This is a genomic window from Klenkia taihuensis (genome assembly GCF_900112525.1).
Taxonomy (GTDB): Bacteria; Actinomycetota; Actinomycetes; order Mycobacteriales; family Geodermatophilaceae; genus Klenkia; species Klenkia taihuensis.
Genome location: NZ_FOMD01000005.1, coordinates 114,617 through 172,287, shown reverse-complemented (window position 1 = coordinate 172,287; position 57,671 = coordinate 114,617). Strand labels below are relative to the sequence as shown.

Below are 57,671 nucleotides of genomic sequence, written 5' to 3'. Positions count from 1 at the left end.
CGGGCGCTGAAGGGTCTCGAGTCGCGCAACGCCGGGGTCGTCGGCCAGCACCTGGCCGCTGCCGGTGGTCTGCTCGAGGACGACCCGGCCGCCGCGCTCGCGCACGCCCAGGCCGCGCGGGGCCGCGCCTCGCGCATCGCCGTGGTGCGCGAGGCCGTCGGGGTCGCCGCCTACCACGCCGGGGACTTCGCCGAGGCGGCCCGCGAGCTGCGTGCCTACCGCCGGATGAGCGGGGACGAGTCCTACCGCGCCGTGCTGGCCGACTGCGAGCGCGCCCTCGGCCGGCCCGACGCAGCGCTCAAGCTCGTCACCGAGGCCCTGGCCGCCGGTCCCGACGAGGAGGAGACCGTGGAGCTGCGGCTGGTCGAGGCCGGCTCCCGGCAGGACCTCGGCGAGCTGCCGGCCGCGGCGCTGGTCCTCGAGGCGGCCCTCGGTGGGCGACCCGACCCGGCCGGTCTGCGGAACGGGGACACCGGACAGCTCCGGCTGGCCACCGCCTACGCCGACCTGCTGGAGACCCGCGGGGACGTCGCGCTCGCCCAGCAGTGGTTCGAGGCGATCATGGAGGCCGACCCGGACGACGAGACCGGTGTGGCCGCCCGCTACGACGACGTGGACGACGACGCCGACGACCTCGACGACCTCGACGACACGGACGACTTCGGGGACGGTCTCGCGGACGACGGCACGGACGTCGACGCGGCCGACGAGGAGCCCGAGGACGGAGACGTCGCGGACGGGGACGTCGCGGACGGGGACGTCGCGGACGGGGATGTCGCGGACGAGGACGCCGACGACGAGGGCGTGACCGCCGACGACGAGCTGCTCGCCGAGGGCGACGGCGACGCCGACCTGGCGGAGTACGACCCGGACGAGCAGGACGTCGAGGAGGAGGTGGCCGAGCTCCTGGGCGAGATCCCGGTGCCCGGCTTCTCCGACCCGCAGACCACCGACGTCGCCGTGCAGCCCCAGCGCGGCCCGCTGCCCGACCGTTCGGAGATGTTCGCCGCGCCGGGGGAGCGCGGGGAGGAGCACGAACCACCGACGTCCTGACGCCCGTCGTCCACAACCACCGGGTCCGTCCACAGATCCTGGGCGGGCCTGGTGGGCGGCCGGGTGGGGCAGGACGCTCCCGGCATGAGCCTGTCCGTCATCGACCGCAACGACGTCGCCCTCCGGGGGCGGCTGGCCGGCCCCGTGGAGCTGCGCGAGCTGCCCAGCGGCGACACCTTGCTGGTGTTCCGGCTGACGGTGCGCCGCCCGGCCCCGCCGCCCCGTGCGGCTCGGCCGCGCGAGCCCGGGCAGGACACCATCACCTGCGTCAGCTTCGGCAAGGCGCTGATCACCCGGTCGGCGGCCTGGCAGCCCGGTGACCTGCTGGAGGTGGAGGGTTCCCTCCGCCGCCGGTTCTGGCGCACCCCCACCGGCCGTGCGGTCGCCCACGAGGTCGACTGCCGGCGGGCGCGCAAGTGCCGGGTGCCCACCCGCCGTGCCGAGCCCGAGCTGGACGCCGGGTGAGCCGGTCAGTGCGGGCGGAAGACCAGCCCGGTGCGGGGCTTGGGCACGAACAGCGTCGACTTGCGCGGCATCCGGGCGCCGGCCCGGGCCACCGCTGCGACGTCGGCCGGCGACGAGGACCGCAGGAGCAGCGCCACCCCGCCGGTCCCGCGGGCCGCCCGGAACGCCTCGTCGAGGTCGTGGGCGACGAGCACCGCAGCCGGGTCGTCGGGCAGGCCCCACGCTCCGGCGAGCAGGCCGTGGTGGGCCAGCACGACGTCCAGCGACCTCCACGCCTCCGGCGCACGACCCGGTACCCGGGCGCGGGCCGCGTCCCCGGGCCGGGACAGGCGCACCGTCCGGTGGCCGTCGGTCACCAGGAAGCAGGCGCTGCCCGGTGCCTGCACCCAGGTGGCGGCCACCTGCTCGGCCGGTCCCTCCACCGGTTCGGTCGCGAAGTCGCGGGCGGCCAGGTCGACCGCCCGGTCCAGGTCCAGTCCGGGCACCACCCGGTGGATGGCGCGCACCCGCAGGCCCCCCGGCCCCATCGGCGTCAGCAGTGCGAGCACCCTTCCCGGGCCGCCGGCGGCGTGGGCCCGGGCCGCGGCGAAGCGGTGGTGCCCGTCGGCGATGACCGCCCGGGTGCGGGCGAGGCCGTGCACGACCTGCTCGACCTCGACGGGGTCGGCGACCCGGCGCAGCTCGTGCCGCACGCCGTCCACGTCCTCCACCACCAGGTCGGCCGGCTGTTCGAGCACGCGGTCGGTCGCCGCGCCCACGGCGGCGTCCGCGTCGTGGGCGAGCACGATCGGCTCCAGGTCGGTGCCGGTGGCCGCCAGCAGCAGGCGGCGGCCCTCCACGGCGGGGGCGAAGACGTCCTCGTGGGGCAGCACCGCTGCCGAACCGGCCGGCGGCAGCTCCACCGCGGCCAGCCACCCGGTGGTCACCGGGCCGGCCGGGTCGACCATCCGGTAGGACCACAGGGCCGGTTCGCCGTCCTCGACGAGCATGCCCTCGGCCCGCCACGCGGCCAGGGTCGCGGCGGCCTGCGCGGCCGAGCGCCGGGCGCGGTCACCGGCGGGCTCACCCGGCGCGGCCGGGACGTCGGGCAGGATCAGCCGGACGACGTTGTGCGGGTCCGCCGCGGCCAGGCGCTCCCGGCCCGCCGCGGTCACCAGGTCGTAGGCTGGCGAGCTCACCCGGGCCAGCTGCTCCGGGGAGCGTGCGGCGTAGGTGAGCGAGCGGAAGGGGTGCACCTGCAGCCCGGGGTCGGTGGGGCTGGGCGAGGGCACCCCGCGATGGTAAGAGGCGTGGGACGGGCGCTCCCCGGGCCGCTGTGGTCGGATGCGCGGGTGACCTCGCAGCAGTCCCTGCCCCCGCTCGCCCGCGGCGCCGACCGGGCACCCGACACCGCCTACGACGTCGCCCTGCTCGACCTCGACGGCGTCCTCTACGTCGGCCCCGACGCGGTCCCCGGTGCGGCGCAGGCCCTGGAGCGGGCCCGCTCGGCCGGCATGCGGCTCGGCTTCGTCACCAACAACGCCGCACGCACCCCGGACGAGGTGGCCGCGCACCTGACCGAGCTCGGCATGCCCGCCGAGGCGGGTGACGTGATCACCAGCTCGCAGGCCGCGGCCACCGTGGTCGCCCAGCGGTTCGGCGACGGCGCCGCCGTCCTGCCCGTCGGTGGGCCCGGGGTCGCGGCCGCGCTGCGGGAGGCCGGCCTGCGCGTGGTCGAGCGCGCCGAGGACGAACCGGTCGCGGTGGTGCAGGGCTACGGCCGCGACGTGGGCTGGACCCAGCTCGCCGAGGCCGTCGTCGCGGTGCGCGGCGGTGCCACCCACGTGGCCACCAACGCCGACGCCACCATCCCCTCGCCCCGCGGCGTGCTGCCCGGCAACGGCGCCCTGGTCGGCGTGGTCAGCACCGTCACCGGCCAGCAGCCGCTGGTCACCGGCAAGCCCGACCCGGCCATGCACGCGGAGTGCGTGCGGCGCACCGGCGCGCAGCGGCCGCTGGTCGTCGGTGACCGGCTGGACACCGACATCGAGGGTGGCCTCCGGGTGGGCGCACCGACCCTGCTGGTCCTCTCCGGGGTGACCACCCCCGCCGACCTGCTGGCCGCCGGCCCCGAGGCGCGACCGGACCTGCTCGCCGAGGACGTCGGCGGCCTGGACCGCGTGCACCCCGAGGTGCAGCCCAGCGGCGACGGGTGGCGGTGCGGCGCCTGGACCGCGACGGCGGCGCAGGACGAGCTGCGGCTCGCCCGCACGGCGGGAGCACCGGAGGGCGAGGACGACGGGCTGGACGGGCTGCGGGCCCTGTGCGTCGCGCACTGGGCCGCCCACCCCGACGGCGGCGCTGCGGCGCAGGCGACGGCCTCCGACGACGCGGCCACGGAGGCGCTGGGCCGGTGGGGCCTGACCGGCCGCTGACCCCGGCGGCCCGCCGGGGTCAGAGCAGGGCGCGCAGCCGCAGCATGTCGCGGAGGCCGGCCTCGAGCTTGACCCGGCCCGACGCCCACGCCGACCCGAAACCCAGCTCCCCCGACGTCAGCGCGAGCAGGTCGTCGCTGGCGGTGGTGATCCGGATGTCGGCCTTCGGCACGCCGGGGCCCTCGGGCACCGCGGCCATGCCCTGCGCGCTGCCGTTGACCAACCGGCCCTGCACGACCTGCCCCAGGTCGGTCAGCCGGCAGGACACCGACCGGTCGAGCCCGGCCAGCGCGGGGTTGGCCGCCAGGTCGCCGACGAAGCCCTCCAGGGCGGTCATGCACTGCTCGAGCGTGGCCACGGTCGACTGCCTCCGGGGAGCATCGGGTGCGGGGACGCCGGCACGCTACCGCGCGCCCGGCCCCCGGCCGGCGGGGTCCCGGCCCGGCCAGCGGCCCGCCCACCGGCCGGTAACCTCGACCGTGCGCCCGGCGGCCCGCCCGGAGCGCCCGACGGCGGGAGGAGGCGGCACCTGTGACCACCCCGGAGGCACCTCGCCCGGGTGCGTGGCTGCGGCCCGCACCGGCACCCGCAGCCGACGACCCGGCCGCCGGCCCGGCCACGTCCGACGGCTCGGCCGCCGACGCGTCCCCCGACGACCTCGCCGCCCGGCTGGCCGACCTGCCGGTGGGCCAGCACGCCGACGTCCTGGCGGCCGAGCACGACCGGCTGCACCGGCTGCTCGCCACCGTCGACCAGCTGTGACCACCCGCCCTCCCCGGGCGCCGCGCTGATGGCCCGCCGTGCGCGGCTGGACGCCGAGCTCGTCCGCCGCTCGCTGGCCCGGTCCCGGGAGCACGCCCAGGCGCTCATCGCAGAGGGCCGGGTCACCGTGGCCGGGCAGACCGCGACCAAACCGGCCACCGGCGTCGACGCCGGCACCCCGGTCGTCGTCCGGGCCGACGCCGGCACGCCGTCCTGGGTCTCCCGCGGCGCGCACAAGCTGATCGGTGCGCTGGACGCCTTCGGGGTCGACCCGGCCGGCCGCCGGGTGCTCGACGCCGGTGCCTCCACCGGCGGCTTCACCGAGGTGTGCCTGACCCGCGGCGCCCGCGAGGTGGTCGCCGTCGACGTCGGCTACGGCGAGCTGGCCTGGTCGCTGCGCACCGACGACCGGGTCGCCGTCCACGAGCGGACCAACGTGCGCACCCTGACGCCCGCCGACATCGGCGGGCCGGTGGACCTGGTGGTCGCCGACCTGTCCTTCATCTCCCTGCGGCTGGTGCTGCCCGCCCTGCTGGCCTGCACCGACCCCGCGGGGGAGCTGCTGCCGATGGTCAAGCCGCAGTTCGAGGTCGGCCGGGAGCGGCTGGGCACCGGCGGGGTGGTCCGCGACCTCGGCCACCGCGCCGACGCCGTCCTCACCGTCGCCCGGGCCGCCGCCGACGCGGGGTGGGGGACGGCCGGGGTCGTCGCCAGCCCGCTGCCAGGTCCGGCGGGCAACGTCGAGTTCTTCCTCCACCTGCGCGCCGACGCGCCGCCGCCGGACCCCGCAGCCATCGACCGAGCAGTCCAGGAAGGCCCCCAGTGACCGCCAGCCAGCCAGCCGACCGCACCGCCTGCACGCCGGCCGAGGGGGTCCGCCGGGTGCTGCTGGCGGTGCACACCGGCCGGGCCGACATCATCGAGCTCGCCCGCTCCTCCGCCGAGCGGCTGTCCCGCGCCGGGCTGGTCGTCCGGCTGCTCGAGGACGAAGCCGTCGACCTCGGCATCGAGGGCGCGGAGGTGGTGCCTTTCGGCCCCGGCGCCGCCGAGGGCGCCGAGGTGGTCATCGTCATGGGCGGCGACGGCACGTTCCTGCGCGCCGCCGAGCTCGCCCGGGCCACCGACGCCGCGCTCACCGGCGTCAACCTGGGCAAGGTCGGGTTCCTCGCCGAGACCGAGCCCGAGACCGTCGAGGAGACCCTGACCGCCATCGAGCAGTGCGAGTACTCCGTCGAGGAGCGGCTGACCCTCGCCGTCGACGTCTTCGACGCCGCGGGCGAGCGGGTCGGCGGCACCTGGGCGCTCAACGAGGCGTCGGTGGAGAAGGTCGAGCGCTCCCGGGTGCTCGACGTCGTGCTGGCCATCGACGGCCGCCCGCTGACCAGCTTCGGCTGCGACGGCGTGCTCGCCGCCACCCCCACCGGGTCCACCGCCTACGCCTTCTCCGCCGGCGGCCCCGTCGTGTGGCCCGACGTCGAGGCGATCCTGGTCGTGCCCACCAACGCGCACGCCCTCTTCGCCCGCCCGCTGGTCACCTCCCCGCAGTCGGTGCTCACCGTCGGGGTCCCCGCCGACGGCACCCGCGCCCGGGTGTCCGCCGACGGGCGCCGCACCGTGGAGATCCCCGTCGGGGGCCGGGTGGACGTCCGCCGCTCCGAGCGCCCGGTGCGCATCGCCCGGGTGCAGCCGCGCAGCTTCGGCGACCGCCTGGTCGCCAAGTTCGGGCTGCCGGTCCGCGGCTTCCGCGGCGCGCGCGGCCACGCCGGCCCCGGCCACGAGCTGCCGCGCGGCCGCAACGTGCTGCTGCGCGAGGACACCGCCGACCGGCCGGCGGGCGGGGGTGCCGATGGCCAGGCGTGAGCCGCGCAGCAAGGCCGTCCCGCCGGCGCCGGCCGGCCCGGCCCGCAACGGTGCGCTGACCGAGCTGCACATCCACGGCCTGGGCGCGATCGACGACGTGACCCTCGACCTCGACCCGGGGTTGACGGTCGTCACCGGCGAGACCGGTGCCGGCAAGACGATGGTGGTGACCGGCCTGAGCCTGCTCTTCGGCGGCCGGGCCGACCCCGGCCGGGTGCGGGCCACCGGGCGGGCCGGCGTCGAGGGCCGGCTCGCGCTGCCCCAGGACTCCCCGGTGTGGGCCCGGGCCGCCGACGCCGGTGCCGAGGCCGACGAGGACGGCACCCTCATCCTGGCCCGCACCGTGAACGCCGAGGGCCGTTCCCGCGCGCACCTGGGCGGGCGCAGCGTCCCCGTCGGCGTGGTCGCCGAGCTCGCCGAGGACCTGCTGGCGCTGCACGGGCAGACCGACCAGCTGCGGCTGACCCGCCCGGCCGAGCAGCGCCGCGCCCTGGACCGGTACGCCGGGGCCGCCCAGCTGGAGCTGGTCGAGCGGCACCGGCAGGCGCACGCCCGCTGGCGGCAGCTGGCCGAGGACCTCGAGCGTCGCCGCACCCAGACCCGTGAGCTCGCGCAGACCGCCGAGGTGCTGCGGCGGGGCCTTGAAGAGATCGCCGCGGTCGCCCCCGAGCCCGACGAGGACACCCAGCTCGACGCGCTCGCCGCGCGGCTGGGCGACGCCGATGCGCTGCGCGCCGCCGCCGACGAGGCCCGCCTCGCCCTGGTCGGCGACACCACCGGCGACCTCGGCGGTGCCGACGACCTGCCCCAGGACGCCGTCACCGCGCTCGCCGCCGGGCAGCGGGCGCTGGCCGCGGCCGGGGACCCGCAGCTGCGCGCGCTGGCCGACCGGCTGGCCGACGCCGGGGCCGTCGTCGCCGACATCGGCGTGGAGCTGGCCGGGTACGTCGCCGACCTGGACGCCGACCCCGCCCGGCTGGCCGAGGTGATGGACCGCCGCGCGGCGATCACCACGCTGGTCCGCGGCTACGCAGACCCGGCCAGCGGGGTGGCCGGCGTGCTGGCCTGGGCCCGGGACGCCGAGGAGCGGCTGAGCCGCCTCGACGTCTCCGACGAGGCGCTGGAGCGGCTGGCCGCCGAGCGCGACGCCGCCCGCGAGGAGCTGCGGTCGCTGTCGGCCGAGGTCACCGCCGGGCGGCTGGCCGCCGCCGACGGGTTCGCCGCCGACGTCGGGCGGGAGCTGGCCGGGCTGGCCATGGCCGCCGCCCGGGTGTCCTTCTCGGTGGAGACCGACCCCGAGCACCCCGGCCCCGAGGGCGCCGACGAGGTGGCGCTGCTGCTGGCCGCGCACCCCGGCGCCCCCGCCCGGCCGGTGCACAAGGGCGCCTCCGGCGGCGAGCTGTCGCGGGTGATGCTGGCCATCGAGGTCGTGTTCGCCGGCGCCGACCCGGTACCGGTCATGGTCTTCGACGAGGTGGACGCCGGGGTCGGCGGCCAGGCCGCGGGCGAGATCGGGCGGCGGCTGGCCCGGCTGGCCCGCGAGCACCAGGTCGTCGTCGTCACCCACCTCGCCCAGGTCGCGGCGTTCGCCGACACGCACCTGGTGGTGGACAAGTCCGCCGACACCGCCGCCGGGGTGACGGCCACCGACATCCGCGCGGTGCGCGGGGAGGACCGGGTGCGCGAGCTGGCCCGGATGCTGTCCGGCCTGGCCGACAGCGACACCGGCCAGGCGCACGCCCGCGAGCTGCTGCAGAAGGCCGGCGACACCCGCTGACCTCCCCGGCCGCGGTGCAGGGGCCCGGCCGGCGCGTCAGCGCCGGGTGGGGGGCACCGTGGTCCTTCCTCAGGTCCTCCGTTTGGCGTAGCTGGCCAGGCCGAACTGCAGCAGCGCCAGGCCCCGCTCGCCGGCGGACCGCAGCTCGTCGGCGAGCTCGGCGCCGTCGGGGTCGGGGGACAGCACCCGGTCGCGGGCCAGCTCCAGCAGCGACTGGTACAGCCCCAGCACCGCGTGCGCGGCCAGCCACGGCTCCAGCTCCCCGGCGGCGGCCCGGGTCTCCAGGGTGATCTGCTCGGCCAGGGCGTCGGTCAGCTGGCCGAGGATCTCCCGCTCGCGGACCTGCAGGGTGCGCGAGCCGCGGATCACCCGGGCCATCTCGGCGACGGCGGGTGCCGCGGCCGGGTCACCGAGCCGGCTGCAGGCGGCCACGATGAAGGTGCCGGCGGCCGCGGCCACCGACTCCCCGGTCCGGCGCCGGCGCACCGCGTCCAGCAGTGCGGCCTGCATCGGCGGGTCGGCCTCGAAGACCAGGCCCTCCTTGACCGGGAAGTGGTTGAACACCGTCTTCTCCACCACGCCGGCCCGCTGTGCGATCTCCAGCACGCTCACGTGGTCGAAGCCGCGCTCGGCGAACAGCGCGGCCGCGGCGTCGACGATGGCCTCGCGGGTCTGCTGGCGGCGCAGCTCCCGCAGGTTCACCCCGCGCCGGCGGCGCCGGGCCGGCCGGGGCGCCTCCGCCGCGGGCTCGGGCTCGGCGGACGGGACCGGGGCGGGTGCGGCCGGCTGGTCGGCGAGGGCCCGGCCGACCTCGTCGGCGGCGTCGGCGCGGGCCTGCTCGGCGACGACGTCCTCGGGTCGCTCCGGTGCTGTGGCTGCACCGGGTGCGTCGTCGGGGGGAGTCGCCGGGACAGTCGCTGCAGCTCGCCCCGCCCGGGCCCCACCAGTCACCCGAGCCACGCTAGAGGCACCTCCCGAGGGCCCCCGACGGGGTACCCGGCGCCGTCCCGGCGTGTCGTCCGACCCCGGTGTCGGCCACGCTCCGTGACCGCTCGACTGCCCCTCAGCGGCGTGCGGGAGCGCGTCGGGCGGTGGACCTGTCGGCCCCACGTGCGACGATCGCGGCCATGCGCATGGGTTCCCTGCGGCGTTCGCGCGCCGCCGACACCACCCCCGGGGTCAGCGGGACCGTGCGGCTGGACCGCCGCACCAAGAACCTGACCAAGCGGCTGCGGCCCGGCGACATCGCCGTCATCGACCACGTCGACCTCGACCGGGTCAGCGCCGACTCCCTGGTCGCGTGCAAGGTCGCCGCCGTCGTCAACGCCGCCGCCAGCACCTCCGGGCGGTACCCCAACCTCGGCCCCGGGATCCTCGCCGCGGCCGGCATCCCGCTCGTCGACGGCGTCGGCCGCGACGTCTTCGCCGCGGTCAAGGAGGGCGCCACCGCCCGGCTCGAGGGCGGCACCCTCTACGTCGGCGACGAGGAGGTGGCGTCGGGCACCGAGCAGACCGAGGAGACCATCGCCACCTCGATGGCCGAGGCGCGCGCCGGGCTGAGCACCCAGCTCGAGGCCTTCGCGGCCAACACGATGGAGTACATGAAGAAGGAGCGGGCGCTCCTGCTCGACGGCGTCGGCGTGCCCGACGTCCGCACCGACCTCGAGGGCCGGCACGTGCTCGTCGTCGTCCGGGGCTACGACTACAAGGAGGACCTCGCGGCGCTGCGGTCCTACGTCCGCGACTACCGCCCGGTGCTCATCGGGGTGGACGGCGGGGCCGACGCGCTCATCGAGGCCGGCTACCAGCCGGACATGATCATCGGCGACATGGACTCGGTCTCCGACGACGTGCTGCGCTGCGGCGCCGAGGTGGTCGTGCACGCCTACGCCGACGGCCGCGCCCCGGGGCTGCAGCGCGTGCTCGACCTCGGTGTCGACGCCATCACTTTCCCTGCCGCGGCCACCAGCGAGGACATCGCGATGCTGCTGGCCGACGAGAAGGGCGCCACGCTCATCGTCGCGGTCGGCACGCACGCCACCCTGGTCGAGTTCCTCGACAAGGGCCGCGGCGGCATGGCCTCCACCTTCCTCACCCGGCTGCGGCTGGGCGGCAAGCTCGTCGACGCCAAGGGCGTCAGCCGGCTCTACCGCAGCCGCATCTCGACCATCGCCCTCGTCCTGCTGGTGCTCGCCGCCCTCGTCTCGATCGGCGCCGCCCTGGCGGTCTCGACCGCCGGCCGCATCTACGTCGACCTGCTGGTCGACCAGTGGGACAGCCTCGTGTTCTGGTTGGAGAACCTCTTCTCGTGATCGACTTCCGCTACCACCTCGTCTCCCTGATCGCGGTCTTCCTGGCCATCGCGCTCGGCGTGGTCATCGGCACCACCGCGCTCAACGGCGGCCTGCTGGACAACCTGCAGACGCAGGTCAGCGGCCTGCAGGAGGACAAGCGCGGGCTCGAGGACACCAACCAGGGTCTGCAGGCCCAGCTCGACGCCACCGGCGGGTTCGCCGAGGAGGTCGGCCCGGCCCTGGTCGCCGGCACCCTGGCCGGCCGCTCGGTCGTGCTGGTGATCGGCAACGAGGACGTCAGCGCCCCGGCCGTGGACGAGATCACCGCGCTGTTGGGCGACGCGGGGGCCACCGTCACCGGCACCGTCCGGCTGACCCCCGCCTACAGCGACCCGGCGACCGGCAGCAGCCTGCAGGCCTACGTCACCGGCCCCGGCGCGCTCCCGCCCGGCGTGACCCTGCCCGAGGAGGCCGGCGACACCGGCGTGCTGGTCGGCAGCCTGCTCGCCCAGGTGCTGATGATCGGGCCGGGCACCGACGGCGGCGCCCCCGTCGTCCCGCCGACCACCTCCACCTCCCAGGTGCTCGCCGGGCTGTCCGCGCTGGGTGTGCTGAGCCAGGAGAGCGCCAGCGTCACCGCCGCCGACCACGCGGTCTTCCTCACCTCGGGGTCGCTGACCGGCGACGACGCCGCCGAGCGCAACGCCACCCTGGTCGAGCTGGTGACGGCGCTGGACGAGCAGGGTTCGGGCGCGGTCGTCTCCGGCGACGCCGGCGCGGCCGCCGACGGCGGCCTGGTCGGCACCATCCGGGCCGACCCCACCGCCTCGGCCGCGGTGTCCACCGTGGACAACGCCAACGCACCCGAGGGCCGGATCAGCACGGTGCTCGCGCTGTCGGCCGAGGGCGAGGGCACCTCGGGCAAGTACGGCACCGGCGAGGACGCCCAGCCGGTGCCGCCGATCCCGGCCGTGGCGGGGGCGGGCGGCTGATGGCCGGCCGGCTCGCGTTGGCCGCGGCCGGCGCCGCGCTCACCACCGCCGGCCTGGCCGCGGCCCGCGCCGTCGCCGACGGCCCGGGCGCGCAGCGCTGGCGGCGCACCAACTACGCCGGGCGGCCGGTCACCCTGCTCGGCGGTGCCGCGCTGGCCGGGGCGGCCACCGTCACCGCGGCCGCCGGCGCCCCCGCCGGGTTCGGCCCGGCCGCGCTCCTGGTGGGTGCGGTGTCCGGCGCCGTCGGCGGCTACGACGACCTCGCCGGCGCCCGCCCGGACCAGGCCCGCGACAAGGGCCTGGCCGGCCACCTCGCCGCGCTGCGCGCAGGCCGGGTCTCCGCCGGGGCGGTCAAGGTCGCCGGCATCGGCGCCGCCGGCGCGGCCGCGGCCCTGCTCACCCGTCGGGGCACCGGGGCCGGGGCGCTGGTGGACGGCGTGCTCACCACCGGCCTGGTGGCCGGCACCGCGAACCTGGTCAACCTGCTGGACCTGCGCCCGGGCCGCGCGGCGAAGGCCGGCGCCCTGCTGGCCGGGGCCACCCTCGCCGGGCCGGCCGGCGCCGTGGTCGCCGGCCCGCTCGGCGCCGCGCTGGCGGTGCTGCCCGACGACCTGGGCGAGCGGGTCATGCTCGGCGACTGCGGGGCCAACGCCCTGGGCGCGGTGCTGGGCCTGCGGCTGGCCGCCGGCCGCTCCCGCGGCACCCGCGCCGCAGTCCTCGGCGTCGTCACGGCGCTCACCCTGGCCAGCGAGAAGGTCAGCTTCACCCGGGTCATCGAGGCCACCCCGGGCCTGCGCGAGCTGGACCGGCTCGGCCGGCGCCCGGCCTGAGGTGACCCGGCAGCAGGCCCTCCGCGGGGTCGCCGGGGCCGCCGCGCTCATCGCGGTGCTCACCGTGCTGGCCCGGGTCGCCGGGTTCGGCCGCACGGTCGTGTTCACCAACACCGTGGGCGCGGGCAGCACCGCCGACACCTACCTCGCGGCGAACAACGTGCCCAACATCGTCTTCGAGGTGGTCGCCGGCGGGGCGCTGGCCGGCCTGGTGGTGCCCATGCTGGCCGGGGGCATCGCCGCCGGTGAACGCGAGCAGGTGCGGCAGACCGCCTCGGCCCTCCTGGGCTGGACGCTGCTGGTGCTCGTGCCGCTGGCCGCGGTGCTGGCGCTGGCCGCCCGGCCGATCGCCGGGGCGCTGCTGGGGGCCGCCGCCGCCGACCCCGCCAAGGCCGAGCTGGCCGCCCGGTTCCTGCTGGTGTTCGCCCCGCAGGTCGTGCTCTACGGCATCGGCATCGTGCTCACCGGCGTGCTGCAGGCCCACCGCCGGTTCGCCGGCCCCGCCCTGGCGCCGCTGCTGTCCTCGGTCGTGGTGGCCGGCGCCTACCTGACCTTCGCCGGCATCGGCGGCGGCCGGTCGGTCGACGAGCTGTCCCGGCCGGCCGAGCTGGTGCTCGGGGTGGGCACCACGCTCGGCGTCGTCGCGCTGGCCGGGTGCCTGCTGGTGCCGCTGCGCGGGCTGCGGCTGGGGCTGCGGCCGCAGCTGCGGTTCCCGGTCGGCGCCGCGCCCCGGGTGCGCCGGCTGGCCCTCGCCGGGGTGCTCACGCTGCTCGGGCAGCAGCTGGTGGCCGTGGTCGCGATCCGGCTGGCCAACGCCGGCGGGGTGCCCGACGGCACGCAGACCGTCTACTTCGCGGGGATGACGCTGTTCCTGCTGCCGTGGGCCGCGCTGGCGGTGCCGCTGGCCACCTCGGCCTACCCGGGGCTGTCCGAGCGGGCGGCGGCGGGCGACGACGCCGGGTTCTGCCGCCTGCTGGCGCCGGTGACCGTGCTGGTGGTCGCGCTGTCCGCGGTGGCCGTCGCGGTGCTGGTCGCGGTGGCCGGCCCGGTCGCCCGGGTGTTCTTCGCCACCGACCGGGCCGCAGCCCAGCTGCTGGCCCCGACCGTGGTCGCCTTCGTCCCCGGGCTGCTGGGCTACGGCCTGGTCGCCGTGCTCACCCGGGCGCTCTACGCCCGTGGGCTGTGGCGGTCCCCGACGGTGTGCGTGGCCGGCGGCTGGCTGGTCGCGGTCGCGGCCGACCTGGTGCTGGCCGGGCTGCTGCCCGACAGCGACCGGGCCGTCGCCCTGGCGCTCGGCCACACCGTCGGGGTCAGCGTCGCCGGCGTCGGCCTGCTGGTGGTCACCGCCCGGGTCGCCGGTGCCGGCGCGCTGACCGGGCTGGGGCGGCTGGGCGTCCCGGCGCTGGTCGGTGCGGCGGCCGGGGGAGCGGCCGGGGTGGCCGTGGCGCGGGCCCTGGGGGCCGACCCGGTACCCGGCGGCGGCGCGCTGGCCGCGGTCGGCACGGGTGCGCTGGCCGGCGTCGCCGTCCTCCTCGTGGCCGCAGCGGTCATCATGGGGACCGCCCGCGGACCGCTGCGGGCCGCGCTGCGCGGCCTGCGCGGTGGCGGGCAGGGCCCGGACCAGCAGGTGGAGGACCAGCGGGGCAGGGACGAGCACAGGACGGCGGAGGAGGCCCGGTGAGCGCGGTGGACGGGGAGCTGACCGGGCGACGGGTGGCCCAGGTGCTGGCCACCAGCACCGGCGGCGTCGGCACCCACGTGCGCTCCCTGGTCGGGCCGCTCACCGCTGCCGGCGCGCTGCTGCGGGTCTGCGGGCCCGCCGCCACCGACGAGCTGTTCGGCTTCGCCGCCGCCGGCGCGGCCTTCCGCCCGGTGCAGATCTCCGCGGTGCCCGGCGACCCGCGGGCGGTCCTCGCCCTCGCGCGGGCCACCGACGGTGCCGACCTGGTGCACGCCCACGGGCTGCGCGCCGGGCTGGTCGCCGCGCTGGCCCGCCCGGTCGCCGGCGCCGACCGGCCGCTGGTGCTCACCCTGCACAACGCGCTGCAGCCCGGCGGCGGGGCCACGCAGGCACTGCTCGGCCGGGTCGAGGCCGCCACCATCCGGGCCGCCGACCTGGTGCTCGCCGCGTCCGCCGACCTGGCCGACAACGCGTGGCGGGCCGGGGCGCGCGACGTCCGGGTCGCCCCGGTGTCGGCCCCGCCGCTGCCCGCACCGACCCGCGACCGCGCCGCGGTCCGCGCCGAGCTCGGCGTCCCCGGTGACCGCCCGCTGGTGGTGGCCGTGGGCCGGCTGCACCCGCAGAAGGGCTACGGCACGCTGCTGGACGCCCTCGCCGCGATGGGCCCGGACGCGCCGGCGGTGGCGATCGCCGGCGACGGGCCGCAGCGGGCCGAGCTGGCCGACCGGATCGGCGCGCGGGGCCTGCGGGTGCAGCTGCTGGGCCGGCGTACCGACGTCGCGGACCTGCTCGCCGCCGCCGACGCCTGCGTGCTGCCCTCGGTCTGGGAGGCCCGGTCGCTGACCGCGCAGGAGGCCCTGCGCACCGGCACCCCGCTGGTGGCCACCCGGGTGGGCGGCATCCCGGAGCTGGTGGGCGACGCCGCCGAGCTCGTCCCCGCCGGCGACCCCGCCGCGCTGGCCACCGCGCTCACCGCCGTCCTCGGTGACCCCGACCGGGCGCGCCGGCTGGCCGACGCCGGCCGCGACCGGGCCGCGCAGTGGCCCGACGAGGCGGGCACCGCACGCTCGCTGGTGGCGGTGTACCGCGAACTGCTCGGGTCCCCCGGGTGAGCGCCGCGCGCCGCGCCGCGCTGGCCCTGCTCGCCGTCCTGGGGGTGCTGCTGGGCACCGCCGTCCCGGCCACCGCGGCCGACGGGGCCGACGGGGCCACCGTGGACCGCGTGGTGGTGGTCGGCGTCCCGGGGCTGACCTGGGCCGACGTCGACCCCACCGGCACCCCGGCGCTGTGGCAGCTGGCCGGCAGCTCCTCCATCGGGGCGCTGTCGGTGCGCGCCGCCCGCTCCACCACCTGCGTGCTCGACGGCTGGGCCACCCTCGGCGCGGGCAACCGGGCCCGCTGGGCCGGCCGGGTGGACCCGCTGCCGCCGGTGCCGCTGCCCGACCAGGGAACCGAGGGCAGCGGGGTGGACGCCGACCCGCCGGGCCTGTTCGACTCCGTCCCCGAGGACACGTCGCTGTCCTACTGCGGCCTGCAGGAGCAGGTGGCCGCCGTCGGCCTGGCCGACCCGCAGGCCGCCGTCGAGCTGATCGCCGACGACCCCGCCACCGCCCGCTTCGGCGCGCAGCCCGCCGCACTGTCGGACGCCGTGGGCTGTGCGGTGACCGTCGGCCGCGCCGCCACCGTCGCCGCCGCCGGCGGGGACACCCGGCTGACCCAGCTCGACGCGTTGCCGACCGACCCGGCCGCGGCGGCCGGTCTGCTGGAGAACTGCCCGCTGAGCCTGCTGTCCCTCGACCAGCTGCTGGACGCCGGCACACCGGGGTCCGGTGAGACCGACACCGGCACCGACCCGCTGTCCCGCCCGGCCGCGCTGGGCGCCGTCGACAACGCCGTCGCCGGTCTGCGCAGCGTGCTGGACACCCTCCCCGGGAACACCCTGCTGCTGGTCGACGGGGTCTCCGAGGTCAACGACGGCCGCCCGCAGCTGCACGTGGCCATCGCGCACGGCCCGGGCTTCGACGGCGGGTGGCTGAGCTCCTCGAGCACCGGCCGGGCGCCGTTCGTGCAGCTGATCGATGCCGCGCCCACCGCGCTGGCCGCGCTCGGCGTCGACCAGCCGGCGTCGATGAACGGCCAGCCCATGACGGCCACGGGCGAGCGGCCCGCGCTGGCCGACGCGATCGACCAGCTCGAGGTGGCCAACGAGCGGGCGGTGGTGCACTACCGCAGCACCGGTGACTTCTTCTGGGCGCTCGTGCTCGTCGGCGCCGCCGTCGTGGGCCTGGGCCTGCTCACCCTGGGTGGCTGGCGGGCCCCGCGGGGCACCCCGGCCCGGTGGCGCCGGTGGTGGGCCGCCCACCGGCCCGGCCCGACGGTGCGCGCCCGGCTGCGGCGGCTGCTGCGGCCGGTGTGCCTGCTCGCCGCCTCGCTGCCGGTGTCCACCTACCTGGCCTCGCTGGTGCCCTGGCAGGACGCCGGGTCGCCGCGGTGGGCGCTGGCCGGGTCGGTGGCCGGCATCGCCGGGCTGCTCACCGCGGTCGGCGCGCTCGGCCCCTGGCGGCGCCGACGGCTGGGGCCGGCCCTGGTCGTCCTGGCGGTCAGCACCGCGGTGCCGCTGGTCGACGTGGCGACCGGGTCGCACCTCGAGCTGGACGGCCTGCTGGGCTACGACGCGATCGTGGCCGGCCGGTTCACCGGGTACGGCAACCTCACGTTCGGCCTCATGCCGGTCAGCACGCTGCTGCTGGTCGCCGCCGTGGCGACCGCCCTGGCGCGCCGCGCACCCACCGGCGGCCGCCGCCGGGCGCTGGTCACCGTCCTGGCGGTGGGGGTGGTGGTCGTCGGCTTCATCGGGACGCCGGCGCTGGGCCGCGACTTCGGCGGGGTCATCGCCGCCGTCCCGGGGTTCCTGCTGCTGGCCATGCTGCTGGGCGGCATCCGGGTCACCGTCACCCGCCTGGTCGCGGTGCTCGCCGTCGCGGTGCTGGCCGTCGGGTCGGTCGCGGTGCTGGACTGGACCCGACCGCCGTCGGAGCGCAGCCACCTGGGCCGGTTCGTGGCGCAGGTCCTCGACGGCCAGGCCTGGACGGTGGTCAGCCGCAAGGCCGTGGCCAACGTCGACATCCTGCTCGGCAGCCCGCTGGCCTGGACGCTGGCGGTCGCCGCGGTCGCCGCGGTCTGGCTGGTGCGGCCCGGTGGCCTGCTCCGCAGCCGCGACGGGCACCGCCCCGGCGGGCTGCCTCCGGCCGACCTCGCCGTGCTGCGGGCGGCCCTGCTGGCCGTCGCGCTCTCGCTGGTCGTGGCGGCGGCGGTCAACGACTCCGGGGTGGCCATCCCGGCGACCGCGGCGACCCTGCTCGTGCCCCTGCTGGTCTGGCTCGCCGCGGCGCCGGTCGAGCACGGGGGAGGCGACCCGGTGCGTGTTAGCGTGAGCGCCCGTGGGTCGACTGACTGAACAGCGGAACCTCCTCCCGAACTCAGCCCCGACGAAGTTCGTCTTCGTGACCGGTGGCGTCGTCTCCTCCCTCGGCAAGGGGTTGACCGCGAGCTCGCTGGGCGCCCTGCTGTCGGCCCGGGGCCTGCGGGTGACGATGCAGAAGCTGGACCCCTACCTCAACGTCGACCCCGGGACGATGAACCCCTTCCAGCACGGCGAGGTCTTCGTCACCGAGGACGGCGCCGAGACCGACCTGGACATCGGGCACTACGAGCGGTTCCTGGACACCGACCTCACCGGCCGGGCCAACGTGACCACCGGCCAGGTGTACTCCGACGTGATCGCCAAGGAGCGGCGCGGGGAGTACCTCGGCGACACCGTGCAGGTCATCCCGCACATCACCAACGAGATCAAGGCCCGCATGCTGGCCGGCGCGGAGGCGGCCGGCCGCGACGGGGACCCGGTCGACGTGGTCATCACCGAGATCGGCGGCACGGTCGGCGACATCGAGTCGCTGCCCTTCCTGGAGGCCGCCCGCCAGGTGCGGCACGAGATCGGCCGGGACAACTGCTTCTTCCTGCACATCTCGCTGGTGCCCTACATCGCGCCCTCGGGCGAGCTGAAGACCAAGCCCACCCAGCACTCGGTGGCCTCGCTGCGCAGCATCGGCATCCAGCCCGACGCGCTGGTCTGCCGCTCCGACCGCGAGATCCCCGACGGCATGAAGCGCAAGATCAGCCTGATGTGCGACGTCGAGGCCGAGGGCGTCATCTCCTGCGCCGACGCGCCGTCGATCTACGACATCCCCAAGGTGCTGCACCGCGAGGGCCTGGACGCCTACGTCGTCCGCCGCCTCGGCCTGCCCTTCCGCGACGTCGACTGGACCGTGTGGGGCGACCTGCTCGAGCGGGTGCACAACCCCAAGCACACCGTCACCGTCGGCCTGGTCGGCAAGTACATCGACCTGCCCGACGCCTACCTGTCGGTCACCGAGGCGCTGCGCGCCGGCGGGTTCGCCCACCGCACCCGCGTGCAGATCCGCTGGGTGCCCTCCGACGACTGCCAGACCCCCGAGGGCGCCGCCGCCGCGCTGGCCGGCGTGGACGCCGTCTGCGTGCCCGGCGGGTTCGGCGTGCGCGGCATCGAGGGCAAGCTCGGCGCCCTGCGGCACACCCGGACCAACGGCATCCCGACCCTGGGCCTGTGCCTGGGCCTGCAGTGCATGGTCATCGAGGCCGCCCGCGACCTGGCCGGCGTCGAGGGCGCCAACTCCGCGGAGTTCGACCCCGACACCCCCGACGCGGTGATCTCCACGATGGCCGACCAGGTCGACATCGTCGGCGGCAGGGGCGACCTCGGCGGCACCATGCGCCTGGGCAGCTACCCGGCCGCGCTGGCGAAGGGCTCGCAGGCCGCCCTGGCCTACGGGTCGACCGAGGTCACCGAGCGGCACCGGCACCGCTACGAGGTCGCCAACGCCTACCGCGACCGGCTCACCGACGCCGGCCTGGTCATCTCCGGCACCTCGCCGGACGGCACGCTCGTGGAGTTCGTCGAGCTGCCCGCCGACGTGCACCCCTTCTACGTCGGCACCCAGGCCCACCCGGAGCTCAAGAGCCGGCCCACCCGCCCGCACCCGCTGTTCGCCGCGTTCGTCAAGGCCGCGGTCGACCGGCAGGAGTCCGGCCGCATCCCGGTGCCCGAGACCGCCGAGATGGGCATCTGATGTACGAGGTGCTGGGCAGCGAGCAGGTCTACGAGGGCCGGGTCATCTCGCTGCGCAAGGACACGGTCGCCATGCCCGGCGGCGGGTCCTCGGTCCGTGAGGTGGTGACCCACCCGGGCGCGGTCGGCGTGGTGGCGCTGGACGACGACGGCGCCGTCGTCATGCTCAGGCAGTACCGGCACTCGGTCCGCGAGCACCTGTGGGAGCTGCCGGCCGGGCTGCGGGACGCCGAGGGCGAGCCCCCGCTGGAGACGGCGAAGCGCGAGCTGGCCGAGGAGGTCCAGCTGGCCGCCGACCGCTGGCAGCTGCTCACCACCTCGCTGTCCACGCCCGGCTTCTGCGACGAGGTCGTCGGGCTCTACCTGGCCGAGGGCCTGCACCCGGTGGACCGCCCCGAGGGCTTCGTCGTGGAGCACGAGGAGGCCGACATGACCGTCGAGCGGGTGCCGCTGGAGCGGGCGGTGCAGATGGTCTTCGACGGCACGGTGCGCAACGCGCTGGCGGTCATCGGCATCCTCGCGGTGACCGCGCACCGCAGCGCCTCACCGGGACTGCGCCCGGTCGACACGGGCTTCTGACCGCAGGCCCAGCCGGCGCAGCTCCAGGTCGGCCAGGGCCGCGGTCGCGACGGCGTCCCCGGCCCGCCAGGCCGCGCCGGTGCCGGCGGGCAGCCGGGCCAGCTCCGGCAGCGGCGCGGTGGCCACCGCCCGGGCGGCCAGCAGCTCGACGTCCAGCCGGCCCGCGGCGGCCGCCTGCCGCGCCCAGCCCAGCCGCCACCCGCCCCACCGGACCAGGGCCCAGCCGACCGGGATGACCACCAGCGCCGCGGCGAGCACCCAGGCCAGGGTGTGCACCGCGTCCTGCAGGCCCTGCCCGGCGCCGGCCAGGCCGGACCCGGACTCCCCGAGCGCGCCGAACGGCGCCGAGAGCTCGTCCCCGACCAGCGGCACGTCCTCCGCGACGCCGGCCGCGTCGCCCATCGTGTCGCGGATCGAGCCGCCCAGGGACTCCAGCTGGACGCCCGGCTCGGCCAGCACGAGCACGGCGGCGTGCACCACCCGGGCGACGAGCACCCACAGCACCGCCCACGCCACCAGCAGCACGTCGGCGGTGAGCTGGCGGGTCCGCAGAGCCGGTCGCTGGGCGTAGAGGCGCACGGCGTCGATCCTCACCGGCGGCGGCCGGGACGGCGTGTCAGCCACACCGGCCGCGGCGCATCGGGTGGAGTGGGGTGGTGACCTCGCTGACCGCGCGCGCCCCCGGGCCGCCGGTGCAGCGCGTGGTCACCGGCTACCTGGACCACCTCACCGTCGAGCGCGGGCTGGCCGCGAACACGATCAGCTCCTACCGGCGGGACCTGCGCCGCTACACCGGCTTCCTCGAGGCGGCCGGCGTCCGCGGGTTCGCCGAGGTGGCCGACAGCGACGTCGCGGCGTTCCTGGTGGCGCTGCGCACCGGCGACGAGGAGCACCCGCCGCTGTCGGCGTCCTCCGCGGCGCGGGCCGTCGTCGCCGTCCGCGGGCTGCACCGGTTCGCGCTGCTCGACGGGCTGGTCGGCGACGACGTCGCCGCCGAGGTGCGCCCGCCGACCCCGGACCGCCGGCTGCCGAAGGCGATCACCGTCGAGCAGGTCGAGGCGCTGCTGGCCGCCGCCGGGGACGGCGAGGGCCCGCGGCCGGTCCGCGACCGGGCGCTGCTGGAGGTGCTCTACGGCACCGGCGCCCGCATCTCCGAGGCCGTCGGGCTGGACGTCGACGACCTGGACGGCACCGCCGGCGTCGTCCGGCTGGCGGGCAAGGGCGGCAAGCACCGGGTGGTGCCGGTGGGCAGCTACGCCGTCCGCGCGGTGCAGGACTACCTGGTCCGGGCCCGGCCCGCGCTGGCCACCGGCCGGTCGGCCCGCGGTGCGCTGTTCCTCAACTCCCGGGGCGGGCGGCTGTCCCGGCAGTCGGCCTGGGCGGTGCTGCGGACGGCGGCCGAGCGCGCCGGCCTGGCCGAGCTGGCCGACCTGTCACCGCACACGCTGCGGCACTCCTTCGCCACCCACCTGCTCGACGGCGGCGCCGACGTCCGCGTGGTGCAGGAGCTGCTCGGCCACGCCTCGGTGACCACCACGCAGGTCTACACGCTGGTGACCGTGGACCGGTTGCGCGAGGTCTACGCGACCAGCCATCCCCGCGCGCTGCGCTGACCTCCTCGTTGTTCCGCGTGTGACGGGCGGGGCGGAGCGAGGTCACGGCACCGGCGAGAACTGCCGATGGATGGGTCGGAGGACGACAAGTCGACAAAGCGTCCTCCCCGCAGACGCACCCGACCGGAAGAGGCACCGAGGATGGCGACACCCGTCGTGACGAGCTCCGCCGTCGCGCACCCGTACGCGGATGCGGAGGTGGAGATGGGCGCCCCCGCCGGCCGGGTGGACCCGGCGAAGGCCCGGCAGCGTCCGCTGCCCACCCCCAAGCCGCTGGACCGGCACGGGCCCGCCCGCATCGTGGCGATGTGCAACCAGAAGGGCGGGGTCGGCAAGACCACCTCGACCATCAACCTGGGTGCCGCCCTGGTCGAGCACGGCCGCCGCGTGCTCCTGGTGGACCTGGACCCGCAGGGCGCGCTGTCGGTGGGCCTGGGCATCCAGTCCCAGCAGCTCGAGCGCACCGTCTACAACGCGCTCATGGAGCGGCACACCACGCTGCGCGACGTCATCGTCCGCAACGTCGGGCACGTGCGCGGCCTGGACCTGGCGCCGTCGAACATCGACCTGTCCGCCGCCGAGGTGCAGCTGGTCAGCGAGGTCGCCCGCGAGCAGTCGCTGCTGCGCGTGCTGGCCGAGGTGCGCCAGGAGTACGACTACGTGCTCATCGACTGCCAGCCCTCGCTCGGCCTGCTGACCGTCAACGCGCTCACCGCGGCGCAGGGCGTGATCATCCCGCTGGAGTGCGAGTTCTTCTCGCTGCGCGGCGTGGCCCTGCTGGTGGACACCATCGACAAGGTCAAGGAGCGGCTGAACCCCTCCCTGGAGGTCGACGGCATCCTCGCCACGATGTACGACTCGCGGACCGTGCACGCCCGCGAGGTCTTCAGCCGGGTCGTCGAGGCCTTCGGCGACACGGTCTTCCAGACCGTGATCACCCGCACCGTCCGCTTCCCGGAGACCACGGTCGCCGGGCAGCCCATCACCACCTGGGCGTCGACCTCCACCGGTGCGCAGGCCTACCGAGACCTGGCCAAGGAGGTCCTGGCACTGTGACGCGACGCCCCGTCCTCCCCGGCGCGAGCGAGCTGTTCTTCCGGCGCACCGACGCCGCCGCTGCCGCCGAGCCCGCCGAGACCGCCCCGGTCTCGACGCTGCCCACCCTGGCCGCCGCCGCGGCCTCCCCGTCGCTGCGCGGCAACGCCAAGCGGACGGCGGAGCCCGTGCTGCCCCCGCAGGACGCCGTCCCGGCGACGCCGTTCCAGCTCATCCACGGCGAGGCCCGCGACGAGCTGGCCGCGCTGCGGACGCTGCCCACCAGCGGCCGCGGCCGCACCCGGGTCAAGCACGAGGAGAAGATCACCGTCTACTGCTCGGCGGAGGAGCTGCTCGCGCTGGAGACAGCGCGGCTGACCCTGCGCGGGGATCACGGCGTGGTGGCCGACCGCGGCCGGATCGTGCGGGAGGCCGTCGCCGTCCTGCTGGCCGACCTCGACGCCCACGGCGAGAACTCCGTCCTGGTCCAGCGCCTGCAGAAGTAGCCTGCACCGTGTGACCAGCCTGGCGGAACCGCCCGTCGCCGAACCCGGCGACGGGCGGTTCCGCGTCCGGCTGACCAACTTCGAGGGCCCCTTCGACCTGCTGCTGCAGCTGATCGGCAAGCACCAGCTCGACGTCACCGAGATCGCGCTGTCCCAGGTCACCGACGACTTCATCGCCCACCTGCACGGCCTGGGCGACGAGCTCGACCTGGACCAGGCCTCGGAGTTCCTGCTGGTCGCGGCCACCCTGCTCGACCTCAAGGCCGCCCGGCTGCTGCCCGCCGCCGAGGTCGACGACGAGGAGGACCTCGCCGTCCTGGAGGCCCGGGACCTGCTGTTCGCCCGGCTGCTGCAGTACCGGGCCTACCAGCAGGTCACCGGCTTCCTGCGCGAGCGGGAGGCGGAGGCGGCCCGCCGTCACCCCCGTGACGTCGCCCTGGAGCCGCGGTTCGCCGCGCTGCTGCCCGAGGTGCTGCTCGGCGTCACCCCCGAGCAGTTCGCCGCCCTGGCCCGGCAGGCGCTGACCCCCAAGCCGCCGCCGACGGTGGACACCACCCACCTGCACACCTCCACCGTCGACGTGGGCCAGCAGCTGCTGCTGGTCCGCCGCCGGGTCGCCGAGCGCGGCCGGGTCACCTTCGCCGCGCTCACCGCCGACGCCGCGCACACCCTCGAGGTGGTCGCCCGGTTCCTGGTGCTGCTGGAGCTCTACCGCCAGCAGCTCGTGGACGTCGCGCAGGAGACGCCGCTGGGCGAGCTGACCGTCTCCTGGACCGGGCCGCGGCTGGTCGGTGGCCGGCTGCCGGGGGAGACCGCCGACCCGGTCGTGGACGACCTGTGAGCGACCGCGACCCCATCGCGTGGGACCGGCTGGCCGCCGAGATCTCCGCCGCCGAGGACGAGGCACCCACGGCCGAGCACGACTGGGACGCCGTCGCCGCCGAGCTCGCCCGCTCCTTCGACGCGGCACCGGCCCCCGCGCCCGAGCAGGCGCCCGCCGACCCGGGGGAGTGGTCCGAGCCCGAGGCCCCGCCGGAGCGTCCCGCCGTCCCGCTGGAGGACCTGCCGTCCCTGGACGACGTCCCCGTCGAGGAGTCGACCGCCCCGGAGGAGGACGACGACGAGCCGGCCGCCGACCCGGAGGCGCTGCGCGGAGGTCTGGAGGCGCTGCTGTTCGTCGTGGACACCCCCGTCGACGAGGCGACCCTGGCGGCGGCGCTGCGCTGCACCGTCGGCCGGGTGCGCGACGGGCTGCGCGAGCTGGGCGAGGAGTACGACGCGCGGGGCGCCGGGCTGGTGCTGCGCCGGGTGGGGGAGGGCTGGCGGCTCTACACCCGCGAGGAGCACGCGCCGGTGGTCGAGCGGTACCTCACCGACGGCCAGCGCAGCCGCCTCACCCAGGCCGCGCTGGAGACCCTCGCCGTCATCGCCTACCGCCAGCCGGTCACCCGGGCGCGGGTCTCGGCCATCCGCGGGGTCGGCGTCGACGCGGTGGTGCGTACATTGGTGTCCCGGGGTCTGGTGCACGAGTGCGGGACCGACCCCGACAGCGGTGGGGGGCTGTACGCCACCACCCCGCTCTTCCTCGAACGGCTGGGCCTCACCGGGCTCGACGAGCTCCCCGAGCTCGGTCCGCTGCTGCCCGAGACCCGCGCCGTGATCGCCGAGCGACCCGATTCGTAGTAGAAGGACCCGATGACCGACAGCAGCACCGACCACCCCAGCCAGGGCGACGAGCACGGCGTCTGGTCCGAGGACATGGAGCTGGCCCCCGCCCACCCCGGGGACCGCGAGCCCGCCGAGGTCGAACCCGGCCAGGGGGAGCGGCTGCAGAAGGTGCTCGCCCGCGCCGGCGTCGGCTCCCGCCGGGTCTGCGAGGACATGATCGACGAAGGCCGGGTCTCCGTCGACGGCAAGGTCGTGCTGGTGCAGGGCATGCGGGTCGACCCGCGGACGGCGCACATCGCCGTCGACGGCGCCCGCATCGAGATCCGCACCGACCGGGTCACCTACGCGATGAACAAGCCCTTCGGCGTCATCACCGCGATGAGCGACGACCGCGGCCGGCCCTGCGTCGGCGACATGGTCGGCGACCTGGCCAAGGGCCTGGTGCACGTGGGCCGGCTGGACCAGGACACCGAGGGCCTGCTGATCCTCACCACCGACGGCGAGCTGGCCCACCGGCTGGCCCACCCCTCCTACGAGGTGCCCAAGACCTACCTGGCGCAGGTGTCGGGCACCGTGGCCCGCGACCTGGACCGCCGGCTGCGCGCGGGCATCGAGCTCGAGGACGGGCCGGTCAAGGTCGACAGCTTCGAGCTGGTCGACCAGCACGCCGGGCAGTCCGTCGTCCAGGTCGTGCTGCACGAGGGCCGCAAGCACATCGTCCGCCGGCTGCTGGCCGAGGTCGGTCTGCCGGTCTCCCGGCTGACCCGCACCAAGGTCGGCCCGGTGGAGCTGGCCCGGATGCGGACCGGGGTCATCCGCAAGCTCTCGCGCGCCGAGATCGGTGCGCTGCAGGAGCTCGTCGGCCTGTAGGGCCTCCCTAGACTCGACCGAACGCCGACAGACAGGAGTGCACGTGGCCGTCCGAGCCATCCGGGGTGCGACGCAGGTCGACGCCGACGAACGCGAGCAGGTGCTCGAGGCGACCCGGGAGCTGGTCCAGACGGTCATCGACCGCAACGGCCTGGTGTCGGAGGACCTGATCAGCATCCTGTTCACCGCCACCCCCGACCTGGTCAGCGAGTTCCCCGCGCTGGCCGCCCGCGAGCTGGGGCTGGGCGACGTCCCGCTGATGTGCGCCACCGAGATCGCCGTCCCGCACGCCCTGCCCCGGGTGCTGCGGCTGATGGCGCACGTGGCCACCGACCGCCCGCGCGCCGAGGTGCAGCACGTGTACCTCCGCGGCGCGGTCGCCCTGCGCAAGGACATCGCCCAGTGACGCACTTCAGCGGCCAGGTCACCCTCGACGGGCCCTCGGGGACGGGGAAGTCCAGCGTCGCCCGGGCCGTCGCGCTCGAGCTGGGTGCGGCCTACCTGGACACCGGCGCCATGTACCGCGCCGCCACCGTCGCCGTCCTGGACGCCGGGGTGGACCTCGACGACGCCGAGGGCATCACCCGCGCGGTGACCCGGGCGGCCATCGGCATCGGCACCGACGCGGCCACCGAGCGGGTCACCGTGGACGGCGCCGAGGTCACCGAGCGGATCCGCAGCACCGAGGTCACCCGCGCGGTGTCGCCGGTCTCGGCCGTCCCCGCCGTCCGGCGGTTGCTGGTTGACGCCCAGCGCGCGCTCGTGGCCGACGCGACCGCGGTCGTCGTCGAGGGCCGCGACATCGGCACCGTCGTGCTGCCCGACGCGACCCTGAAGGTCTACCTGACCGCCGCCCCCGAGGCCCGCGCCGAGCGCCGGGCAGCCCAGCTGGGGGTCACCGACCCCGCCCGCATCGCCGCGATCGCCGAGGACCTGCGGCGCCGCGACGCCTACGACAGCACGCGCGCGGACTCCCCGCTGCGCCCGGCCACCGACGCCGTCACCGTCGACAGCACCCACTGGGAACGGCACGAGACGATCGCCGCGATCGTCGAGCTGGCCCGCGAGAGAGCAGAAGCATGAGCACCCCCACCTCCGGACCGCTGCCCGTGGTCGCCGTCGTCGGCCGCCCCAACGTGGGCAAGTCGACGCTGGTCAACCGGTTCCTCGGCCGCCGCGCCGCCGTCGTCCAGGACACCCCCGGGGTGACCCGCGACCGGATCGCCTACGAGGCGCTGTGGAACGGCAAGAACTTCACCGTCGTCGACACCGGCGGCTGGGAGCCCAAGGCCGCCGGCATGGCCGCCTCCATCGCCCGGCAGGCCGAGTACGCGATGAAGACCGCCGACGTCATCGTCCTCGTCGTCGACGCCCAGGTCGGGGTCACCGAGACCGACCTGGCCGCCGCACGGGTGCTCCGGCGCTCCGAGCAGCCGGTCATCCTGGTCGCCAACAAGGTCGACGACGAGCGCAGCGAGGCCGGTGCGGCCGAGCTGTGGTCGCTGGGGCTGGGGGAGCCGCACCCGGTCAGCGCGCTGCACGGCCGTTCCGCCGGTGACCTCCTGGACCTGGTGCTCGACGCGATGCCCGAGGCGCCGCGGGAGTCCCTGGAGGTCGGCGGGCCGCGCCGGGTGGCCCTGGTGGGCCGGCCGAACGTGGGCAAGTCGAGCCTGATCAACCGGCTGTCCAAGCAGGAGCGGTCGGTGGTCGACTCCGTCGCCGGCACCACCGTCGACCCGGTCGACTCGATCGTGCGGCTGGACGGCGAGGACTGGAAGTTCGTCGACACCGCCGGCCTGCGCAAGCGCGTGGGGACGGCGAGCGGCACCGAGTACTACGCCAGCCTGCGCACGGAGGCCGCCATCGAGGCCGCCGAGGTCGCCGTCGTGCTGCTGGCCGCCGACGAGGTGATCAGCGAGCAGGACCAGCGGATCATCACCCAGGTCATCGAGGCCGGGCGTGCGCTGGTCATCGCGATCAACAAGTGGGACACCCTCGACGAGGACCGGCACGCCCAGCTGGAGAAGGAGATCAGCCGCGACCTGGCCCGCATCCAGTGGGCGCACCGGGTCAACATCTCCGCGCTCAAGGGCCGCGGGGTGCACAAGCTGGCCGACCACCTCCGGTCGGCGCTGGAGTCCTGGGAGTTCCGCGTGCCGACGGCGGAGCTGAACGGCTACGTGCGCCAGCTGGTGCAGGAGACCCCGCCCCCGGCCCGCGGCGGCCGAGCGCCGAAGATCAAGTACGTCACGCAGGCCGACGTCCGGCCGCCGCGGTTCGTGGTGTTCTCCACCGGGTTCCTCGAGGCCGGCTACCGCCGCTTCCTGGAACGCAAGCTGCGGGAGAAGTGGGGCTTCGAGGGCACCCCTATCGAGGTCTCGGTGAAGGTCCGCGAGTCCAAGGCCCGGGACCTCAAGAAGGGCTGACCCCCGCGCGGGAGCCGCTCCGGCGTCGGGTAACCTTCCCGACGCAGCTCACCGACGCCCCGGCGTCGCGAGCTCGGGCTGTAGCGCAGCTTGGTAGCGCACTTGACTGGGGGTCAAGGGGTCGCAGGTTCAAATCCTGTCAGCCCGACAGAGAAGTAGCAGGTCAAAGGCGGGTCGTCCGAACCGGGCGGCCCGCCTTCGCCGTCTGTGTAGCAACGCGTGTAGCAACGCGGGTGGAACCCCCTCCGAGACCCGCCGAGGCTGACCGGGCCGTCCGGCGCCGCAGGGTCCCCCGGGCGAGGCCCTCAGGCCTCGCGAGCACGGCCTGAGGTCCCTGCAGGCTGGCTCGGACGACCGAACCGGTGTTCATTCAGGCGGTTAGCGCCACAGGCCGCCGTCAGGGGGCGGTGGGGTGTCGCCATCGTCCTCTCGGCGGGACCAGTCGACGGCACGGTCCAGATGGTCGGCAGCCTCGCGGCTCTGCTCACTGGTGACGTGGCTGTAGATGTCGGCCGTGATCGCGAACGACGAATGGCCGAGGTGTTCCTGCACCACCTTGATGTGCACGCCTGCGGCGAGCAGGAAGCTGGCCGCAGAGTGGCGGAGGGTGTGCAGGTGCGCCCCGGGCAACCCGGCGCGTCGGGCGACGACGCCGAACCGCCTGAGGACGTTGCGCGGCTCGAGTGGGGTGCCGATCTCGGTGGTGAACACGAAGTCCTGCTCGACCCACGTGTCGCCGGCGCGACGACGCTCATCCGCCTGCCTGCTCCTGTGCTCTCGGAGCAGATCCACCGCGGAGCCGGGAAGAGAGACGGATCTACGCGACTTGTCGGTTTTCGGCTCGCCGAGCACCAGGCCGACGGACGTCCGCGTGAGCGTCCAGCGGATGCGCAGGATGCGGCTCTCGAGGTCGATGTCGGCCCAGTGCAGGGCGAGGGCCTCACCACGCCTGAGGCCGGTGGCGAGCAGGAGTCGGATCACCGGCTCGATCCGCTCACCCTCGAGGGCGTCCAGCAGGCTGCGGGCCTGAGTCGGTGTCAGGAAGTCGGCCTCGCGCCTGCCGATGCTCGGGCGGCGAACTGCCACGGCCGGATTGCTCTGCATGAGCCCGTCACGGACGGCGATGTCGAGCGCAGCCCGCAGGACGGTGTAGATGGTGCGGACTGTCGAGGGGGCCAGGCCGGCCTTGCGCTTGGCCACCACGAGGGCCTCAATGTCGGACGGACGCAGATGGTCCAGTCTCCGCTGGCCGAGGTCGGGGACGAGGTGTCGGCGTGCCACGGCGGTGTAAAGGTCGATCGTGGACTGACGTCTGTCGCTGGCGGCAAGACTGCCGTTGATCCAGGTCTCGATCCAGCTCGCGACGGATGTCGTTGACGGCTTGATCGGCGTACCTCGTTGTAAGGCCTCTCGGACCACTCGCTGCTTTCTGCGAGCCTCGGTCTGCGTGGATCCATAGACCCGTCGCCGCCGAAGCTTGCCGAGCTCGTCGCGGTAGCTGACCTCAGCCACCCATCGACCGTCGGCCTGCTTGAAAACTGACCCCTCGCCGTTCGCGCGTCTGCCCACGTGCCGGTCACTCCACCTCTGCTACGCCGCCCTGCGTACCGGGTGGCGACCTGCTGCCCGGTCCCAACTGGGTCTAAGACGCAGCCTGGAGCTGGTCGACATAGCGGCGGAGCTCGGTTGTGGACACACGGCAGCTCCGACCGATGTGCACAGGCCGGATTGCTCCCTCGGCGATGAGCCCGTAAAGGGTAGTCCGGCTGATGCTCAGGACGGTGGCTGCATCACGTGTCGTCAGCAGCATGGGGGACTCGACCGCAACTTCCTCGGTCTGATTCGCAGTGGTCATGTGAGCCCTCGTCGTCGGTCGGCGCGGTCCGCTGTCGACCTCAGTAGGTGGTGGCTCGAGCGCTCCTACTGACAGCGGTCAGCGGGCGGATGACTTGAACTCCGAAGGTCTGTAGGGCATCCAGACGCCCCACGAGGCGATGAGCTGCACGTTCGGTTCATCCGGCACATCGTCCATCGGCATACAGATGCGTCCAGGTGCGCTCAGATTCCCGGCCTGCAGTATCAAGATCAGTATCACGAGACGCCCGGGACAGTTCTGACTCTCGCGGGGCGATGACGCGCCGGTCACTCCCGGCATCTTGTTCCTTTTTGGACGCGCAGCTGGGTCAGCTGGGCGCGAACATCGGCGGAGCTGACGCGCAGCACTCCCATCGCTCGGGTGTTTACGGCCAAGGAATCTCGCAGGTCTCATTCGGCCTTCGCGTGGCCATCGAGGTATGCGTCGATGCAGGTCTGTAGGAACATCAGCGAGAGGGGCACGACATCGTCGATGTCGATGTCACCGTGGTCCTCGAATGCGCCCGTGTCTCGCTCGACCTCGATCCAGAACCGGTGGATGGCTGTCAGGATCGTCAGAGCATCGGTGAACAGTTCCACGTCAGGCTCGTGGTCAACATCGACCAGGTACTTCTGCAGCTCGTGGGTCAGGTCGTGCCTGTGCGCGGCAATCTGGTCAAGGCGTGTCACCTGGTCGCCGGTCAGCGCTCCCATCGCTTGCAACCACAGCAAAGACGCTGTGAACCGGTTCTTGGGTGCAAGGTCAAGTACCGATCTCTGATAGTCGGCTTGTCCTTGCACGCCGGTCCACCAGGTGCCATCGCCCACGGATACATAGCCGAAGAAGGCCTTCACGTCCTCCAGGACGGTCTGCTTCATCAGCTCGTGAGTCAGCTGATAAAGACCCGAGAAGGCAAGCGTGGCCCGGATGCGCTCGGGCGACAACTTCGCCCGGAGCTGCCGCTCGTACTCCACCGGATCGTCGGCATAGCCCATCACCGCCACCAGCCAATGACCATGACATGCGTGAACACGCATTCATCATGGCGGCAGGGGAGCGCGGGGGTCGAGGCATTAGCGTTCGCCCATGGCTGCGGATCAACGTCCGGACCCCGCCCGCCCGCGCCGTGTTTTTGCGAGCTGGTCCCACGCGAGTGATGCGGCAGGCAAGACGGAGGACGTCGACCTAGCTGATCGGGCTGATGGCGAATGGCGCGAGTAGGTGAGGATGCTCGTCACGGTGCTACGCGAACACCGGATAGACGCCGATGCGGACATCTTCCACAGCAACGACATCGACATCGATTGGACGCGGTACGGGCCGAATGCGGTCGCAGCAGCGAACGTCGTGTCTTTTAGCTTGCTGGCCATTTTCTTGAAGCCCTGCGCGTCTTTCCTTTGAGCCGGCGTGAGGCTGCGCGGCGGACGGCCTCTTTTACTACTGGCGCCGGTGGGGCTTCTCCGCGGCGCGTGGCGTTGGCGCTCAGTTCCGCGGTGAGCTTGTTCGCAACCCGCTGGTGCTCGCCGGGCAGCGCACGGTCTCGCGGTCCGTGCGAGATTCCACCTATCAAAGCTTCCAGCTGCGGATACTGGACAGGACGGCCTCCTGGTGCGGGCTTCAGGTCGTGGTAGGCCAGGGCCCGCCGGACCGATCGTTCGCTGACAGCGAGCTCACGCGCTATCGCCGCTGCGGTGGAGTGGGCGGCCTGCAGTGCTGCGAGGGCGCTGGCGTCGTCTAGCTGCGGCGCGGCGCGGCGTCGGCCCACCGGATCAGAATAGCGCCGGGAAAAGTCTCGGGCCGTTCCATGGCTCACGCTCATCGGGTCAGGTCATTGTGGCCTGCGCCGGGAGGGAGTGTTGGCCGTGTTGAAGCTGCCGGATCCGTCGGACCTCGTGTCGGGGACCGCGACGTGGCGAGATGTGCAGGCGGCGTTCGGGCATGCTCGGTCATGCCGGGCGGAGGACTACGTAACCGCGGTGCTGTACAGGTTGCTGCGGGATGGCTCGGTCACGACGCGGCGGGTGATGGTCGCAGCGCTGCTGGCGGGTCAGCGCCGGGAGGTGCTCCGCCGAGTGGCCGCCCATGGGCCTCTCACCGCGGCAGCGATCTGGACATCATTCGGACCCGATCTTGCGCTGTACGACGAGCGCGGCGACATCGTTCTGGTGGTCGAGAACAAGCTGGACGGTGGGCCGTCGCAGGCATCGAGCCTGGCGCGGCTGCTAGCGCGTTGCACGCCAGATCTAACGCTCTCGCCGGGGGTGGACTTTCACCAGGAGCTGGCACTCGATCCCGAGCTCTGGCAGCTTGACTCGTATGCGGTCTTTCACGGCCGGTGGGTGCCGTTCGACCTGCAGCTGGTCGCTGCTGGTGCAGCAACCTGGGTGTTCTGGACGGGGTCGGCGACCGCGACGGCGCAGTCGGCGTACGTGGGTGCACACACCGCGGAATCCTGGAAGACGACCCGGCACGCGGAAACTGCTGAGTTCCTGCGGCCCCATCTCGGTCGGGGGGTGTTCGCGCCAGAGGATGAGCCGTGGGCAGACCTGCTGCTCCGAATGCTGCGCGTGCCGTGGCGGGGGCCGCGCCGACCGGAGTCATACCTGCCGCTGTGCCTAAGTGAGTGACCCGGGCTCCAGAGGCGATTCCCGGCTCGGCGGTGGATGGTTCGATCTGCCGACAATGGCCGGGGTGTCCAGGCGCGCTCTGACTCGGCGAGGGGAATGGACCGACCGCTGGTTCGGGTGACTGCCGACGTCTCCGTATTCCAGTCAAGGGAGTCAGTGCTCAATGCGGTCCGCTCAAGCTCGGTCCATCTTCAACGGCACTGTGCCGCCTTTGAAGTGGAGGTCGACAACCCGGTGGTCGTGCGGTGCCGAAATCGACCACGTGCAGGGCGAATTGGGCGCGCCGGGGCCTGCTCGGGTGTCCCGGCCCGCCGCGCGGGGGTTGTGTCAGGCTGCCGTGATGGTGGAGTTGGCGAGTCAGGAACAGGTGATGGCGCAGGCGGTGGATTTTCGGGCTTCATGGTGGGAGCGGTACGTGCCGGGGGAGTGGTGGCCACAGTCCCTGGTGCGGTTGCCGGGGGCGCCTGGTCATCCGGGTTATCAGCGGGTGACCCGCCAGGACCTGTTCGACCTCGCGGCCGCGGCCCACTCGCCGGAGGGGCGAGTGGGCCTGCTGCTGGGCTGCTATCTGTGGGGGACCGGGCCGTCGGCCTTCCTGGTGGGCCGCAGAGCGCGCACGTTCACGCGCACGCCGCTGACGGTGGTGGCTGAGCGGCTGGCGCGGGTCGACGAGGTGATGGCCACTGAGGGGCCGGTGGCTGCGTACGCGTCGATGACCCGAGGCGGACCGAACGCGGTCGCCTACCTGGGGCCCGCGTTCTTCACCAAGTACCTGTACTTCACCGGCGCTGACCTGCCGCGGCGGCCGCTGATCCTGGACCGCAAGGTCGCCGCAGCGTTCGGGCACATGGATCCACCGTGGAACATCGGGTCCTATGGCTGGGGGTCGGTCACCTATGAGCGCTACCTGCATCGCGCCGAAGCCCTCGCCGCCGAGCACGGTGTCAGCGGGGACGCCGTCGAGCACGGACTGTTCACTGGCCGCCTGTAAGGGGTGTCGACGACGGATGGGACTGCCGCACGCACTGGTAGCAATGGGGGCCCGACGGCTCGACCGTTCCGAGGGGGCCGGAAATGCGAGCAGCGCACCGAATCCAGCATTCCCTTACGGCTGCAACTTGACCGAAGCGACATATGCAGAGTGGCCGGGAACAAGTGCGCTGACGTTCCTATCCTTCATCCCTGGCCGACGAGATCCCATGCCCGAGTGCCCGATTGCGGACTCGCCGAGTTCCGCCAGCCGATAGACCCACTCCAGCACAGCATCGTTGCTGGACCAGTAGTTCCATACCGTGCCCTGGACGGCGGAGTCGAGGTCGTGCCACTGGTCCTTGCGGCCGACGGCAGCACCCAGCAAATGCATCGTCTCGACCCGTTTCGGACCGGGCTTGGTGGCCAGTGCCTCCGCGGCGGTGACCATGACTCGGGCGCCCAGGCTGTGTCCCATGAGCACGTAGGGGCCCTCCGTGCTCCGGGCGATCAGGTCGGCCAGCATCGCTCCGGTCATGCCGGCACGGGTCTTGGCGACCGACCAGGGGTTGGTCGCCACGTCGTGGGCCGCCATGAGCCAGCCGAAACCGGGCAGGCTCGCCAGCTTGCTGCCGCGTCGGGCTCCTTGCAGCAGCATCGCCTTGACCGCGGCCTTGCCGCCGGCGGACAGAAGGACTGCGCCGAGGTCCTTGAGCTCCTTGGCGCCCCAGTGGACCTGGTACACGGGTGAGTCGGGGTACTGGGTGTCGATCAGCCGTTGCCAAGACGTCCAGGCGGATACGCCCTGGGTCAGGAAGCCGGTAGCGAAGACGACCGGGATACCGGGTCCGGACCGGACGAGCTCGATGGAGAACGACGAGTCGGCCCCTGCATAGGACGAGACCGTTGCTGCTCCGAGGGCTCCGCCGAGTGCGGTACCGGTTGCGGTGACTACGGCCGTGCCCCCGGCCATGCCCAAGCCTCCGGAAGCGATGGCGCCACCGCCCAGCATAGCCAAGCCGTGGCTGGTGGCTGCCGCTCCGGTCAGGGAACCGCCGAACATGGAGCTGCCCAGGGCAGCGCCGAGGGCTGGTGCTGCGAAGAACGCGAGCGGGGCGACCACAGCTGCCGCACCGATCGTTCCGGCCGCGACCTTGCTGATGCGTTCCATGTTCCGGGACTCGAACTCGAGGCTGCTCCGGTAGTCGGCGAGCGTGTCGAAACGCGCCTCCAGCTTCTCGAAGCCAGGAATGACGTGACGGTGCTCAGCGCAGAACGCGACTCGGATGGTGGCGCGTGGCCTGATGACCGAGCGGTGAGCGCACCCCAGTGCCGCACACTCGACATTCGGGGTCCCGCAGGCCACGCACAGATAGGTTCGCAGCGGGCGATCCGCACCTTCGACGTATCGGTGCTCGGTCTTGCCGAAGCACCCCGAGCACCAGGCCGTGACCGACCGGTCGGATAGCCGCGCGGCCAGGTCGGCAAGAGCCAGAGCGTCCTGGTGCTCCACGTCGGCCGCTTCCCGATGGCCGGCCCGCTTCTCTGGGGAGCGGGATCGGCGGTAGCCGAGCTCGTTGGCCGCGAACCCGAGGACAAGGGCGACCAACGCCACGTTGTCGAGCAGCCGTGGGCTTCCGTCGATGAAGGGGTCCGCGTCATCTGGCCCCGCGCCACGGGCGATGAGGTCGTGCTCGGCGGACGTCAGCTGTACCTCGAAACCCCTCCCGTGCGGGCGATACACCAACTCGGCCATCAGACTCTCCCTCCTGTGTGGGCGAGCAAGCTGCAGGTCATGCCTGTGCGGCTATGACATCGAGGGACGGAAGCCCATCGACAACCTGCATCGTGCGGAGGGACACGGTGACGATGCGGGCGAGCAGGTCGAGGATGTACCGGGGATCGCCGACCTCGCGGGACCAATCGTTGGGGTCGTTGACGATCCCGGACGCCTTGTCGGTCTTGACCCAGTAGCGGTCGATGATCCACTCGATCGCAGACCGGCTTCCCAGGGTGTACCGGTAAGCCTCCTCGGGGATCCCCCGCAGGGTGATGTGGTCGTTGTAGTGGATGACCGACCGGTCGCGCTTCTCCCCGGAGGCCTTCTGCGCAGGCGACGGCTTACCGAAGGTCATCTTCTTGCCGACGGCGAAGAACCCGTAGTCGGCGTCGCCGCCGGGCCCGTTGACGTCGAGGCCGTCGAGCGGGTGCGGCTCGACGGCCTCGTAGCCCAGATGCAACTCCGACAGTGTCCGGCCGGACTCGGCGAATGCCCGGAAGTCAGCAGCGAACGGAATACGGGGGAGTACCTTCTTTAGATCCGCTGCGTAAATCTGCCGGTAGTCGGTGGAATGCAAAAGACCGTACACGTAGTAAAAGATGTCGTCCTTCGTGACCGTGTCCCTTGGGTAGGCGGCAGCGAAAAGCGCCAGCGCCTCATCGGTGATGTTGTCGATTCGTCGATGGCCACCGAAAACTTCACCCTCGCCGACGTGGAACATGTGCGCACTATCAACTGGTTCGTATCGCCAACGCGAGAAGGAGCGACACGGGTCAACGAAAAGGCCAAGATTTGGGATTGAGTCGGCGATTAGAGTTGAGAACGGAGTTCTACCTTGGGGAGTTACATTGAGAATCGTCAAGTTCGGCAACTGGGCTGTGGGGAAAAGAGCGGGGTTCTGATACTGAACCTCGTTCAGATTGGGGTCGAAGTACAGATGCGTTTTCGTGAAAGGCCTATACAAGGAGGGGCGTAATTTCACGGATTCAGTTGGCGGCAGTGGGCGCCCCCTCCCGTGACGCGCGCGTAGGGATCGCGACCAACTTATGAGCGTTGGGTCGTCGGGCGCGTGAAGCCCCAGCGATTCATTGAAGGTAGCCACGAGTTTGTCCACTTGTGCCAGCACCTTCGAGCGTGAGAAGCCCGTCACCCAGACATCACGGTTCGTAACGATCCCGTACGTGGTCTTATCAAAAATCCGTGCCGATGTCACATCGCCGATCGGCAGAAACTGATCAAAGTCTTCCGTGCGCTGGCTAAACCAGTCGCCAAAGTCGTTCGGATTGACGGGGGAAGACGCCATCTGTCCAATGCTGACTTCCGCACTAACCTGCAGAAGTTTCGCCTCTCGACTGAGGTATTCGCCAACGTCACTATAGCGAATTGATGCGGGTCCTGAATCGATTGGGTTCCTAACAAGTACGGTGATGGCGACCGTGGCGCGGCTGCCTCCGCCGAAAATCTTGCCGCCCTCTCGACGAGCTATCTCGCCTGCGGTGCGCTGATTGCCGCGCAAATTAAAAATATAGATTGTCGAGAATTCTTGCGCTAGCGTCAGTCGCATGCCATCCGCAGCATTAGAGTCCAGGAATCCTCCATTCGTGACAAAAGCAATGATGCCGCGATCTCTGATGCGAAGCGTTGCCCACTTGATGGCCCGAACATATGAGTCATACATCGAGCGCATGGACGTGGAGGCGGACCGAGCGACGTAAGTCCGCTCGATTTCGCCGTCCAGAGTGGGATACTTCTCGTTGGCATTGTCGTCGTTGGCGGATTCCTGCCCTACGGAGTAAGGCGGGTTTCCGACAATGACCTGGATGGGCAGGGCCTTTTGGCGCTCTAGGCGGTCGTTGTTCTCGGGGATGACGTCGAGGTCCTGCTGGTCGTCGTCCTCCCAGCTCTGGAAGCTGTCGGTGAGAACGAGGCCCGGGAACGGGGCTGCCGCGCCGCTCAGTTCTTCGTAAGTGGCTTCGATGTTGGCGGCGGCGATGTAGTAGGCGAGCAGCAGGATTTCGTTGGCGTGCAGCTCCGCGGCGTACTTCCGCGCCAGGTCGTGCGGGGTGATGAGTCCGAGCTGCAGCAGCCGGACGATGAAGGTGCCGGTGCCGGTGAACGGGTCGAGCACGTGCACGCCTTCGTCGGTGAGCCCCTGGCCGAATTCCGTGCGTAGTACGTCGTCGGCCGAGCGGAGGATGAAGTCGACGATCTCGACCGGGGTGTAGACGATGCCCAGCTTGGCGACGGTCTTGGGGAACGCGGTGGCGAAGAACTTGTCGTAGAGCTCGACGAGCACCCGCTGCTTGCCGGCGGCGTTGTCGATGCCCGCGATCCGCCGGCGGACGCTGTCGTAGAAGCCTTCCAGGGTCTCGTTCTCCGCACCCAGGGCGTGCTCGTCGAGGACAGTCAGCATGTTCTCCATGACCCGGCCGACCGGGTTGCCGGCGATAAAAGAGCTCTGGGCGAACAGCGCCTCGAAGACGGGCCGTGTGATGAGGTGCTGGGCGAGCATGTCGACCGCGGCGTCGTCGGTGATCGAGTCGTTGAGGTTGCCGCGCAGCCCAGCGACGAAGTGCGCGAACTCATCAGCTGCAGGCCCACCGGCGGCGAGCAGGCCCTTGATCCGGGCGACGTGGGCCTCGGCGATCGCGGCGATGTCCTTGGCCCAGGACTCCCAGTAACGGCGTTCGCCGACCTTGGCCACGATCCGGGCATACATGGCGTCGCGGAACTGGTCGGCGGGGAACTCCATGAGCAGCTGCTCAGGAGTCTTCTTCCCCGGCTCGACCGGGCCGGGGATCTCCGCGCCGCCGTCGCCGTCGTCCGGGTTGGTGACGGTGACAATTTCGAGCTTGTCGGGGCGGTGCTTGTTCAGCTCGATCTGGTTCACCAGGGCGTGGAAGCGGTCGTCGTGGCTCCGCAGCGCCTGCAACACCTGCCAGACAACCTTGTAGCGCTCGTTGTCCCGCAGCGCCTCCTCCGGCGCGACCCCGGCGGGCACGACGACCGGCAGCACGATGTAGCCCAGTTCCTTGCCGGGAGCCTTGCGCATCACTCGGCCGACGGACTGCACGACGTCGACCTGGGACCCGCGGGGGGTGAGGAACAGGACGGCGTCGAGTGACGGGACGTCGACGCCTTCGGAGAGGCAGCGGGCGTTGGTGAGCACTCGGCATACGCCGTCCGGGGCCGGTTCTTTAAGCCAGGCCAGGTGGGTGTTGCGTTCGTGCACGCCCATCGTGCCGTCGACGTGCGCAGCCTGGATGCGCAGCTTGGGCCGGTCGTCGGGGGCGTCGATGAGGGCGCGGTCGGCGAGGTCGGGGAACGCGGCAGCGGCGGCCTTGGAGGCCTTGATGTGCTGGGCGAATGCGACCGCGGTACGCATCGGGGCCGTGGACACCGGGCGGCTGTCGTCGTCCTGGGCGTGGGTGACGTTGCTGCCGAAGTTCTTGGCCAGGCCGTTCCAGCAGCCAATCAGCTTGGCGGCCTGGTCGAGCTGGATCTCGCCCGTGTGTGCCATGGCCTGCTGGAAGTTCTCCGCCACGTACTTCTCGTCCACCGCAAGTACGAGGACCTTGTAGTCGGTGAGCAGGTCGGCCTCGACCGCCTGTCCGAACCCCAGCCGGTGCAGTTCCGGCCCGAACGTTGCTTCGTCGCCCATGTCGGCGAGAACGGCGTCGCTCTCCGTGGCCTTACGCTTGACCTCATCGCCGAACACCCGCGGTGTAGCGGTCATGTACAGCCGCTTGGTTGCCTTGAGCGCGGTCGCGTCGTGGACCTTGACGAACGCAGAGTCGTCGCCGTCGGCCAGGGTCACGCCGGTGGTGCGGTGCGCCTCGTCGCATATCACCAGGTCGAAGGCGGGCAGGCCCTGGGCCTGGGCGGCGATGACGACGTCGATGGACTGGTAGGTGCAAAACACGACCCGCATCCGGGCCGCCGAGTGCTTGCCGGTGTTGAACCGCGCCAGCAACTTCTCAGGGCTGGTGGAGGCAGGTTCGGCTAGGTCGATGACCGACTGGTCGGCGTCGTCGCTGCGCACCCGCCCGACCCGGACGTCGGAGCAGACCGCGAAGGATCGGATGTCGACCTCGGCGTTGGCCATCCACTCCCGCAAGCTCTGCGACAGCAGCTGGATGCTGGGCACGCAGAACAGCACCGTCTTACCCGGGCCGGCCAGTTCTTCCGCGATCCGAAGGCTGGTGAAGGTCTTTCCGGTGCCACAGGCCATCACCAGCTGGCCGCGGTCGCGGGAGGCAAGCCCGGCCCGCACGTCGTCCAGGGCTGCCTGCTGATGTGGGCGCAGCGCCTTCTTGCCGGTCGGGACGACGACCTCGGGGGTGTGCCAGGAGAAGGCGTCCCAATCGATCGCGGCACCTTCGAGGTAGCCGATGTCGACCCGCTGCGCGACGCCTTCCAGGGTTTCCTCGGCATTCGCCGACCAGCCGGCAGCGGTGTCGAACACGATCCGCCGGGTAAACTCGGCCTTGGCCGAGGCGCTGATGAAGGAGTCGATGTCGGCTTTGGCCACGGTGCGGCCGGGTGCGTAGAACTTGCACTGAATCGCGGTCAGTGCGCCGTCGTCGGCGTTGGCGGCGACCAGGTCGATCCCGGTGTCAGGCCGGTTGGCCCGGTCGGGCCAGTCCGACCACAACCAAACGTCGCTGAACTTCGCCGTCCACTCCGGGTCGGAGGTCAGGTAGGCACGGATCAGGCGCTCGAACTTGTCGCCCTTGTCGCGCTCATCCAGGGCGGTGGAGCGAAGCTGGTCCAGTACGGCGTGAATGGTCCCCGTCACCCTGTGCATCCTGCCCGATGCAGTGAGCCGGTCGTCCACGGCCGCGAACCAGACCGGCCGGCGATGTCGGGACAAACCCGGCAGCAGCGGCGGAGGCTCTAGGGACGGCTGCACGCGTGGGTGACAGCTCGAGCTGGCCAGCCTGCTTGACGCTGACCGGTCGGCAGTCCCACATCCTCGAGGCCTGGGTACAGGCGATCACAACGGTCACAGTTGCAGCCCTTGCAGCCGTTCCGGAGGAGTTCCACAGCCACTTGTGAGGCAGGCTGCCGTCACCTGCCTTTATGGGGGCAGATCTCTCCCTCGGTGGGCCGCGACCGGGCACGCTGATGGATCTCTATCCATGGCGGTACCACCATTCGGGGGCGCCGAGGCGAGACAGGAACGATGAGCTTGTGACGTTCACGGACTATGGACCGAGTGCGCTGGTCAAGCGTCGGGGCGCCTCCCGACCTGGCGCTGCAGCCGACCGAGCAGCGATGCTTCAGGGCCGCAGGCCGCCGCTCGTGGTCAGCGACCCGCTGGAGGCCACGACGTGGAGCCAGGTGCGATTGTGCTGAAGACCTCGACGTTGGATGCCACCATACGAGCCCTGGTTGGGCCTGTCGTGCCGTTTCAGCCAGGCCGAAAGCTCACGGCTTTCGCAAATTGGTTCACGACCCCGGCCAACAACAAGCTGGTGCTCGCCGTCCGCCCGGGTCTCGGGTTGAACGACACGGCGACCGCAGTGGCCCACGCCATGGCATGGCAGGGCCGCCGCGAACTGGTGCTGCTCCTATCCGACGCCGCGGTGGCCTCGTCCGCGGCCCGGCTCGCCTACATCGCCACCCCGCTGCAGATCTGGGCGGTCGATGACACCCTCACACCCACCTCAACGCCGATCCCGACAGTCGAAGGCGTCGTCGCAGCCGCGAGCAACCGCCCGCTGCGTGGCGAGCCGCAGCACGATTTGGGCACGGTCGGCCCGTGGGTGGGCGATCTCGTGGAAAGCGTGGACCGGCACTGGGCGCTTGTCGATGCCCACCGCGGCAACTATCTGTCCTGGCACTGCGCCGGCCGGCAGGTCCTCAAGCTCACCCGCACCGGTACGGGTGTGCGCGTTCAGGCCGGCGTGCAGTACAGCAACCCTCCGGCGGGCCGACAGCCGTACGACCGTACGGCCACCGCGCCGTTGACTGAAGCCGAGCGGGCCGAGGCGGAGGCCGCGATCGCCGTGGCCGTCGCAGACCGGCTCACGGGCCGCGACGCCGACCACGTCGAGCATCGGATGCAGGCCACGCTCGGGCGCACTGGCCTTCGGGAGCTCGGCCTGGTGGAGCTTGCACGCGAGTACCCCGCCTGGCGCGCCGACGGAGCGCCAGGCTTCATCGACTTCCTCGGCCTCGACAGTGCCGGGCAGCTCCACATCATCGAGACCAAGATCGGCTCTGACGACATGCTGGTGTTCCAGGTGTTGAACTACCTGAGCTGGGTGACCGCCCATGCCTCGGCGATCCGGGCCGACCGCGGGTGGCCGGCAGGCGACGACTCCGTCGTCCACATCGACTTCGTACTGGCGCCGAAGACCGGAGACCGGCCGCAACCCGCACTCGGCCCGTACACCGCGGGTCAACTCGCCGCGCTCCGGGAAGACGTGGCCTGGCGCATCCACCTGATCGACGACGCGCACGGAGAAGCCCCGGTCATCCACTCCTACCGACCACGAGAGGTGCCACCGCCACGACCCGGCGTCGTGGCCGCACCGGTCTGCTGACGGCCGCCCTGTGCGTGCAACAGGGTGTAGAGCGTCCGAGCTCAACTGCTCAGCCCTCTGTTGCGGTTACCTCAAGAGCTGGCTCTCGACAACAATCATTTGATCTTGATGTGGAAGTGAACTAGTTGAATCGGACCCGCGTGGTTGCTCTTATGACGTTGGATGGTCGCTTGACTGCCCGTGGGAACAAGATGGTCAGCCGCGGCCAGATCGGGTTCGTGGGATATGGCGGCATTGACCAGCCGCAGCGCCGCGGAGGGCGATACCCCCGACAGGTAGCCCAGCATTACGCCAGGTAGAGAATGCGAACTCGAATAACGGCCATCAAGGAAGCGCCGCATTCCATCCCGTACATATTTCTGGGCCAACTGGCCACGCACCGACAGGCGCTTTGCCTCGATGCGAACCTCGGCACTCCCAACACGCAGAGTCACGTCCGGTCGAGGGCTCCTGGACGGATCAGCGGTTCCCGCCAGCATCGCCCGACTCAATTGCGGACCGTCATAAAAGACGTGGACCAAGGCCCACTGTAGTTGATCACTCCGTAGGACGTCCAAACAGTTCGCGACGACACGAGCTGTGCAACTCACTTCTGCGTCGGAGAACCGGTCAAATGAACTTCCTGCCCAACGGTCCAGCGCCGTGTTCAGGAGCCTTACTAGCAGATGTTCCGCGTCACTAGTCGCCGCCTCGACAACCCAGACCGAGATCCGTCCGCGCACTTGGTTTCGCAATCCCCCGAGCAAGAGACTACATCTCGCTCGTGATAGCCGTCAGAATTGCGTCTGCATCATCCAGGGCAATGTCCGTCGACCATCGATCAATGTCCAGAGTTTTGATCACATAGATGGTATTATCCCCCAGAAACATGCCTCCAGGCTGAGCAACAATTCCGGACGTATGTGGGTTCTGTTTAGCGAGTTCATCGATGATGCTGGGTACGTCGACTACCGAAGGCAACCATTCTTCTTCCCGATCGGGCGTGCGCAACGTGACGGTAACTGCCTGATAGCTTCCCTGCCGCCGCGCGGCAGCAGCAACCTCAAAAGAAGGAAGAGAGGCACTTAGCGAGCTGCCGAGTGTCTGCAGATAGCGGGTGGCCGTCTGATCGTCCAGCGCTTGAGTCATAGCTCCTTTCGCAAATGTGCTCAACCGCGTTGCGAGAAGAGACCGTATTCGCTCGCGATCCGCCGGTGTCAACTTGAAGAGATCGAACACTAGTTCGTCAAGGTCCACCGTGGCAGACATGCGGTCTGGGCTGCGAAGGATTTCGTCTATTCTGGATAACTGACCTGCATCGGCTTGCGCTAGTGGTAGTCCGAGGTGTTCGTTCAACTCGACGAAGTCGCGTTCTACACCCCAAGACGATGACGTTAGGAAATGCCAGTAGCGTCCAAGTGAGCTGGTGGTCGTCGCCAGCAGAACTTTGAGTAGCGGCAGATCGGCGGCGGGAGCCGAAAGACCGATCATGCTGTTATTGAAGACGGTGTCGCTTTGCAATAGGGCAGCGGAGATTCGGCCAGCTTGGAACGTTCGCCCGATAACGACGAGCGGTGCCCTGTAGAGATCTCTCGGCCGAGTTCGATGCAGGGTCGGCAGATCGAAAAATGGCAGTCGTGTTGCCTTCACGCCACGCTCGTCGAGGTCTCTCACGGTCAAAATCGGGAGACCGTGCATCGCACTCGCGTCGCTAGCGCCACCCCCGCCAATTTGGAACCCTTGGCCTGTGCGCCAACCGTGACTTTCCGCAACGGCGCCCACTGGCGGACCCGCGCCTCTGATGTGGTCAATCAGTTCGAGGTCACGTTCCGTGCCCCAAAGCAAGGTCTTCCAGACATCGTTGCGCGTATGTCCAATTTGCCGCGGAACTAGGCGGACTTCCTCTGGCACGATTACTAGGGCGTCTACAGAATCCGCATGCAATCGTCGATGAGGAGCGACATGAAGAATAGGATCACTCGAAGCGCGCACATCCTTCTTATCTGCAACAATGATCGCCGCGGGTGCGGTCGCGTCGGCGAACAGGCCACGCCGGATCGCGGATAAGTCAACGATCGTTTGAACGTGCAAGTTCGCAAACATCTCGCTACGAAACGCCAGGGACTGATGGCTTCGGTTGTGCAGAATGGGTTTCGCCGGCAGAACAAGGGCCAGCTTGCCGCCCTCCGACAGGTGGGACTCGGCTAGCCACACAAAGGCTTCGGCAATTTGCCTATCTGCAACAGAGCGATTATTCGCCTTGAGCCAACTGTTTGCTGGAGCGCTCAAACGACTCGCCCATGGCGGGTTCCCGACTACCGCATCGAACACTTCGTCCATCAGTGCGTGATTATCGAAAGCGTCTCCAACAATCAGATTCTTCCCCAGTAAGGATGGGAGCACTGCGGAGGCCCATACCGTAGGGGGGTCCATCTCGTCCAAGAGCGCGAGGTATAGGGCGAACGCCGTCACCCGCGCTGCCGCCAAATTGACGTCTACGCCGTAGATGCAGTGAGTCAGAAGTCGCTGCAATTCCGAAAAGTTGAGGTGGCGGCCTTGCGCCCGCGTCTGCTGGAACGCGACTCGGCGGAAGGCCTCAGCTAAGAAGGCGCCGCTTCCGCAAGAGAAATCGACGATCCGCGGTAATGGGCGATCTTGCCACGGTAATACCTCATCGAGCATAAGGTCAACGATGAAGCGCGGGGTGTAATAGGCTGCATCTTGGGTCCGCCTAGATTCCAGCAGCTGCTCGTACACAGTACTAATGAGTTCTCCGGGTAAGACGCTGAAGTCGTATGGCCATAAGCTCAATTGACCAGTGACCAGGTCGTCGCCCCTCAAAAGCGACGACACGGCTCGAACCATGCTGTCGTCCAAGACGTCGAGCGCCTGAGGAACCGATCCGAAGACATCACCGCTGAAGTGTTCCGCGAGTGTCGCGAAGAAGCTCCTAGTGGTGGATGTGCCCCCTTCGAAGATGTCAGAAATATGAGACCGACCCGCCAACTCATCCAGTCGGTCAACGTCCAGAACACCTCGGTCTGAGAGGTAGGAAGCCGTTAATGCCCCGCCAATGAAACTGTCCAAAGCATCTCGTCGCTCATCGTCGGCTTTAACCGACCCCCGCAGAACCTGTAGATTGCGCAGCAAGACTCGATCGACCCGGTTGGCGCGGTCAAAACGCGTGGCGAATGTCCGGGCCCACTCGCCACTTTCAATCTCGTGCCGATTGAACGCGGAAAGCAGGCCAGCGGTCACATCTATCGAGCTTGCTGATATCAGGGCGTCAGCGTCTGTTCGTGTGGTCAGATCGGAGCCGCTATAGGCTGAGACTAAGTCGCTCGTCGCGTTGATAAGCAAGGGCACCCGACCGTAATTCCACAGCCGATACCGAAGGGCTCGGAGGCCGCTAGTGCTTGACTCCTCGCAGAAGCCCACCAGGGGAACACCGTCTTGGAAGTATGCAGCGGACAATCCAACCTTGTCCCGCAAATCGCGCCATAGATATTCGCGTGCCCCGCCGTCAAGACCGTCGGCGCCGTTGACCAACCCATCCTGGCCCTGGTAGCCGAGGATGCCCAAAACTTCGTTAAGCGGGTTTGCGGGCGCCATCAGGCCACGCTGCTACTCATGCCCTGTGCCACATCGCCAGCTTAGGGATCGTGGAGCGACCGGCGATCCCTGGGTGGGCGAGCAGGCCCGGGACTTCGGGAAGACGACCTGTGGTGGCGAGGGGGAGGCGCCAAGAGGTTGATCATCGTTGCAGGAGAGAGGCCTGACTGACCCCGCAGACGATGGGCGGGCGCCAGCTTCTCGGCCCCGGTGTAGCGCCGACCGACGTCAACCGAATCCGCCCGCTCAGAGCCGCCCTCGCCGGCGGTGGTCGTGAAGTTGAAGCTCTTCATGGCCGCACCGTTCATCGATGCGACAGCAGGATGCGGCCTCGGTGGCGCGGAGACGTCAGCGGCCCAGGTGACGTATGACGGTTGACGGCCCCCGTTTGGCTTGAACCGTGGAGCCGCCCTTCTTCCCTGGTAGAGCCTGATGGTGTCGAGTCAGTGCCGAGGGCTGGCTGCCCTTCGGTGGGCGTTGAGACGTCTTTACTCTTTCTTGCTGCGCGGAACGCAAGGGCGCGGCGCGCAAGCCGCGGGCACGTCGGGGTACGCGAGCCACAACTGTCATGGGCGCTCATTCGGCGTTCGGCGGCTACCACGGTTCGATAGCTGCGACCAACGAGCCAAGTGCGAATCCAGGCGCCATTGGGATCTCGGTCGCGAAGGACCCGCCGCGCGCACGGCAGACGGCGGATTGTCCTGCCACGAAAGCGGCCCACACAGTTACACCCGCTACGAGACTGGTTGGGCTCGCGAACCCCAGGCCCAACCCGCTCAGCACAGCCAGTCGGACATCACCCCGGCCCACCCCGGCGTACCTCCACGCCACCATGAATGCCCCCGTCAGGAGAAGGGCACCGGCTAGAGCTCCTGCAAGAACAACCCAACACTCTGTGCCGGCGGACCCGACAGCGAGGAGAAGGACGACCACCACTGCGGCCTGGCGTACCAGTGCGGTGGGAATCCGACGGGCAGCGCCGTCGCAAAAAGCTAGCGCGGTGAGGGCCAAAGCCCACGCGACCAACGCTGGAAGCAGCGCCCCATCGACGCGGGTAGCTGACAAGCCCGCCGCTGCGGCCCCGATGCCGAACCCGGTAGCGACGTATGTGGACGTGGCCCATCTGCCGAACGGCCGGTGTGAACGCAGCTGACGAAGTCCTACTCGTACGAGCAGCGGCATGACCAGAGCGCCGACCAGTCCGCCGACCAAAGCAGCAGTCATGTAGGTGTCGTTCACCTACTTTCGCTATTGCTAGTGCTGAGTGCGCTGGTCGAAGCGACGTCACCCGAGTTGTACAACCAAGTGACCCTTCGTGACCCAAGGAAGCTCAAAACCGCCAGCGGATGTCACTGAACCGGGTGACGTGGCACCTGAAGCCATTGCTCCGCGCAACACGCGGCGCATGCTCCCGACCCAAGTGAGGAATGGAGGAAGGTGCCGCAGCATGACGCCCTCGCACGTCGTGGCTGCCCGCTGCGCCCTGATGACCCTGCCCCTCCTCCTCGCCGCGTGTTCCGGGGACAGGACTACTGAGCAGCCAACGGCTTCACCGACTCCGGCATCGTCCGCCCCCTCATCGACCGCTGCTCCTGAGGAGCAGGCGGTCGAGGCAGCCGACGCGCTCGTCCGCCTGTACTGGGAAACCGTCGACCAGCTCTACACGGACCCGAGCCTGTCCATCGACGATCTGTACGCAGTCGCGGTGGACCCCGAGGCAACCTCAGAGGCCGCGACCCTTCAGGCGTTTCGGGCAAGCGGCTACACTCAGACGGGGCAGTCGCAGGTCGTGAGCACGACGACGGGAGCCGTCGACCTCGACACCTCTGGCGACGCCGGCGACCTCCCCGCGGTCCAGATCACCGCATGCGTCGACGTCACCCAGGTCGGGGCACTCGACGCGAACGGTGCCGCCGTGGCTCTGCCCGAGCGAGCGCCCTTCCTGGTCTCCGACCTGACGATCGTGAACATCGCCTACCCCGACCCATCGGCCTGGCGGGTTAGCTCGGCCCCGAACACACAGGCGCAAGCATGTCCTGGCTGAGGGCAGGCCTAGTCGGCTTGCTGCTCGTCGCCGCCCTGGCACCGGCCTCGGACGCCTGGGCAGCCCCCGCCGAGTGCCAGCAGTACACCGCGCACGGAATCTGCGTCGTCACTGCCGCGACGAACAGTCAGGGCGGCGGAACCGCCAACACCCCACCGACGAACGGTGGCGGCCCGACCACGACGACGACCGCAGTCTGCACCGACACCCGACTGGGCGTGACGGTCTCCTGCTCGTCGGCGGCTGGCTGGTGGTCGCAGGCCAAGCAGTGCTACGTCAGCCCCCTTGAGAACCCCCCGGCATTCAGCTCCCCGATGTGGGGTGGCCGCACCGACGGCGCCCTCTACTACTGCACGCCGTTCACCAACGGGGTCTCCTTTCCTGGCACGAACGGCTACACCTTCTGGTCCGCCACACCTCCCGCCGGACCGGCCGCCATCGACCCCGCCGTCCTTGCGCAACAGGCGCTGAATACGGTTGTCCTCCCGTCGCCGTCGGCTGGTCGCTACCCATCCGGGACCCTCACCGACGGGCGGCCATTCACCGTCGTCAACGCCCACACCTGGTTCTGGACAGACGCAGACGCCTACCGACCGACGTCCGCGCGGGCCGACGCCGGCGGAGTGTGGGCTGAGGTCACCGTGACCCCGACCGCCCTCACCTTCAGTCCCGGCGACGGCGCCCCAGCTGTGTCGTGCTCCGGGCCTGGGACGGCGTGGCAGCCCGCGGCCGGGGTCTGGAGCCCTTCGCCCAACGGCTGCGACTACCGCTACCCCCGCTCGTCCCTGGGCGAGCCCGACGGGAAGGTCACGGCCGTGTACGGCATCCAGTGGTCGATTGCCTGGACATCCTCGACGGGCGCCACCGGCACCCTCCCGCAGATCACGACGACCTCCACTACGCAGTTCGCCGTGGTCGAGGCGCAGACAGTGGTGACCCGGTGACCGCACAGATCAACTCGCGGCCAGCTGCCGCGCCGCGCAGGGAGGAGAACGCCCTCCCGTCCGCTGCCCCGGTTCAGCTGACGGCAGCGGCCAAGCGGCGAGTCAGCCGCAAGACGCTGTCGCTCGCCGTCCTTGTCGTCCTGCTCGGCGGCATCCTGGCCTACACGGCAGCGCAGATGCTGACGACCCGCACCGACGTGCTCGCCGTCGCCCGCGACGTCCCGGTGGGCGCCACCCTCACCGCCGCCGATCTGGTGGTCGCCAGCATTCCGGACGACCCGGCGCTCGCCCCGATCCCGGCGGACGACCTCTCCGACGTGGTCGGGATGGTCGCTGAGGTGCCTCTGTCCCAGGGCTCCCTGATCACGACCGGACAGGTTGGCACAGGCAGCGATCTGGCGGCCGGCGAGGTACTGGTCGCCCTTGCTCTGCAGGACGGCCAGTTCCCCGCCCGTGGGCTCAACCCCGGTCAGCAGATCCTGGTGGTCCCGACCCCCGGGACAACCGGGGTCACGACGAATGCCGGGACCAGCGAGCTGCCCGATCCCGTCGAAGCGACGGTTGCGGAGGTCGGCCCGGTCAACGCGACGACACAGGTCACCGTGGTCGACGTCCGCGTGGCCCAGGCCGACGGCGTCGCGGTCGCCGCACTGGCGTCGACCGGCAACCTCGCGGTCGTCGTCCTCGCCGGGGGGGCCTAGTGCTCATCGCGGTCACGGCAGGCAAAGCCGCACCGGGCGTGACCACGTCGGTCTGCGCCCTGGCGTCGCACTGGCCGCGGGCCCTGCTCCTCGCCGACTGCGACGTCGCCGGGGGAGACATCGCTCCCGGTCTGATGACGGGCCGGATCGGGGCGGACACGGGCCTGTTGTCCTGGTCGACCGCCGTCCGGCACGAGGCCGGCGCCGCGCCGGCGGCCTCGGCGCTGTTGAGCCATGCGGTGCAGGTCCCCGAGCACCCGATGCTCGGTCTGCTGCCGGGCTTTGGGACAGCTGCTCAGGGCGCCTCCTTCACCTCCGCGACGTGGGAACGGCTCGCCGCCGCACTGGCGACCGCGGAGTCCTCGCTGGGCCGTGACGTCCTGGTCGACACCGGGCGCCTCGTTGGAGACCGGGGATGCTGGCCGGTCCTCCGCTACGTGGATCACGCCTTGCTCGCCGTCCGACCGAGCGTGCGGTCGGTGCACGCGGCCCAGGACGCACTGCGTCGGCTCCGCGCAGAACTGGGTGACCTCACGACCGTCTCGGCGCTGGTCATCGGCTCCGGCCCCTACTCCTCGACCGAGGTCGCCGGTGCGCTGGGCGTTCCTCTCGGTGGGGAACTGCCGCACGATCCTGCCGCCGCGTCGGCGCTGTCCGACGGTGTGCTGACAACCGGTCGCGGTCTCCGGCGTTCACCACTCATGCGGGCGGCCTCCGGCCTTGCCCAGCACCTGGCCACGGCCGGTGTTCGCGGGGCGTCGGTGCCGGCGTGACCGCGCACCTCAGCGACCCCGGGCTCGACCCCGAGCTGACCGAGAGCGACTACCGCGTCGTCACCGAGCTGCGGCAGCGCGTCTCCACCCGGCTCAGCGCCGAGGATCGCAACTACGCGCCAGGGCCACGCCGTGAGCTCACCCGCAAGCTGATCGGCGACGAGTACGCGCAGTGGCTGCTGCACGAGGCCAACAGCGGTCGTCCAGCGCCGGCGGGTCTGCTCGAGGACAAGTTGGTCGCTGCCGTGCTGGCCGAGCTCGACGGGCTCGGGCGCCTCGCGCCACTGCTCGCCCGGCCCGACGTCGAGGACATCCACTTCGAGGGATCCGAGCGCACGATGCTGAGGACCCTCGACGGCTCGCTGGTGCCCGGTCCACCCATCGCTGCCTCCGACGAGGAGCTCGAGCAGCTGCTCCGTGCAATCGGTTCCCGGTCCGACGGTGGCCAGACCAGCCGCGAGTTCTCCTCGGCCAGCCCCATCCTCAACGTCCGCCTGCAAGGGGTGACGCAGCTCGGCGCGCGCCTGCAGGCCGCCATGGACGTGCTGCCCCGTCCAGCAGGTGTCATCCGTATTCACCGCTTCGCCGACCCGAGCCTGGCCGACCTGCATCAGATGGGCATGGTCGACGCACCCGTTCGAGCCTTCCTGACCGCAGCCATCCAGGCCGGCATCTCCCCTCTGGTGTCCGGTGCTCCCGGGGTCGGCAAGACCACCCTGATGAGAGCCCTCGGCAACGCGATCCCGTGGAACAACGTCGTCGTCACGGTCGAGGACGAGCGGGAGCTCGGACTGCACCTGCCGCGATGGGACGCCGACCAGCGCCGCTACGTCTCCCGGCATGCCGTCTGCCGCCCCTTTGAGTCGAGACTCCCGAACGCCGAAGGTCGGGGGGCCTTCGACATGGGCGACGCGCTGCACCTCGCCCTGCGTGCGTCGCCCACCTGGGTCCTGGTGGGGGAGGTCCGTGGCGCCTACGTGACGTCGCTGCTGGAGGCTGCGACCAGCGGCATCGCGTCGGTCATGTGCACGATCCACTCCCCGTCGGCGGGCGGGATCTTCGACAAGGTGCTCATCAACGCACTGAAGGCTCACCCGGCACCTTCGAGCGAGCTGGTCCTGCGCTCGCTGGCGGCCCTCGGCCTGGTCGTCCACGTCGAACGCGATCGCTCCTACAACCGCTACGTCTCCGGCATCTACGAACTCGGCGCCGTCGGGGACTCCGGTCGTCCCGACCTGAACCCGGTGTTCGCACCACGAGCCGGCGATCGTCGAGCCCAGGCCACCGGAGCGGGGATGCTTAGCCCTGCGCTCCGTGAGCGGCTCGACTCGGTCGGGTTCGACCCGGAATGGCTGCACCCAGCTGTTTCCGACTGGCCCCCACTCGGAACCAGTGAGGCTCTGCGATGAGCAGCGGCACGTGGCTGATGACCGTCGCCGGGCTCCTCGTTGCCGCCGGAGTCGTGCTGGCGATCGGTGCCGTCCGAGGGGTGACGCTGAGATCCGGTACTGGGCGGGCAACTCGCCGGTCTCGGCTCAGGTTCACCCGCCTTCACGGTGGGGCGGGGGTCGCCGGCGTCTTGGTGCTGGCGCTCACCGGTTGGCCGGTAGCCGCCCTCGCAACGGCGGCTGCGGTCGTGTTCGTGCCGTCCGTCGTCGGCGGCGGGAAGGAGTCCCGCCACCTCATCACGGTGTCCGACGCGCTGGCCGACTGGACGCGTCGGCTGGCGGACCTCATCAGCTCAGGTGCGGCCGGTTCCACGCGGGAGGCGCTGCGCCGTTCCCTCGACTCGGCACCGCTCGCCATCCGCCCGGCCGTCGCCGACCTGGTCAGCCGCATGGGTCCCCAGGGCGTGGAGACGGCGCTGCGGAGGTTCGCGGACGACGTCCGTGATCCGGCCGCGGACAAGATCGCGATGGTGCTGATCCTCCGTGAGCGCAACGGCGGACCGGGACTTGCCGAGGTCCTCACGGCGCTGGCCACCGACCTCGACGAGCGGTCCCGGATGATCCGAGAGGTCGAGGCCGAACGGGCCAAGCCCCGGTCGAACATGCGGACGATCGTCATCACCACCGGGCTCGTCGTCGTGGGCATGCTGCTGTTCGCACGGACCTTCCTGTCGGGCTACTCCAGCCTTGGTGGCCAGCTCGCCCTCCTCGTGGTCGCCGCCCTCTTCGGTGCGGCGTTGCGGTGGATGCGGGCGCTGTCGGCGCCGCCGACCTGGCCGCGGGTGCTCGCCGATCGGTCCGTGGAGGTTGCGCGATGAGCGCCCTTCAGCTGGCCACGCTGGCCGGGATGCTCGTCGCCGGCGGGGCGGTGCTCGCTGTCCGGGCCCTCCGGCCGTCGCCGCCCGCGCTCAGCGCAGCCCTGGAGCAGCTCGCCGTCCGCCCGGGGACCCGTGTCCACGCCGTCGGTGAGGCCCGTTCCCGGTCAGGAATGCTTCCGGGTCGGTGGGTCCGTGAGGTCGAACAGCGGCTGGGAGTCACCGACGCCGACCTGGCCATCCTGGGGAGCAGCAGGACGGAGCTTGCTGCGCGCAAGCTCAGCCTCGCCCTCCTCGGGCTGCTCGCTCCGACGGCGCTCGGCGTGCTGGTCGCCGTCCTCGGGGGCCCGGCCGGGGCGGTCATCCCCGTGGCGGTGGGCCTGGGCCTCGCCGCCGTCGGCTGGTTCCTCCCGACCGCAGAGACACGGGAGCGAGCCCAGCTCGCCCGTGCCGAGTTCCGGACCAACCTTGAGTGCTACCTGACGCTCGTGGCGGGTGAACGGCGAGCCCGCGGCTCGGTCGAGCAGGCGCTCGAAGAAGCAGCCCGGGTGTCCGGCAGCGAGCCGTTCCGCCGGATCCACCAGGCCGTACGACGGGCCGCCCTCGCCGGCCGCAAACCATGGACCGACCTCCGCGCGCTGGGCGACGAGCTGGACGTCGAGGAACTCCGAAGCCTGGCCGACATCGCCGCGGTCGCCTCGGACGGAGCCTCGGTCTACAACACGCTGCTGGCCACGGCTCGCACACTGCGCCACGCCGAGCTGGCCGACGCGCGGACGCAAGCCAACGAGATCAGCGAGCGCATGGCCCGGCCCCTGGCCCTCCTCGTGACCGGCCTGACCCTCTTCGTCCTCGTCCCGTTCCTCATCCGCATGTTCACCACCGCGACCTGAGCACCGTCGTCCCCAGGAGAGACCCATGTCCCGCACCAGCAACCTCACCGACCGAGCGAGCCACGCCGTCCAGGTCGGCATCTACGCGGTCATCGCGTGGCTCCGTGCCGACGACGTCACCGACGACCGCGGCTCCGACTCGTCGGAGAAGGCGTTCATGGTCATCCTCGCCATCGCCCTCGGTGGGGCGGTGACCGCCGGGGCCGTCGCCTTCGTGACCGGCAAGATCGCGCTGTTCCAGTAGGCGCAACGCACCATGAGGATCGGGTTCCGGGGAGGACGGCGCGGTGGCGCCGATCCACGGGTTGAGCGTGGCTCGTCGAGCGTCGAGTTCGCCGTGCTCTTCCCGGTCCTCGTCATGGTGCTGCTGGCCGGCCCGCAGCTCGGGCTCTGGTACTTCGCCCACGACGCCGCCGAGGCAGCCGCCGCAGCCGGGGCCCGCGCCGGGAGCCTGGACGACGCCCCAGCTGGCGCCGGCCGGAGCGCAGCCGAGGCGTACCTGGCGGGCCTGGGCACCGGCACCATCACCGACTACCGGGTCGACGAGGCGCGGACTGCCACGTCGGTGACGGTGCACGTCGTGGCCGACGTCCCGAACGTGATCCCGCTGCCGGGCTTCGTCCCCGTCGTCGACGTGGCCGTCGCGCAAGGACTCGAGCGGTTCACGACTTCGGAGAACCCATGACCAGACCCCGAGGCGAACGCGGATCGGAGTCGGTCGAACTTGCCATCCTGCTCCCTGTCGCGTTCCTCGTGCTCGCACTCGTGGTGGCCGGCGCCCGGGTGGCGCTGGCCGGGAACCGCATCACCGGCGTAGCCGGCATCGCTGCGCGAGAGGCATCGGTCGCACGGTCGCCCGCCGCTGCGCAGACGGCGGCCACGCTGGCCGCCACGCAGGCCCTGGACGACAGGGAGCTGCACTGCCGCTCCATCACGGTCGACGTCGACACGTCCAAGTTCTCGGCAGCCCCCGGGGACGGAGCCTCGGTGTCCGTACGCGTCGGCTGCACCGTCGACCTGTCCGACATCGGCTTCGCGGGGCTACCCGGGTCGCGCACGTTGGACGACGTCGCGGCCAGTCCGGTGGACCCGACGCGAGGCACCTCATGAACCCGACGCGGGACGAGCGGGGGTCGGTGTCGGTGCTGTTCTGCTCCGTCGTCCTCGTCGCAGGCATCGTCGTGACTGCGCTGGTTGATGCCGGCGCCAACATCCAGGCAGCCAACAGGGCCGACAGCGCCTCCGCCGAAGCGGCCAGGGCTGCTGCCATTGCGGTGGGACCGGTGCCGACCGGCGGCTCACGAGACACCCAGTTGGCTGTCGCTGCCGCGGATGCCTACCTGAGGCAGACCGGGGCCAGTGGGTCGGTCCGCGTGCAGGGGCCGGGGTTGGTCGAGGTGACCGTCACCGTCACGGACTCGACGCCGCTGCTCGGCCTGCCGGTCCGCCAGACCCGCACGCACAGTGCTCAGCTCGAAGTGGGTCTCGTCGACGGGGAGCCGGTCCGATGACCACCATCGCCAGGGTCATGCGGGGACTCGGTGCCCTGGCGCTGCTGTTCGGGGTCGTCGCCGGCGTGCCCTTTCTCCTCGTGTTCCTCGGCCTCGGCCCGATGGCGGCGCCGTCGGTCCACGAGGTCGGTGCGGTGCTCACTTCGCGGGACGACGGCCAGGTACTGCGTGCCGTCCTCGCGGCGGGGGCGTGGTTCTGCTGGCTGGTCTTCACCCTCGCGACCGCCGCGGAGGTCTGGGCACTCATCCGCTCACGCCCTGCGCCTCGGCTACCCGGACTGGCCGGTGTGCAGGGCCCGGTAGCTGCTCTGCTGGCAATGGTGGTCGTCGGGCTGAGCGTGTCCGGTACGGCGGCACCGCTCGCCGCATCCTCGGCGACGGCCCGGCCCCCTCTGCCGGTCGCCGCTGCGGCCGTGGCGGTCTCCCAGCAGGCTCCGCCGGAGGCGGCTCGGACAGCGCCCGTGGCTGACGCAGGAACCGGACCCGAGTACGTAGTGCAGCGCCGCGACACCCTGTGGGCGCTTGCCGACAAGCACCTCGGTGACCCTCTTCGCTATCCGGAGATCGTCGCGCTCAACGAGGGGCGCATCGGGCCGGACAACCACATCGTCCCGGGCACGGCCCTCGCCTTCCCGGGTGACGCCGTCGGGCTGAGCACAGCCGAGGCGCCTGTAGAGGACGCCCCCGCTGTCGACATCGTGGTCGAGCCAGGCGACAGCCTCTGGACCATCGCAGAGGACGCCCACGGGGACGGCGCGACCTGGCCGAGTGTGTGGGAGGCCAACGCCGGGCGGACCGAGCCCGGGGGAGAGGTCTTCGACGACCCGGACCTTATCCATCCAGGCTGGACACTCACAGTTCCAGGCCTCCCTGATCCCGAAGATCCGGCCCCGGGTCCGAGTGACAGCGCACCAGCGCCGCCCAGCGAGGGCACGCCCTCGTCCGCCCCGCCGACCTCGACCCCTAGCCCCCCGGCATCTCCGACAGCCGTTCCGCCGACGCCGACGTCAGTGGCCCCAAGACCGACCCCTTCGTCAGCTCCGGGCACGACAGCGCCGTCCGACGGAGGGACGGCGTCCGAATCCGAGGTCGACAGCGGCGCGGTGGTCGCCGCGGCGGCCGGCGTCGCATCTGTGCTCGGGGCGGTGTCCTTCCTGGCCCTCCAGAGGTACCGCCGGCGTCAGTTCCGGCATCGTCGTCCGGGCCGGGCAGTCCCGGTGCCGCCACCCCACCTCGCCGCGGTCGAACGCTCGCTGGTGGCTTCAGAGGGCGTCGACGTCGCCTTCCTCGACAGGGCGTTGAGAAGCCTGGCCCGGCGCGACCGCACCTCCACGGCGCTCCCCGAGATCCTGGCGGTGAGCGTGTCGGCGGAGGCCGTGCTGGTGCGGCTCGCGGAACCGATGCATGCCGCCCCGGCACCGTGGGTCGCGGACGCGGCAGGTACGCGCTGGTCCCTGAGCCGGGAGGCGCATACACCTGATCATCACCGAGGCGGGCGAGGCCCTGCACCGTTCCCCGGCCTCGTATCGGTGGGGCGCTCACGGACGGGGGACCACTGGCTCCTCGACCTCGAGCAGGCGGGCGTGCTCCGGATAGCGGGGGACCCCCAACGGGCGGCCGACCTGCTCCGGTACATCGCCGCCGAGCTCGCCCACAACACCTGGTCCGAGATGCTCCTGGTGGACGCAGTGGGCGTCGGCGACGAGCTGAGCCAGCTGAACCCCGATCGTCTCCGGCTGCACGACAGCGGGGATCACGCGGTGACCCAGTTCGGCAGGCTTCTCGCTGATCGCCGCGCGGCCGCCACCGACGGAGCGACGGATGCGTTGCGCGCCCGTGTCGACGACATCGAGCCCGACGCCTGGGCGCCGCGGGTCCTTTTGCTTGGCGACGACTCCGCGGAGACGCTGCAGCTCGAGGACACCCTGGCCGGCATCGGTCACCGCACTGGTCTCGCCCTCGTCATGGCGACGAACGCAGGGGGTCCAGGGCTGCGGGCGACCATCGACGACGCCGGCGTCCTGGCCGTTCCCGAGCTGGGGCTCGAAGTCGTGGCGCATCAGATGCCGATCGACGAGGCTGCTCCGCTGGCCCAGCTGCTCGCGCACGCGGCTGGTCTGCCGGACCACGCGCCCTCGCCCGGGGACGCCGGCAGCCCGGTCGCAGCCGGGCACTGGGGGGACGGCGAGCCAGCCGACGAGACGAGGGGCAGCCGCCCACAGGTGGTCGAGGGTCTCGTCGACTCGGTCCTGCCTCTACCGGACGACGCCTACCTGGCCACCGCAGCGACCACCTCGCCCGACGTCCACGTGCTCGCACCCGCGACCACGCCGGCACGACGCGAAGCAGCCGCGTCAGGGGACCCGAACCTCGACCGCGACCTCGCCCACTGGAATAACCCGCGGTCCGGTCGTCCCAAGCTGACCATCCTCGGGCCGGTGCGTGTCGAGGCACAGGGACGCCTGCCGGAGCGGAACCCGAGGCGCCAGTTCTACACCGAGGTGATCGCCTACCTCGCGACACGCCCGGATGGCGCGACGAGCGAGCAGTACGCCACGGCACTCTGGCCGGACGAGCCCGACGTCATCGGCAAGACGAAGGTCCGCCAGTCCATCTCCGTCGTCCGCACCTGGCTCGGGACGGACGAGGACGGTGATGCTTTCCTGCCCTCCGGGCTGACCGCAGCTGCCGGCGGCCGGTACCGCATCAAGGGTGCGCTCGTGGACGCGGACCTGTTCCGGCGTCTGCGCGCCCGGGGGCTGGCCCGCGGCGCTGACGGGATCACAGATCTGCACGCGGCGCTGGACCTGGTCCGGGGCCGCCCGTTCGAGCTCCCGGACATGCGTGTTCGCGGTGTGGGCGGATACGGCTGGCTGCTCGACGACGGCAACAGGATGGACCTCGAACTCGCCGCGGTCATCGTCGACGTCGCCCATGTCGTGTCCACCCACCACCTCGGCAACGGAGAGCCTGAGCGGGCCATCGCCGCGGCGCAGGTAGCCCTCCGGTCAGGGACGTACGAGGACGTGCCCCTGCTGGACCTGGTCGCAGCGTGCGATGCCCTCGGCAACAGTGCTGAGGCCGACGCCTTCGTCGCGCGGATCCTCGCCAACCACGATGCCGAGGTGGAGGAGGACCTGCCCCCGCGAACGGCGGAGGTCCTTTTCCGCCGTTCGCGGC

The 57,671-nt window shown here is 71.7% G+C and carries 50 protein-coding genes and 1 tRNA gene (2 of these 51 running past the window's edge); 40 read left to right on the top strand and 11 right to left on the bottom strand.

Annotated elements, in window-relative coordinates:
* Both BM158_RS19835 and BM158_RS19830 read left to right on the top strand, forming a co-directional pair.
* Window positions 1–1,053 carry the 3' portion of a tetratricopeptide repeat protein gene (locus BM158_RS19835; protein WP_091563722.1) on the top strand. Its footprint begins 57 nt before the window's first position, so the window shows 1,053 of its 1,110 coding nt (coding positions 58–1,110); its start codon lies beyond the left edge, outside the window; it ends in the stop codon at window positions 1,051–1,053.
* An 84-nt stretch (window positions 1,054–1,137) separates the two neighbouring features.
* Window positions 1,138–1,518 carry a single-stranded DNA-binding protein gene (locus BM158_RS19830; RefSeq protein ID WP_091563721.1) on the top strand — a complete coding sequence of 127 codons (381 nt, stop codon included), beginning with the start codon at window positions 1,138–1,140 and terminating at the stop codon, window positions 1,516–1,518.
* Window positions 1,519–1,523: 5 nt separating this feature from the next.
* Here BM158_RS19830 and BM158_RS19825 read toward each other — a convergent pair whose 3' ends face one another.
* On the bottom strand, window positions 1,524–2,789 hold the full coding sequence (locus BM158_RS19825) for a DUF1015 family protein (protein ID WP_091563719.1): 1,266 nt from the start codon (window positions 2,787–2,789) through the stop codon (window positions 1,524–1,526).
* Window positions 2,790–2,849: 60 nt separating this feature from the next.
* Between BM158_RS19825 and BM158_RS19820 the strand changes: the two genes are divergently transcribed.
* Window positions 2,850–3,932: an HAD-IIA family hydrolase gene (locus tag BM158_RS19820; RefSeq protein ID WP_229827349.1), complete on the top strand. Its 1,083-nt coding sequence runs from the start codon at window positions 2,850–2,852 to the stop codon at window positions 3,930–3,932.
* 19 nt (window positions 3,933–3,951) lie between these two features.
* Here the strand turns inward: BM158_RS19820 and BM158_RS19815 are convergent, their stop codons facing one another.
* Window positions 3,952–4,290 (bottom strand): SCP2 sterol-binding domain-containing protein, encoded by a 339-nt coding sequence (locus BM158_RS19815; protein WP_091563715.1) that lies wholly within the window; start codon window positions 4,288–4,290, stop codon window positions 3,952–3,954.
* A gap of 173 nt (window positions 4,291–4,463) precedes the next feature.
* Between BM158_RS19815 and BM158_RS22775 the strand changes: the two genes are divergently transcribed.
* Genes BM158_RS22775 through recN form a run of 4 tightly spaced genes read left to right on the top strand, consistent with a single transcriptional unit; the run spans window position 4,464 to window position 8,331 of the window.
* Window positions 4,464–4,694, top strand: coding sequence for a hypothetical protein (locus tag BM158_RS22775; protein WP_091563713.1), 231 nt, complete (start codon window positions 4,464–4,466; stop codon window positions 4,692–4,694).
* A gap of 28 nt (window positions 4,695–4,722) precedes the next feature.
* On the top strand, window positions 4,723–5,520 hold the full coding sequence (locus BM158_RS19805) for a TlyA family RNA methyltransferase (protein ID WP_091563711.1): 798 nt from the start codon (window positions 4,723–4,725) through the stop codon (window positions 5,518–5,520).
* The gene (locus BM158_RS19800) at window positions 5,517–6,554 is read left to right on the top strand and encodes an NAD kinase (protein WP_091563709.1); all 1,038 of its coding nucleotides are present in this window, start codon (window positions 5,517–5,519) and stop codon (window positions 6,552–6,554) included. Before BM158_RS19805 ends, BM158_RS19800 begins: the two co-directional genes overlap by 4 nt.
* The gene (recN, locus tag BM158_RS19795) at window positions 6,541–8,331 is read left to right on the top strand and encodes a DNA repair protein RecN (RefSeq protein WP_091563770.1); all 1,791 of its coding nucleotides are present in this window, start codon (window positions 6,541–6,543) and stop codon (window positions 8,329–8,331) included. Before BM158_RS19800 ends, recN begins: the two co-directional genes overlap by 14 nt.
* A gap of 69 nt (window positions 8,332–8,400) precedes the next feature.
* Here recN and BM158_RS19790 read toward each other — a convergent pair whose 3' ends face one another.
* On the bottom strand, window positions 8,401–9,282 hold the full coding sequence (locus BM158_RS19790; RefSeq protein ID WP_091563706.1) for a TetR/AcrR family transcriptional regulator: 882 nt from the start codon (window positions 9,280–9,282) through the stop codon (window positions 8,401–8,403).
* Between the two features lie 176 nt (window positions 9,283–9,458).
* Between BM158_RS19790 and steA the strand changes: the two genes are divergently transcribed.
* Genes steA through BM158_RS19750 form a run of 8 tightly spaced genes read left to right on the top strand, consistent with a single transcriptional unit; the run spans window position 9,459 to window position 19,871 of the window.
* A complete protein-coding gene (steA, locus tag BM158_RS19785; protein ID WP_091563704.1) occupies window positions 9,459–10,643 on the top strand; it encodes a putative cytokinetic ring protein SteA in 1,185 nt (394 codons plus the stop codon).
* Window positions 10,640–11,617 carry a copper transporter gene (locus BM158_RS19780; RefSeq protein WP_091563701.1) on the top strand — a complete coding sequence of 326 codons (978 nt, stop codon included), beginning with the start codon at window positions 10,640–10,642 and terminating at the stop codon, window positions 11,615–11,617. The genes steA and BM158_RS19780 overlap by 4 nt, the downstream gene beginning before the upstream one ends.
* A complete protein-coding gene (locus BM158_RS19775) occupies window positions 11,617–12,447 on the top strand; it encodes a hypothetical protein (RefSeq protein WP_091563699.1) in 831 nt (276 codons plus the stop codon). The genes BM158_RS19780 and BM158_RS19775 overlap by 1 nt, the downstream gene beginning before the upstream one ends.
* 1 nt (window position 12,448) lies before the next feature.
* Window positions 12,449–14,128, top strand: a complete 1,680-nt coding sequence (gene murJ, locus BM158_RS19770) for a murein biosynthesis integral membrane protein MurJ (protein ID WP_091563697.1) — start codon at window positions 12,449–12,451, stop codon at window positions 14,126–14,128.
* The gene (locus tag BM158_RS19765; RefSeq protein WP_091563694.1) at window positions 14,125–15,240 is read left to right on the top strand and encodes a glycosyltransferase family 4 protein; all 1,116 of its coding nucleotides are present in this window, start codon (window positions 14,125–14,127) and stop codon (window positions 15,238–15,240) included. The genes murJ and BM158_RS19765 overlap by 4 nt, the downstream gene beginning before the upstream one ends.
* On the top strand, window positions 15,237–17,585 hold the full coding sequence (locus BM158_RS19760; protein WP_091563692.1) for a hypothetical protein: 2,349 nt from the start codon (window positions 15,237–15,239) through the stop codon (window positions 17,583–17,585). The genes BM158_RS19765 and BM158_RS19760 overlap by 4 nt, the downstream gene beginning before the upstream one ends.
* Window positions 17,569–19,293 (top strand): CTP synthase, encoded by a 1,725-nt coding sequence (locus BM158_RS19755; RefSeq protein ID WP_268247891.1) that lies wholly within the window; start codon window positions 17,569–17,571, stop codon window positions 19,291–19,293. Before BM158_RS19760 ends, BM158_RS19755 begins: the two co-directional genes overlap by 17 nt.
* Window positions 19,293–19,871, top strand: a complete 579-nt coding sequence (locus tag BM158_RS19750; RefSeq protein WP_091563690.1) for an NUDIX domain-containing protein — start codon at window positions 19,293–19,295, stop codon at window positions 19,869–19,871. Before BM158_RS19755 ends, BM158_RS19750 begins: the two co-directional genes overlap by 1 nt.
* Here the strand turns inward: BM158_RS19750 and BM158_RS19745 are convergent.
* Window positions 19,836–20,450 (bottom strand): hypothetical protein, encoded by a 615-nt coding sequence (locus BM158_RS19745; RefSeq protein ID WP_091563688.1) that lies wholly within the window; start codon window positions 20,448–20,450, stop codon window positions 19,836–19,838. The two genes, BM158_RS19750 and BM158_RS19745, sit on opposite strands and share 36 nt — an antisense overlap.
* Before the next feature lie 77 nt (window positions 20,451–20,527).
* On the opposite strand from BM158_RS19745, the gene xerD reads away from it, so the two are divergent.
* From xerD to BM158_RS19695, 10 genes are all read left to right on the top strand, one after another.
* Complete coding sequence (gene xerD, locus BM158_RS19740) at window positions 20,528–21,484, top strand: site-specific tyrosine recombinase XerD (protein ID WP_229827350.1); 957 nt, start codon at window positions 20,528–20,530, stop codon at window positions 21,482–21,484.
* A gap of 141 nt (window positions 21,485–21,625) precedes the next feature.
* The gene (locus BM158_RS19735) at window positions 21,626–22,540 is read left to right on the top strand and encodes a ParA family protein (RefSeq protein WP_091069342.1); all 915 of its coding nucleotides are present in this window, start codon (window positions 21,626–21,628) and stop codon (window positions 22,538–22,540) included.
* Complete coding sequence (locus tag BM158_RS22140) at window positions 22,537–23,025, top strand: hypothetical protein (protein WP_091563685.1); 489 nt, start codon at window positions 22,537–22,539, stop codon at window positions 23,023–23,025. The genes BM158_RS19735 and BM158_RS22140 overlap by 4 nt, the downstream gene beginning before the upstream one ends.
* Window positions 23,026–23,035: 10 nt before the next feature.
* On the top strand, window positions 23,036–23,866 hold the full coding sequence (locus tag BM158_RS19725) for a segregation and condensation protein A (RefSeq protein ID WP_229827351.1): 831 nt from the start codon (window positions 23,036–23,038) through the stop codon (window positions 23,864–23,866).
* Entirely contained in the window at window positions 23,863–24,708 is an 846-nt protein-coding gene (scpB, locus tag BM158_RS19720; RefSeq protein WP_091563681.1) for an SMC-Scp complex subunit ScpB, read from the top strand. The genes BM158_RS19725 and scpB overlap by 4 nt, the downstream gene beginning before the upstream one ends.
* 12 nt (window positions 24,709–24,720) lie before the next feature.
* A complete protein-coding gene (locus BM158_RS19715) occupies window positions 24,721–25,563 on the top strand; it encodes a pseudouridine synthase (RefSeq protein ID WP_229827352.1) in 843 nt (280 codons plus the stop codon).
* A 43-nt stretch (window positions 25,564–25,606) separates the two neighbouring features.
* Entirely contained in the window at window positions 25,607–25,969 is a 363-nt protein-coding gene (gene aroH / locus BM158_RS19710) for a chorismate mutase (protein ID WP_091563678.1), read from the top strand.
* Window positions 25,966–26,646 (top strand): (d)CMP kinase, encoded by a 681-nt coding sequence (gene cmk, locus BM158_RS19705; protein ID WP_091563676.1) that lies wholly within the window; start codon window positions 25,966–25,968, stop codon window positions 26,644–26,646. Before aroH ends, cmk begins: the two co-directional genes overlap by 4 nt.
* Window positions 26,643–27,989 (top strand): ribosome biogenesis GTPase Der, encoded by a 1,347-nt coding sequence (gene der / locus BM158_RS19700; RefSeq protein ID WP_091563674.1) that lies wholly within the window; start codon window positions 26,643–26,645, stop codon window positions 27,987–27,989. The genes cmk and der overlap by 4 nt, the downstream gene beginning before the upstream one ends.
* A gap of 74 nt (window positions 27,990–28,063) precedes the next feature.
* Window positions 28,064–28,137, top strand: a tRNA-Pro gene (locus tag BM158_RS19695).
* 230 nt (window positions 28,138–28,367) lie between these two features.
* Here BM158_RS19695 and BM158_RS19690 read toward each other — a convergent pair.
* The 3 genes from BM158_RS19690 to BM158_RS19680 form a co-directional block, all read right to left on the bottom strand.
* Complete coding sequence (locus BM158_RS19690) at window positions 28,368–29,501, bottom strand: tyrosine-type recombinase/integrase (RefSeq protein ID WP_131802090.1); 1,134 nt, start codon at window positions 29,499–29,501, stop codon at window positions 28,368–28,370.
* A gap of 130 nt (window positions 29,502–29,631) precedes the next feature.
* The gene (locus tag BM158_RS22900; protein ID WP_423221525.1) at window positions 29,632–29,799 is read right to left on the bottom strand and encodes a helix-turn-helix domain-containing protein; all 168 of its coding nucleotides are present in this window, start codon (window positions 29,797–29,799) and stop codon (window positions 29,632–29,634) included.
* A gap of 455 nt (window positions 29,800–30,254) precedes the next feature.
* A complete protein-coding gene (locus BM158_RS19680; protein ID WP_091563667.1) occupies window positions 30,255–30,848 on the bottom strand; it encodes a hypothetical protein in 594 nt (197 codons plus the stop codon).
* Between the two features lie 858 nt (window positions 30,849–31,706).
* Between BM158_RS19680 and BM158_RS19665 the strand changes: the two genes are divergently transcribed.
* Both BM158_RS19665 and BM158_RS19660 read left to right on the top strand, forming a co-directional pair.
* A complete protein-coding gene (locus tag BM158_RS19665; RefSeq protein ID WP_131802089.1) occupies window positions 31,707–32,471 on the top strand; it encodes a hypothetical protein in 765 nt (254 codons plus the stop codon).
* A gap of 340 nt (window positions 32,472–32,811) precedes the next feature.
* Window positions 32,812–33,462 carry an 8-oxoguanine DNA glycosylase OGG fold protein gene (locus BM158_RS19660; protein WP_131802088.1) on the top strand — a complete coding sequence of 217 codons (651 nt, stop codon included), beginning with the start codon at window positions 32,812–32,814 and terminating at the stop codon, window positions 33,460–33,462.
* A gap of 114 nt (window positions 33,463–33,576) precedes the next feature.
* On the opposite strand, the gene BM158_RS19655 is transcribed toward BM158_RS19660, so the two are convergent.
* Window positions 33,577–35,196 (bottom strand): DUF726 domain-containing protein, encoded by a 1,620-nt coding sequence (locus BM158_RS19655; RefSeq protein ID WP_091563655.1) that lies wholly within the window; start codon window positions 35,194–35,196, stop codon window positions 33,577–33,579.
* 37 nt (window positions 35,197–35,233) lie between these two features.
* Window positions 35,234–40,057 (bottom strand): DEAD/DEAH box helicase, encoded by a 4,824-nt coding sequence (locus tag BM158_RS19650; protein WP_229827353.1) that lies wholly within the window; start codon window positions 40,055–40,057, stop codon window positions 35,234–35,236.
* Between the two features lie 514 nt (window positions 40,058–40,571).
* Here BM158_RS19650 and BM158_RS19645 point away from each other — a divergent pair.
* Complete coding sequence (locus tag BM158_RS19645) at window positions 40,572–41,771, top strand: PDDEXK family nuclease (protein WP_091563652.1); 1,200 nt, start codon at window positions 40,572–40,574, stop codon at window positions 41,769–41,771.
* Between the two features lie 95 nt (window positions 41,772–41,866).
* Here BM158_RS19645 and BM158_RS21600 read toward each other — a convergent pair whose 3' ends face one another.
* Complete coding sequence (locus tag BM158_RS21600; protein WP_131802087.1) at window positions 41,867–42,250, bottom strand: hypothetical protein; 384 nt, start codon at window positions 42,248–42,250, stop codon at window positions 41,867–41,869.
* A 271-nt stretch (window positions 42,251–42,521) separates the two neighbouring features.
* Window positions 42,522–45,362 carry an HsdM family class I SAM-dependent methyltransferase gene (locus tag BM158_RS19640; protein ID WP_091563650.1) on the bottom strand — a complete coding sequence of 947 codons (2,841 nt, stop codon included), beginning with the start codon at window positions 45,360–45,362 and terminating at the stop codon, window positions 42,522–42,524.
* A 1,447-nt stretch (window positions 45,363–46,809) separates the two neighbouring features.
* Here BM158_RS19640 and BM158_RS19635 point away from each other — a divergent pair.
* From BM158_RS19635 to BM158_RS19580, 12 genes are all read left to right on the top strand, one after another.
* Entirely contained in the window at window positions 46,810–47,406 is a 597-nt protein-coding gene (locus tag BM158_RS19635) for a hypothetical protein (RefSeq protein WP_229827354.1), read from the top strand.
* A gap of 17 nt (window positions 47,407–47,423) precedes the next feature.
* A complete protein-coding gene (locus BM158_RS19630) occupies window positions 47,424–48,350 on the top strand; it encodes a hypothetical protein (RefSeq protein ID WP_229827355.1) in 927 nt (308 codons plus the stop codon).
* Complete coding sequence (locus BM158_RS19625) at window positions 48,347–49,051, top strand: SAF domain-containing protein (RefSeq protein WP_091563644.1); 705 nt, start codon at window positions 48,347–48,349, stop codon at window positions 49,049–49,051. The genes BM158_RS19630 and BM158_RS19625 overlap by 4 nt, the downstream gene beginning before the upstream one ends.
* Window positions 49,051–49,824 (top strand): CpaE/TadZ family protein, encoded by a 774-nt coding sequence (locus tag BM158_RS19620; protein WP_091563642.1) that lies wholly within the window; start codon window positions 49,051–49,053, stop codon window positions 49,822–49,824. The genes BM158_RS19625 and BM158_RS19620 overlap by 1 nt, the downstream gene beginning before the upstream one ends.
* Window positions 49,821–51,233, top strand: a complete 1,413-nt coding sequence (locus tag BM158_RS19615; RefSeq protein WP_091563640.1) for a TadA family conjugal transfer-associated ATPase — start codon at window positions 49,821–49,823, stop codon at window positions 51,231–51,233. The genes BM158_RS19620 and BM158_RS19615 overlap by 4 nt, the downstream gene beginning before the upstream one ends.
* Window positions 51,234–51,406: 173 nt before the next feature.
* Entirely contained in the window at window positions 51,407–52,090 is a 684-nt protein-coding gene (locus tag BM158_RS19610; protein WP_229827446.1) for a type II secretion system F family protein, read from the top strand.
* A 29-nt stretch (window positions 52,091–52,119) separates the two neighbouring features.
* Window positions 52,120–52,980 carry a type II secretion system F family protein gene (locus BM158_RS19605; protein WP_229827356.1) on the top strand — a complete coding sequence of 287 codons (861 nt, stop codon included), beginning with the start codon at window positions 52,120–52,122 and terminating at the stop codon, window positions 52,978–52,980.
* 25 nt (window positions 52,981–53,005) lie between these two features.
* Window positions 53,006–53,224: a hypothetical protein gene (locus BM158_RS19600; RefSeq protein ID WP_091563634.1), complete on the top strand. Its 219-nt coding sequence runs from the start codon at window positions 53,006–53,008 to the stop codon at window positions 53,222–53,224.
* A 12-nt stretch (window positions 53,225–53,236) separates the two neighbouring features.
* Window positions 53,237–53,665 carry a TadE family protein gene (locus BM158_RS19595; RefSeq protein ID WP_091563632.1) on the top strand — a complete coding sequence of 143 codons (429 nt, stop codon included), beginning with the start codon at window positions 53,237–53,239 and terminating at the stop codon, window positions 53,663–53,665.
* A complete protein-coding gene (locus BM158_RS19590; protein ID WP_091563630.1) occupies window positions 53,662–54,090 on the top strand; it encodes a TadE/TadG family type IV pilus assembly protein in 429 nt (142 codons plus the stop codon). The genes BM158_RS19595 and BM158_RS19590 overlap by 4 nt, the downstream gene beginning before the upstream one ends.
* 26 nt (window positions 54,091–54,116) lie before the next feature.
* Window positions 54,117–54,491 (top strand): hypothetical protein, encoded by a 375-nt coding sequence (locus BM158_RS19585; RefSeq protein ID WP_229827358.1) that lies wholly within the window; start codon window positions 54,117–54,119, stop codon window positions 54,489–54,491.
* Window positions 54,488–57,671, top strand: partial view of a LysM peptidoglycan-binding domain-containing protein gene (locus BM158_RS19580; RefSeq protein ID WP_091563626.1) — the 5' portion only. Its footprint extends 5 nt past the window's final position; 3,184 of the gene's 3,189 nt are visible here — the first part of the coding sequence; it begins with the start codon at window positions 54,488–54,490; its stop codon lies off the right edge, out of view. Before BM158_RS19585 ends, BM158_RS19580 begins: the two co-directional genes overlap by 4 nt.

Excerpts from the sequence above, each read along its gene's own strand:
- BM158_RS19830 (WP_091563721.1), top strand. The coding sequence starts at position 1,138 with ATGAGCCTGTCCGTCATCGACCGCAACGACGTCGCCCTCCGGGGGCGG.
- BM158_RS19805 (WP_091563711.1), top strand. The coding sequence starts at position 4,723 with ATGGCCCGCCGTGCGCGGCTGGACGCCGAGCTCGTCCGCCGCTCGCTG.
- recN (WP_091563770.1), top strand. The coding sequence starts at position 6,541 with ATGGCCAGGCGTGAGCCGCGCAGCAAGGCCGTCCCGCCGGCGCCGGCC.
- steA (WP_091563704.1), top strand. The coding sequence starts at position 9,459 with ATGCGCATGGGTTCCCTGCGGCGTTCGCGCGCCGCCGACACCACCCCC.
- BM158_RS19775 (WP_091563699.1), top strand. The coding sequence starts at position 11,617 with ATGGCCGGCCGGCTCGCGTTGGCCGCGGCCGGCGCCGCGCTCACCACC.
- BM158_RS19750 (WP_091563690.1), top strand. The coding sequence starts at position 19,293 with ATGTACGAGGTGCTGGGCAGCGAGCAGGTCTACGAGGGCCGGGTCATC.
- BM158_RS19735 (WP_091069342.1), top strand. The coding sequence starts at position 21,626 with ATGGCGACACCCGTCGTGACGAGCTCCGCCGTCGCGCACCCGTACGCG.
- BM158_RS19715 (WP_229827352.1), top strand. The coding sequence starts at position 24,721 with ATGACCGACAGCAGCACCGACCACCCCAGCCAGGGCGACGAGCACGGC.
- der (WP_091563674.1), top strand. The coding sequence starts at position 26,643 with ATGAGCACCCCCACCTCCGGACCGCTGCCCGTGGTCGCCGTCGTCGGC.
- BM158_RS22900 (WP_423221525.1), bottom strand. The coding sequence starts at position 29,799 with ATGCTGCTGACGACACGTGATGCAGCCACCGTCCTGAGCATCAGCCGG.
- BM158_RS19660 (WP_131802088.1), top strand. The coding sequence starts at position 32,812 with ATGGTGGAGTTGGCGAGTCAGGAACAGGTGATGGCGCAGGCGGTGGAT.
- BM158_RS19655 (WP_091563655.1), bottom strand. The coding sequence starts at position 35,196 with ATGGCCGAGTTGGTGTATCGCCCGCACGGGAGGGGTTTCGAGGTACAG.
- BM158_RS21600 (WP_131802087.1), bottom strand. The coding sequence starts at position 42,250 with ATGCTGGCGGGAACCGCTGATCCGTCCAGGAGCCCTCGACCGGACGTG.
- BM158_RS19640 (WP_091563650.1), bottom strand. The coding sequence starts at position 45,362 with ATGGCGCCCGCAAACCCGCTTAACGAAGTTTTGGGCATCCTCGGCTAC.
- BM158_RS19635 (WP_229827354.1), top strand. The coding sequence starts at position 46,810 with ATGACGCCCTCGCACGTCGTGGCTGCCCGCTGCGCCCTGATGACCCTG.
- BM158_RS19605 (WP_229827356.1), top strand. The coding sequence starts at position 52,120 with ATGCTCGTCGCCGGCGGGGCGGTGCTCGCTGTCCGGGCCCTCCGGCCG.
- BM158_RS19600 (WP_091563634.1), top strand. The coding sequence starts at position 53,006 with ATGTCCCGCACCAGCAACCTCACCGACCGAGCGAGCCACGCCGTCCAG.
- BM158_RS19595 (WP_091563632.1), top strand. The coding sequence starts at position 53,237 with ATGAGGATCGGGTTCCGGGGAGGACGGCGCGGTGGCGCCGATCCACGG.
- BM158_RS19590 (WP_091563630.1), top strand. The coding sequence starts at position 53,662 with ATGACCAGACCCCGAGGCGAACGCGGATCGGAGTCGGTCGAACTTGCC.